Raw genomic sequence first — 55,267 nt, forward strand, 5'->3', positions numbered from 1 at the left:
GTCTATGTCATTGGCACCGAAGTGCCGGTGCCCGGTGGCGAAGCCTCGCTGGCCGGCGGCCTGCAGGTGACCACGCCGGCGGCCGCCGCGCAGACGCTGGCCATCCACCAGCACGCCTTCGATACGCCGCAGCTGCGCGATGCGTGGCAGCGGGTGATCGCGATGGTGGTGCAGCCGGGCGTGGATTTCGACCACAGCAGCGTGCACGAGTACGACCCCGCGGCAGCCGATGCGCTGGCCGGTTTCCTCGAACAGCAGCCGCGCATCGTGTTCGAAGCGCATTCCACCGATTACCAGCGCGAAAGCGGCCTGCACGCGCTGGTGCGCGACCACTTCGCCATCCTCAAGGTGGGCCCGGCGGCGACCTTCGCCTACCGCGAGGCGCTGTTCGCGCTGGCCGCCATCGAAGCCGACCTGCTGCCAGCCGCGCAGTGTTCGCGCCTGCCGCTGGTACTGGATGAAGTGATGCAGGCGCAGCCGAAGTACTGGCAGCCCTACTACCAGGGCGACGAAGCCGAACTGCGCCTGCTGCGCCGTTTCTCCTTCAGCGACCGCTGCCGCTACTACTGGGGCGAACCCGCATTGCTGCAGGCGGTGCAGACCCTGTTCGCCAACCTGGAACGGCAGGCGCCGCCGCTGGTGCTGCTCAGCCAGTACCTGCCCGAGCAGTACCGCGCCGTGCGCGAGGGCCGCCTGGCCAACACCCCCAGCGCGCTGGTGCAGCACCGCATCGGCCAGTGCCTGGGCGAGTACGCCCGCGCCTGCAGCGCCAACCAGGCGGGTACCCGCAAGCAGAACGCAAGTTCGGCTGCCTCCGTTCTTGCGAACGGCTAATCTCTACCTTTCCTGACGAAACCGAGAGATGGCCATGCGCAACACCCGCTCCCGCCGGCAACAGATCCTGCAGCTGCTGATCGAGCATGGCTCGGTGCAGGTGGCCGATCTGGTCGAGCGCTTCGGCGTGTCGGCGGTGACCATCCGTGCCGACCTCACCCACTTCGAGGCGCAGGGCCTGGCCACCCGCACCCACGGCGGTGCCACCCTGGTGCGCACGCCGCCGCAGGAACAGGACATCCACGAGAAGGATGCGCTGAACCTGCCGCTGAAGGAGTCCATCGGCACTGCCGCCGCACGGCTGGTGCAGGCCGGCGACAACATCATCATCGACTCCGGCTCGACCACGATGACCCTGGCCCGCCACCTGCGCGGCCACCGCGACGTGACGGTGATGACCAATGGCCTGAACATCGCCTGGGAACTGGCCAACGCGCCGGGCATCACCGTGCTCCTCACCGGTGGCCTGCTGCGCCAGCAGTCGCTTTCGCTGCAGGGCAGCCAGGCCGAGGCCAGCCTCAACTCCTACAGCTTCGACACCCTGTTCCTGGGCGTGGATGGCCTGGACCTGCAGTTCGGCCTGACCACCCACGACGAAGCCGAAGCCCGCCTCAACCACCGCATGGTCGAGCGCGCGCGCCGCATCGTGGTGCTCACCGACGCCTCCAAGTTCGGCCGCGTCAGCCTGCACCGCATCGCGCTCCTCGACCAGATCCACGCCATCATCACCGACGCCGGCATCGACGATGCCACCCGCGAGGGGCTGCAGCGGCTGGGCATCGAAGTGATCATCGCCGAGACACCGCCATGACCGACACCCGCTCCCTGCACGGCCGCATCCTCACCCCGCTGGGCTGGCGCCGTGGCCATGTCCAGTTCGATTCGCACGTGCGCCAGCTGCAGGTGGATGACCACAGTGGCGCCGACGATCTGCAGCTGCCGGTGATCCTGCCCGGCTTCATCGACCTGCACGTGCACGGCGCGGCCGGCGTGGACCTGATGCAGGGCGGCGAGGTGGCCCGCACCATCGCCCGCACCCACCTTCGCTTCGGTACCACCACCCTGCTGGCGACCACCATGACCGCTGGCCTGGACGAGATCGAGCATGCGCTGCAGGGCGTGGCCGCTGCGATGACGGCGCCGGATGCCGAGGCCGCCACGATCGCCGGCGTGCATCTGGAAGGCCCCTTCATCAGCCCGCAGCGGCTGGGCGCGCAGCCCAACCGCACGATCGAGGCAACGCTGGCGCTGGTGCAGCAGCTGCACGCGCTGGCGCCGATCCGGGTGATGACGCTGGCGCCGGAGATCGGCGAGCACACTGCGCTGATTCCCGCGCTGTCGGCGATGGGCATCCGCGTGCAGCTGGGCCACAGTGCCGGCACCTATGAGGAAGGCGTGGCCGCGCTGCAGGCCGGCGCGTCCGGCTTCACCCACCTGTTCAATGGCATGACCGGCGTCGACCATTACCGCCCGGGCATTGCCGCCGCCGCACTGGCGCATGCGCAGTACGCGGAGATCATTCCCGACCTGCAGCACATCCACCCCGGCGTGATCCGCCTGGCCGCGCGCGCGATTCCGCGCCTGTACGCGGTGACCGATGCCACCGCGGCCACCGGCATGCCCGATGGCGAATACGCGCTGGGCGAACAGCGCGTGCACAAGTGCGGCGGCTGCGTGCGCCTGGCCACCGGTTCGCTGGCCGGCAGTGCGCTGACCATGGACCAGGCGCTGCGCAACCTGGTGCAGGTGGGCCTGGACCTGGCCGATGCCTCGCAGCGCGTCTCCACCTTCCCCGCCGCGTACCTCGGCCTGGACGATCGCGGCCGCATCGCGCCCGACGCCCGCGCCGACCTGGTGGTGCTGGACGCCGCACTGCGCCTGCAGCAGGTGGTGGTGGGTGGGCATGTTGTCGATCTGAACGCTGCACACGCCTGATGCACGCCGTGCGGCGGGAACGCCGCATTGAAACGCCGCCGGGCACGTCCCGGCGCTACCTGGGAACCTGTCGATGACCGCACCCACCGCCCCGCGCTGGCCCGTTCGCTACCTGCTGTTCATCGGCGGCCTCGGCGGCCTGCTGTACGGCATCGACATCGGCATCATCGCCGGTGCCCTGCCCTACCTGGAAGCCACCGCCAGCCATGCCTGGCAGCTCAGCAGCCAACAGCTCGGCTTCGTGGTTGCAGCGGTGCTGCTGGGCAGCGTGCTGTCTTCGTTGTTCGCCGGCATGGTGGCCGACCTGATCGGCCGACGCGGCGCGATGCTGCTGGCGGGCGTGCTGTTCACCGCCTCGATCCCGATCATGGCGCTGGCCTCGGGTTACACGCCGCTGCTGCTGGGCCGCCTGCTGCAGGGCATCAGCGGGGGCCTGATCGGCGTGGTGGTGCCGCTGTACCTGGCCGAAGTGCTCAGTCCCGAGCGGCGCGGCCGCGGCGCGGCGATGTTCCAGCTGCTGCTGACCATCGGCCTGGTGCTGGCTGCCCTCATCGGCCTGTACCAGGCGCATGCCGTGGATGCCGCCGCCGAGGCGGTGCGCTCGCTGCCGCTGGCACAGCAGGCGCAGGAACTGTTCGTCGTGAAGGACCACGCCTGGCGCACCATCTTCTGGAGTTGCCTGGCACCGGGCCTGCTGTTCTGTGCCGGCATCTTCTGGCTGTCCGAATCACCGCGCTGGCTGGTACGCCGTGGCCGCGTGGAAGACGCGCGCCGCAGCCTGCAGCGTGTGCTGCCCGCTGCCGATGTGGAACCCACGCTGGCGCAGATCCAGGCACCGGAAACGCGCAGCAGCGATGGCCGCCGTGATCCGCTGCTGAGCCGCCGCTACGTGGTGCCGTTCCTGCTGGCCTGCGTGGTACTGGCCTGCACCCAGGCCACCGGCATCAATTCGATACTGGCCTACGCGGTCAACATCCTCAACCAGGCCGGCCTGTCCGGCTCGGTGGCCAACGGCGCCGACGTGGCCATCAAGCTGCTCAACGCGGTGATGACCGTGGTCGCCCTGCTGCTGGTCGACCGCAAGGGCCGCCGCTTCCTGCTGATGCTGGGCAGCGGCGGCATCTGCGTGGCCCTGCTGGCCGCGGCCACGCTGTTCTTCCAGGCCGAGCGCGGCCGCGCCGATGTGCAGCCGCAGCTGCAGGCCGCAGTGAGTGGTGATGGCCTGCAGCTGGTGCTGGATGACGCGCAGTGGCAGCGCCTGGCTGCTGGCACCGACAGCGAGGGCCGGCCGCTGCAGCTCACCGTGTCGTATGCCTATGGCGATTTCACCAACGTGCGTGCCCTGCGCAGCGACAACCTGGGTGACCGCGAACTGCGCATCGCGCGTGCCGGCACCGTGCAGCCGGACAGCGTCATCGGCGCGTTCTTCCGCCACCTGCACCTGAACCCCTTCGCTGACCCGGCCAGCGCCGCGCAGGCGCCGCTGCGCATCGAACAGGCACGCATCGGCCCGGTGCCACCACCGGCACACGGCTGGGCCGTGGCCGCGTGCATCCTGGTATTCGTTGCGTTCTTCGCGGTCGGCCCCGGCGTGTGCGTGTGGCTGGCACTGTCGGAACTGATGCCAAACCGCATCCGCTCCAATGGCATGAGCATCGCCCTGCTCATCAACCAGTTCGTATCCACCACCATTGCCGCCATCTTCCTGCCCACGGTGGGGCACCATGGCTATGCCAGCATGTTCCTGTTCTGGGCCGGCTGCACGTTTGTGTTCTTCCTGGTGGCCGCCCTGTGGCTGCCGGAAACCAAGGGCAAGTCGCTGGAGGAGATCGAAGCGCGGTTCGCCAGCAACCGGGCGTGAAGGACAGGCGGGTAGAGTCGACTGTCAGTCGACTTGCGCGAAGCGCGGGAAGGACGGTCGACCAACGGTCGACTCTACCCGTCGACGTCAGCGGCCCGTGATGTGCTTCTCCAGCGCCTGCGCTTCGGCAATGCTGGACAGCCCGCTCAGCAGCATTGATTCGCCGAACGGGCCCTGCACCGTCGCCACCATCAGCACACGGCCATCCACGCTGATGGCCGCACGCTGGCCCACCAGGGCTGCGGTGCCATCGTGGATGCGCTGGTGTGCCTCCGGGCGGTAGCGGATCTGCAGGCCCGGTTGATTGCCGTCGTCCAGCACATAGCGCACATCGGCGATGTCCGCGCTGCCGGCAATCGGCGGTTCACGCAGGGCCAGTGCCTCGCCCTGCCACTCAACCGGCGTGCCCTTGCCCTCCGCATCGACCGCGCTGAGGCGCACGTCCACGCCGGGGCGCGGTGCCTGCTGCCTGCCCACCGGCGCATCAGCAGGTGCGCCCGGCATGCACGCGGTCAAACCCAGCGCCGCGGCCAGCAACAATGCAAGCGCGGCCCTCACGCCAGCGTCCTCAGTTTCAGTGCCACGACAATCTGCAGCAGCCCGTACAGCAGGCTGCCGACCCCCATCCAGAGGGTGGTCACCGCCACCCCGGCCAGCGGGTTGGCCGCAAACAGCAGGCCGAGCACGATCGCCAGCGCGCCACTGAGGATCAGCACCCACTCGCCCCGGATGTGCTTGCGCACGCGCACGGCGAACACGATGCGGTAGATGCCCGCCACCAGCAGCCAGGCAGCCAGCAGCAGTACCAGCACGCTGGCGGTGGCCAGCGGATTGATCACCGCCAGCGTGCCGAAGCCCAGCGAGGCCACCGCGTACAGCAGCAGCCAGCCCCGCGGCGCGCCGCTGCCGCCGCTGATCAACGCAATCAGGCTGATGACCCCTTCGACGATGGCCATCAGGCCCAGTGCCCAGGCCAGCGCGGTGGCTGCGGCCATCGGCCAGCCGATTGCGGTGATGCCAAAGCCAAGCGCGACCACGCCATACAGCAGCAGGATCGACCAGCTGCGGCCGATGGCCGACAACAGCGGAGACGGGGAAGATTCGGGAGACAGCATGACCACTCCTTCGATCAGGTTCCTGACATCATCGTAGCCTGTCGACCAGAAATGGAATCCACGCGGTGTGCACACCGTCATGGCAGACCTGCCGCCAGGTCAGCCGTAGGGCCCACGCGTGCCCGGGTCGCGCCTCAGAGTATTTTGTAGCGGGCCCGCAGCAGTCGTATGGCCTCCGCCAAGCCGTGCTTGACCATGTGTGCCTCCGGAGTTTCGTCACACATCCGAGGCTCGGGTCTCTGCAGCACATGTCCTGCGTGATCTATATCCTCCAATGCCAGCCTCAGCTCTGCCCTGTCTACTCTCTGGATAGCGCGAAGCCGCACGGAACCCGAGTGTTCAAGGTGTCTCACCAGCACGCGCACCTTCATCAGGGTGCCATCAACCATCTCCTCGACCTCGTGGTACCGGGCGTGCGTGCTGAACTGACTGGAGCCGCCGGCCTGCAACCCTTTCATTCCCGTCTGCTGCAGGTAATGCGAGAACTGCTCAAATGCATCTGCGAGCATGGCAGGAAATCCAGCATAGGCACGCGCAATCTGCTCCTCGCTACGCAAGAGCTTCTCCGGGCCCAGAGTGTGGTCAAGGCGGTCGTGCCTCAGCCAGGGGCCATGATCTTCAACCATCCGCAGCCACTCTGGCGCCACCACCTCTGAGATACGGTGTGTCGGAGTCAGGACGCGATATCCACGATGCCATTGGACCGTGACGCTGCTCCGGTCTGGATCAACGTCATCGGCTACATGCAGCCGGATCTCCGGTGGGATGTGACAGAAAATCCCGGCACCTGCGTTGATCAGGCAATCGATGCGTGCGCGCTGCGCGAGCACCACGTTGCAGCTGTAGTGTGCGCAGGCAAGCGTACGGCAATGAACCTCCCCGGTGAATGCGTGCCTTCCCGCCGGCAGGACGGCCAGGCCAAGCCGTGCAGGGCCGTCGACGACAAGGCAGGACCGATGTTGAACGTGCTCATCTTCATCGGCCGCGGCTCCCCCGGTCAGCGAGAAGTTCAGATGGTCGGCCTCCAGACCCTTTCCGCAGATCCAGCCATGGATGCGCAGGTTCGCGTGTCCCGGAAGCGTCCGCATCAGTCTCAGCTGCGAAACAACTACCGGCTCTTCGGCCATCAGAAAGACCGCGTGGGTTGCAGCATCCTCGGGATCGGGAAAATCCCAGGATTGATCAATCAGATGAAAGTCGCTGTGCTCGCGCCTGTGCCGGATCTGGGCCAAGCGCGCTTGCGCCTCGGCAAGATTCAAGACGGTCCACGTCACGCCCTGCCACGTCACAGAGCTTACGGGCGGCGGCCGGTTTGCCCTCGTCCGTCGCAGCAAGTCGGCATGTTGCTGGCCGATCAGCGCCTGCTTGGCTTCGTCATTATCCAGCAGTCGCTTTGCACGTTGTTGCTCCCGCCACAGTTCCCGGGCTCCGTGTGCTGCTCCCATCTCGCTCATCCTTGTTCCATCCGCATAGGCAACGGTGGAGTCAGCATGACATAGGACATCCCCGCGTCCATGCCGTGCCCCATTCAGTCACCGACTCGCTCTCAGAAAGCGACAAGCCGAACACGCTCACGGCACCCGCGCGCACACCCACACGCGCACTTCGTCGGCGCCGACCAGCCGCAGCGTTTCCGCCACTTCCAGCACGGTGCTGCCGGTGGTCATCACATCGTCCACCACGGTCAGGCGCGGTGGCACCGCACCGCGCACACCGAAGGCGTCGAACAGGTTGTCGCGCCGCTGCTCGGCGCTACGCTCCGACTGCGGCGCGGTGTGCCGGCGCCGGTACAGGCCGCGCCACACCGGCTGGCGCAGCAGCCGGCACAACTCGCCGGCCTGGTCGTAACCGCGCTGGCGCAGGCGCCGCGGATGCAACGGCACCGGTGCCAATGGCGGGCACGCCCACGGTGGTGGCAGACGCAGCATCAACTGCGCCAGCAGTCGGCCGACGGCCAGGTCCTGGTGGAATTTGTAGCGGATCAGCAGCTGGTCCACGGGCGGCAGGTACAGCAGGCTGGCATGGGTGGCAGCCTGCGGCGGCGGCTCCTCGCGGCAGGTGCCGCAGACCGGCAGCGCACTGTCCGGCAGCGGCAGTGCACAGCGCAGGCAGGCCCGCCCGGACCAGGGTAGATCCGCCAGGCAGGCGGCACACAGATCCAGGCCATCGTGGCCGGGGTCACCGCAGACCAGGCAGCGCAGCGGCAGCAGCACCTGCAGGGCCGCTGAAGCGGCGCGAGCCAGCGCGTTGTGGATTCCCTGTATCGGCATGCCCGCTACTGTGTGCGCTGCATTCGCTGGATGGCATCAGGGTTAAGCGCCTCGGCGGGTAGGTGCAGGCTGTCCAGTGCAGGCGGTGGCGAGGACACAGGGAATGCACATCGGCCCGCCTACGCTGTGCCCGCCACATGCCGGAGTTGCGGATCGCGTATGAACAAGCGGACCAGAATCATCATCCTTGTCCTGGTGATCGGGGCACTCGCCATGGCCGTGCCCAGCCTCATTCTGTACATGAAGTACGGCGAAACCCACGACCCGGGCCTGCAGAAAGAGGCGGACCGGATGCAGCAGGAGCAGGACAAACCCTGACGTGCCAGCATCCGCCCCCCGCGCACCCGTTGTACCGGCTTGGCTGCCGGACCATTGGAACGTGCTGCCGCGCGACTTCTATCGCCGCCACCCCACGGCGGTGGCACCCGCGCTGCTGAACAAGCTGATCGTGCGCGATGACGGTCGCGCTGCGCGCATCGTGGAAGTGGAGGCGTACGCAGGCAGCGAGGACCCCGCCGCGCATTCCTACCGGGGGCAGACCGCCCGCAATGCCACCATGTTCGGCGAAGCCGGCCGCCTGTATGTCTACTTCACCTACGGCATGCACTGGGGCAGCAACGCGGTCTGTGGCGAGGTTGGCGAAGGGGTGGGCGTGCTGCTGCGGGCGGCCGAACCGGTCGCCGGGGTGGGCGCCATGCAGGCGGCACGGCCTGCCGCCAGGCGCGAACGCGATCTGGCCAGCGGCCCCGGCAAGCTGTCCCAGGCGCTCGGCATCACCCGCGATCTGGATGGAGCCGATCTGGTGGCCGCTGACCGTGGCATCGTCATCGTCTGTGATGGCATGCCGCCGCCGGAATCACCCGTCGTCGGGCCACGCATCGGCATCAGCCGCGCAATCGATTTCCCATGGCGATGGCATGTGCCGGACCATCCGCATGTCTCGGTGCGGCCACGCAAGCGCTAGCTCCCACCTGCCAGCAACGGCGGCAACACCTGCGCCAGCCAGTCGATGAACACGCGCAGGCGCGGCGTCACGTGCCGGTTGTTGGGGTACACCACGTGGAACGGGTACGGCGCCGGCCGCCACGGCTGCAGCACTTCCACCAGTGCCTTGCTGCGCAGCGCAGCGCCCGCCGCGTAGCCGAAGGTCTGCACCAGGCCCATGCCTGCAATGGCGGCGGCCAGGTGCGCGTTGCTTTCGTTGATGCCGATGCGGTGCTCGGCCTTGATCTCGAAGGCACCCTCTTCGCCGCGAAACCGGAACGGCACCGCACGGCCGTTCGACGGCAGCAGGTAGCTGACCAGCCGATGGCCGTTGCGCAGCTCTTCGGGGTAGGCGGGAATGCCATGCGCCTTCAGGTAGCGCGGGCTGGCGCAGGTCACCAGGTGTGCATCACCCAGGTGACGGGCCACCAGCGAGGAATCATCCAGCGCACCGCCGCGGATCACGCAGTCCACGTTCTCGCTGATCAGGTTCACCGCACGGTCTGAAACGCCCAGTTCGATGCGGATGTCCGGGTAGCGCGCCATGAAGTCAGGCAGCACGGGAATCAGCACATCGCGCGCGGTGGAGCCGCCGATGTCCACGCGCAGCAAGCCGCGGGGTGCGCCGCGTGCAGCGCTGAAGGAGGCGTCGACATCCTCCAGGTCACGCAGCAGGCGGCCGGCCTTCTCGTAGTACGCCTGGCCCTCGGCGGTCACCGCTACGCGCCGCGTGGTCCGCTGCAGCAGGCGCACCCCCAGGTGCGTTTCCAGCTCGCGCACCAGCTTGCTCAGCGAGGTGGTGGGCATGTCCAGCGAATCGGCGGCGCGGGTGAAGCTGCCTGCCTCGACGACGCGGGCGAAGGCACGGATGGCATTGAGCTGGTTCATGCGATTGATTATGCACGCACATGCATAGTCATTGTCATTGCGCATGATTTATCGAGAGCGCGCTGCCGCCCATCATTCTCCCACCCGCTGCCACCCCTCCCCGGCAGCCCTTACAGGAGAACACCATGAGCACTGATTTCAACGGCAAGATCGCCCTCGTCACCGGCGGCACCACCGGCATCGGCCTGGCCACCGCCCAGCACCTGGCCAGCCTCGGTGCCAAGGTCTTCATCACCGGCCGCCGCCAGCCTGAACTGGACGCCGCCGTGGCCGCCATCGGTACGCAGGCCACCGGCATCCGCGCCGATGCCGCGCAGCCCAGCGACCTCGATGCGGTCTACGCGCAGATCGCCCGCCAGGCCGGCCGCCTGGACATCCTGTTCGCCAATGCCGGTGGCGGTGACATGCTGCCGCTGGGCGCCATCACCGAAGAACACTTCGACCGCATCTTCGCCACCAACGTGCGCGGCGTGCTGTTCACCGTGCAGAAGGCGCTGCCGCTGCTGGTCGATGGGGCCTCGGTCATCCTCACCGGCTCGACGGTCTCGATCCAGGGCACGGCCAATTTCAGCGTGTACAGCGCCAGCAAGGCTGCGGTGCGCAACTTCGCCCGCTCGTGGGCGCTGGACCTGAAGGAACGCCGCATCCGGGTGAACGTGGTCAGCCCCGGCCCGATCCGCACCCCCGGCCTGGGCGACCTGGTGCCCGACGAAGCTCGCCAGGGCCTGTTCGATCACCTTGCCGCGCAGGTGCCGCTGGCCCGCCTCGGCGAACCGCAGGAAGTGGCCAATGCCGTGGCCTTCCTGGCCTCGGATGCGGCCAGCTTCGTCAACGGCATCGAGTTCTTTGTCGATGGCGGCATGGCCCAGGTGTGATGCGCGGTGGCCGGTGCGGCCACGGATGAATCAGCGCTGCCGGCTCAGGCCGGCACGCGCTCGCGCCAGCGGCGCTTTTCCACGGCCCGGATGTTCGGGGCCTGCCGCAGCAGTTCCAGGTAATGCGGAAGATGCAGCAGTTCGTCGTCACCGAGGTCGCCGATGAACGCCTGCACCTGCACGAGGTTGCCGTAGTTCTTCGCGTACTTCTCCGGCGTGTCGTCGATGCCGATCATCTCTTCCAGCGAGAACCCCAGCCGCTTCAGTTTATACAGCCGCTTCTGGCTGGAATGCCCACCCGTTACCCAGTCACGCGCGATCGAGCAACGCTGTGATGACCACAGGAATTCGAGCGTCCGCTCCGGCATCAACCAGGCCACCAGCGGCTCGGCATACAGCTGGCCGGATGATGTCCACACGCCCACATCGAAGTGCGCGAACGCGAAGTCGAGAAAGGCATCGACGTGGGGGCGCTTGTAGACGTGGTAACCCACCACCCGCGCGTCAGCCGGGCGATCCAGCTCGCACGCACTGGCATGCACCAGGGTTTCGTCCAGATCCAGGACCAGCAACTTCCGCTCGCGCCTGCTCATGCGCTCATCCAACGCATCCCGCGCGACGCAGGATGTGGGTCAGCTCGAACTGGTTGCAACCGCCCCCAGGCAGCGCACCGTCTTCACCCGGAACACCCATCTCGAACCCCTCTTCCACGTCTTCGTAGTAGAGCCACCCGTCAGCGAGATGGGCGACGACCCAGACCGGTTCGACCGCACCCAGGCGATGCAACGGCACCGTGTAGAACGGCACGCGCAGCGCAGCGAAGGCGGCCTGCTGGTCAGGTGTGCAGCGGGCCAGCTGGGCAGCAACCAACGCATCGAGTTCGTCGCGGGTGATTGGCTGCCAGCATCCGGCGCGGGCGTCGAAGGGCTCCATCAGTACGCGTCAGTCGCAATCCTGGTAACCACCCACCACGCCACAGTGCCTGCAGCAGAACAGGTAGGCCGTCGGTGATCCGTCCTTGTCCAACGCGGCAAGGAAGTGCTGCCACTGCGGCCCGTCGTCCAGCCCGGTGCTGTCCTGGATCGCCACCACCGCATCCTTGCCGTGTGCTTCCAGTTCGGCGCGGCCGGCGCGGCCGATGAACTGCGCGGCATCCCCGCAGTGCGTCCACCACTGTTCCTGCTGCCAGCCGTTGAAACCGGGGGTGCGCTGCGCGATCTCGTCGATGATGTCCTCACCGACCTCATCCCACTCGCCACCACCGCCCACGCCTTCCTCGTCGCTGAAGGTGACACCCAGGCGCTCATGTGCCGAGCCATCGGCAATGCACCACGGGCAGATCTGCTGCGCGTACTCCTCTTCGGCATACACCGGCCCGGTATAGACGTAACCGCGCGCCTGCCCGCAGCAGACACAGGGCGTGTCGGCGGCGACCACGCTGCCGGTGGCGACGGGGTCGGGGTGATAGGTGAAGCGCGGCAGATCCATGGCAGTTCCTTCGCTCGGCGGCCCAGTCTAGCGGCACGCCGGCGCCGGAATGCTGTAAACCTGTTTTATTAAATGTACGTTGACAGCCATTGCCAACCCACCCACACTGCCGCCCTCGCTCCAACTCCCCAGAGTCCCGCCATGGCTTCTGCCATCCGCCACGACTGGCAGCACGATGAACTGCAGGTGCTGTTCGACCTGCCCCTGCCGGAGCTGCTGTTCCGCGCCGCCAGCGTGCATCGCGCGCATTTCGATCCGGCGCAGGTGCAGGTATCCACGCTGCTGTCGGTGAAGACCGGCGGCTGCCCCGAGGACTGCGCTTACTGCCCGCAGGCGCAGCGCTACAGCACCGGTGTAAGCGCGCAGAAACTGATGGACACCGACGCGGTGCTGGCCAAGGCGCGCCAGGCGAAGGCGGCCGGTGCATCGCGCTTCTGCATGGGTGCAGCGTGGCGCTCGCCCAAGGACCGCGACATCCCCAAGGTGGCCGCGATGATCGCCGGGGTGAAGGCACTCGGCCTGGAAACCTGCGCCACGCTCGGCATGCTCACGGGCGAGCAGGCACGCGCATTGAAGGATGCCGGGCTGGACTACTACAACCACAATCTGGACACCGCGCCGGATTACTACGATTCGATCATCCACACCCGCCAGTACCAGGACCGCCTGGACACGCTCGGCCACGTGCGCGATGCCGGGTTGAAAACCTGCTGCGGCGGCATCGTCGGCATGGGCGAAACGCGCGCACACCGCATCGGCCTGCTGCTGGCGCTGGCCACGCTGCCGGCGCATCCCGATTCGGTGCCGATCAACAAGCTGGTGCAGGTGGCCGGTACCCCGCTGCATGGCAGCGCGGAACTGGACCCGTTCGAGTTCGTGCGCATGATCGCGGTGGCGCGCATTGCGATGCCACGCTCGATGGTGCGGCTGTCAGCGGGTCGCGAGGCGATGAGCGACGAGCTGCAGGCGCTGTGTTTCCTGGCCGGTGCCAACTCGATCTTCTACGGCGAGAAACTGCTGACCACCGGCAACCCGGAAAGCGAGCGCGACCTTGCCCTGTTCGCGCGCCTGGGCCTGCAGCCGATGACCGTGCAGGTGGACACCGACGGCCACGACCATGGCGGTACCGTGCATGCCGATATCAGTGCCGATGGCCCCGGCTGTGGCTGCGCCCACGCCGCGTGACACGCCGCGTGATCGGGGCGTCGAGCAGGCGTGGCGGCAACGCGCTACCCTAGCCGCCCCGTCGTCGCCTGAAGCCAGCATGGCCCGCCCCGACCTGACCGCCCGCCTCCAAGCCCAGCGCGCGTTGCGCGATGCACAAGGCCGTCGCCGCCCGCGGCGCACGGTCACCCGTCGTGATGGCGTGCGCCTGGAAATCGACGGGCGCTGGCTGACCGGATTCTGCAGTAACGACTACCTGGGCCTGGCCCAGCAGTTCAGCGTGGTCAACGCGCTGCAGGACGCCGCCGCGCGCGATGGCACCGGCGCCGGTGCCTCGCACCTGGTCTGCGGCCATCACGCACTGCATGACGCACTGGAACGCGAAGTGGCCGAGTGGCTGGGCTATCCGCGTGCGCTGCTGTTCGGCAGTGGTTTCGCCGCCAACCTGGCGGTGCAGCAGGCGCTGCTGAGCGAAGAGAACGACGTCTGCGTGCAGGACAAGCTCAACCACGCCAGCCTGCTGGATGCCACGCGCCTGGCCGGTGCGCGCCTGCGCCGCTACCCGCACCTGGACCCGGAAGGCGCGATGCGCCAGCTCAAGCACGCACCCGAGGGGGCGGCGATGCTGGCCACCGACGGTGTCTTCAGCATGGACGGCGATGTTGCGCCGCTGCGTGCCTTGTCACTGGTCGCGCGCCTGCAGCAGGCACTGTTCTACGTGGACGACGCGCATGGCGTGGGCGTGCTCGGCGATGGCCGTGGTGCCGTCGCGACCGCAGGCCTGGGCGTGGACGACGTGCCGCTGCAGCTGGTCACCCTGGGCAAGGCGCTGGGCAGCGCCGGTGCGCTGGTGCTCGGCCGCGAGGATCTGGTCGAGCATCTGGCCGAAACCGCACGCCCCTACATCTACACCACGGCCCTGCCGCCGGCCCTGGCAGCCTCGGCACTGGAAGCGGTGCGGCTGGCCCGCCGCGACCATTGGCGCCGGGCCAAGCTGGCCGACCTGATCGCCCAGTTCCGCGGCGAAGCGCGCCGCCACGGGCTCGACCTGATGGCCTCGGAAACCCCGATCCAGCCGCTGCTGTGTGGCGATGACCACACCGCCGTGGCGATGTCGCAGGCGCTGGAACAGGCCGGCTGGCTGGTCGGTGCCATCCGCCCGCCGACGGTACCCGAAGGCAAGGCGCGGCTGCGCGTCACCCTGTCGGCGCTGCATACGCCCGAGCAGGTGCGCGAGCTGGTCGAAGCGATCGCCGTGGCGCGCGATCGCATCGCCTCGGCGCCGCACGAACTGTTGCCGCCTGCGCTGCCGGCGCTGGCCTGACACGCGCCCGTCGTACCCCATGCATATCGACGTCACCGGCCACGGGCCGGACCTGGTTCTGATCCATGGCTGGGCCCTGCAGGGCGGCGTGTTCGCGCCGCTGGTGCAGCGCCTGGCCGACCGTTTCACCCTGCACGTGGTCGATCTGCCCGGCCATGGCCACAGCCGCGACGACAGCACCCCGCTGCGCCTGCCGCACGTGGTCAACGCCATTGCCGCCGCCACGCCACCGGCGGTGTGGTGTGGCTGGTCGCTGGGCGGGCTGTTTGCCCTGCATGCGGCAGCCACCCTGCCGAAGGTGCGGGGGCTGGCGATGATCGCCGCCACGCCGCGCTTCGTGCGTGGCGAAGACTGGCCACATGCGGTGGAACCGGCCGTGTTCGAGCAGTTCGGCCGCGACCTGGCCACGGACTTCGGCGGCACGCTGGAACGCTTCCTGGCGCTGGACGTGATGGGCTCGGCGCACGCCCGCGAGGAGCTGCGCACCCTGCGCCAGCGCCTGGTCGAGCGCGGCGCCCCCAGCGAGCGCGCCCTGCTGGAAGGCCTGCGCCTGCTGGAAGGCACCGACCTGCGCGGCGCCCTGCCGGCGCTGGGCAAGCCCAGCCTGTGGATTGCCGGCCAGCGCGACCGTCTGGTGTCCCCCACCGCGATGCAGGCCGCCGCCGCACTGGCGCCGGGTGCGCAGGCACTCACCGTCGCCCACGGCGGCCATGCGCCCTTCCTCGGCCACGCCGACGAGGTGGCCGCCGCCCTGCAACACTTCGTTGCCGGCCTGTCACCGGCCGATGGCGGACAATGAGCGCCTTCCGAACTCCGCAGGGTTGACGCATGGATCTGGGTATTTCCGGCCACTGGGCACTGGTCTGTGGCGCAAGCAAGGGCCTGGGCCTGGGCTGCGCACGCGCCCTCGTGGCTGAAGGCGTGAACGTGGTGATCGTGGCCCGTGGCGAAACCGCCCTGCAGTCTGCCGCTGAGGAACTGCGTGCCCTGCGCGGTGCCGCCGAAGTGCGTACGGTTGCCGCCGATGTCACCACCGAGGCCGGCCGCACGCAGGCGCTGGCCGCCTGCCCGCAGGTCGACATCCTGGTGACCAATGCCGGTGGCCCGCCGCCGGGCGATTTCCGCACGTTCGAGCGCGACGACTGGATCGCCGCGCTGGATGCCAACATGCTGGCGCCGATCGCGCTGATCCGCGCCACGGTGGACGCGATGATCGCGCGCGGCTTCGGCCGCATCGTCAACATCACCTCGTCCTCGGTGAAGGCACCGATCGACACGCTGGCGCTGTCCAACGGCGCGCGCAGCGGCCTCACCGGCTTCGTCGCCGGCCTGGCGCGGCGCACCGTCGGCCACAACGTCACGATCAACAACCTGCTGCCCGGCCAGTTCGACACCGACCGCCTGCGCGCCAACTTCGCCCACGCCGCGGGTGGGGATGGCGATGTGCAGGCCGTGGCCGACCGGCGCCGCCAGCAGATCCCCGCCGGCCGCTTCGGCACGCCGGACGAATTCGGCGCCGCCTGCGCCTTCCTGTGCAGCGCACAGGCCGGTTACCTCACCGGGCAGAACCTGCTGATCGACGGCGGCGCCTACCCCGGTACGTTCTAAGAGACTTCCGCAATGTCGTCCCACTTCGATGCCCGCCACGTCCGCCGCGCGTTCGCCCGCGCCGCCAACAGCTACGACGCCGCCGCTGCCCTGCAGCGCGAGGTGCAGTCGCGGCTGATCGAATCGCTGGACTACCTGGAATCACGCAAGCCCGAGGTGGTGCTGGACATCGGCGCCGGCACCGGCCACGCCAGCGCGCTGATGAAAAAGCGCTGGCCGAAGGCGCAGGTGATCGCGATGGACGTGGCCCTGCCGATGCTGGACCAGGCCAAGCGCCAGGCCGGCTGGTGGAAGCCGTTCCAGCGCCTGTGCGGCGATGCGGCCGCGCTGCCGCTGGCCGACAACAGCGTCGATGTGATCTTCAGCAACCTGTGCCTGCAGTGGCTGGACGACCTGCCGGCGGTCTTCGCCGGTTTCCGTCGCGTGCTCAAGCCCGGCGGCCTGCTGCTGTGCTCCACCTTCGGCCCGGAAACGCTGGTTGAACTCAACGAGGCGTTCGCTGCCGCCGATGACCGCCCGCACGTCAGCCGTTTCGCGCAGATCGCCCAGTTCGGCGATGCGCTGATGATGGCCGGCTTCCGCGACCCGGTGCTGGACCGTGACCTGTTCACCCTGACCTACGACGACCTGCCGGCGCTGATGCGCGAGCTGCGTGCGATGGGCGCGACCAATGCGCGGGTGGACCGCCGCCACACGTTGACCGGTCGCGGCCGTTTTGCCGCCGCTGCAGCAGCGTACGAACCCATGCGGCGTGCCGACGGCAAGCTGCCCAGCAGCTGGGAAGTGATCTATGCTCACGCCTGGGCGCCGGACCCGGGCGCGCCGATCCGCGAGGGCGGGCATGACATCGCCTCGGTGCCGGTGTCGGCCATCCCGATCCGCCGCAAGCAGCCCTGATCAAAAGCCGCCGCCGGGCATGGCCCGGCGCTACCGGGTGCGCGAATGGGCCGCGCCGGGCGCGCGATATGGGTAGCGCCGGGCCACGCCCGGCGAGCGCAGCGGCAGCCGCTCAGGTATTGGCCGTCGAACTCAACGGCGGGCGCACCAGGTCGCGGTGGAAGAAATAGATTTCCTGCACCAGGAAACGCCAGCTGGTGTGGAAGCTGCGGAAGCGCGTGCTCGGCGTGGACGAGGCCAGCGCATCGATGCCCAGCGCCTGGCTCAGGCGCAGCGCGCGGGCCATGTGCAGCGGGTCGCTGACGATGATGACCGTGTGCAGCTTGCGCTGCTCCATCAGCCGCTTGGCTTCCACCAGGTTCTGCACGGTGTTGCGCGAGGCGGTCTCGATCAGGATGGCGTCATCGGGCACCCCGTGCTTCAGCGCATAGCGCCGTGCCACCTGCGATTCGGAAAAGCGTGCGCCCGTGCCGCCGTAGCCACCGGTAAAGATCAGCAACGGCGCATAGCCGGCCTGGTACAGGTCCAGGCCATGGCGGATGCGTTCTTCGAACACCGGTGAGGGCTTGGCATCGTAGGCCGCTGCACCCAGCACGATGATCGCGTCGGCCTTGGCGGCCTGGTCACGCTCACCCACCCAGACGATCCAGGCGGTCACGCCCAGCAGCCACACCAGCACCAGCACGAACAGGCGCCACAGCCAGCCCAGCAGGCCGGTGCGCGGTCGATGACGGCCGCGGCTCACGCCGCCTCCCAGCGCAGCGCTGGCAGATCGACGTTGCCGCCGGACAGGACCAAGCCCACGCGCTGGCCGGCAAACCGCGCCGGCTGGGCCAGCACCGCCGCCAGCACGATGGCCGAGGACGGTTCCACCACCTGCTTCAGTACCTCCCACAGCAGGCGCATCGCCGCACGGGTGGCGTCATCGTCCACCACGATCACCTCGGCACCGGCCGCCTGCAGCAGCTGGAAGTTCGGCGCGCCGATCAGGGTGCGCAGGCCATCGCAGAAGGTGTCGGGGGTGAAATCGGTCATCCGCTGCCCGGCAGCCAGCGAACGCGCCGTGTCATCAGCGCCGGCCGGCTCGGCCAGCACCAGGCGGGTCTGCGGGCTGGCGTGCTGCAGGGCCAGGGCAGTGCCGCTGGCCAGGCCACCGCCGCCCACCGGCACCACCAGCACGTCGAACGGGCCGTCGCTGTGCAGCAGCTCCAGTGCCGCGGTGCCCTGCCCGGCCATCACCGCCGGGTTGGCATAGGGATGGACCAGGGTCGCACCGGTATCGGCCTGCACCCGGGCGCAGGTGGCCTCACGGTCGGCGATGGTCGGCGGGCAGCGCCACAGGGTGGCGCCATGGCGGGCGATGTTGGCCAGCTTGGCGGCCACCGCCCCTTCGGGCACCACCACGTGGCACGGGATGCCGCGGGTGCGGGCAGCCAGGGCCAGCGCCGCGCCATGGTTGCCGGAGGAATGGGTGACCACGCCCGCCGCGGCGCGCTCGGCGTCCAGCGACCACACCGCGTTGCAGGCCCCACGGAACTTGAACGCGCCGCCCCGCTGCAGGTGCTCGGCCTTGAACGCCAGTTGTGCCCCGGCCAGCGCATCCAGCGTGTGTGAGCGCAGGACCGGGGTGACATGGGCATGCGGCGCGATCCGCGCGGCGGCGGCCAGGACATCTTCGGCGCGGGGCAACAGTGGATCGCTCATGACGCAAGATTAACGTATGCCCCGACGCTGGCGGCCACGCACCTTGCCGTGCCAGCATGCTGGCCTTCACCGCCATTCATCCTGGGCCGGCACAGTTAAGGGGCGATTCAATACCCACGCACGAAGCTGGCCCTACACCCGTCCTTGGGGGGACCCACATGAAAACGCGCCTGTTGCTTGCCGGTGGCCTGTTGCTGGCCCTCACCGGCTGTTCCACCTACGACTATGTCGGCGGTGGCGGCGGTGGCAGTTACTACCACGGTGCCCCGTCGACGGAGTACCGCTATCCGTATGGCTACCCGTCCACCTATGGCTACCCGTATTACGGTGGCTACGGCGGTGGTGGTTACGGCTATGGCTACTACGGCAACCCCTATTACTCGCGCCCGATCTACCGGCCGCCGCACCACAACCACCGTCCGCCGCCGCGCCCGGGCAACGGTGGCGAGAACCGTCCGCCGCCGCCGCCGCGCCAGAACAACGGTGGTTCGCCCTGGCGCAACATGGACTCGATGCGTCGCCCGCCGCAGGCCGGCAGGCCGGCCCAGGCGCGTCCGTCCGCGCCGCCCCAGGCTCGTCCGTCTGCACCACCGCAGTCACGTCCGGCACCGGCACCGCGTGCGCCGAGGTCGAACGGTTCCCCGTGGCGAAACATGGAACGATGAACGGTTCCCCGTAGCGAAACATGAATCGTGCGACGCAGCGCACAGTTGGGCCCTGAAACATCTTGCATTTCATCCGGTTCAGGCCGCAATCTACGCCGGTGGTGACGGCCCGCGTCACAAAGTGACGAAAGTGTTAAGGGCCGGTCCCAAACAGCTCTACGTCGATATCCGACAGGAACATCTGGATCCCCCCTGTTCCGGCCCTGTCGGATGTCGGCACCTCTGAAAGCAGACGGCCCCGCAATGCGGGGCCGTCTGTTTTTGGCGTCAGTAGATCCACGCCATGCGTGGATGGGCTCTTCCGGCAAACCGCCCGCCTTGGTAGATCCACGCCATGCGTGGATGGGCTTTCCCGGCAAACCGCCAAAAAAACAGGGCCGGACAGTCCCCCGACTGCCGGCCCCCCGCTTCCCCACCGTGCGCCTGTACCGGCCCCTGTTCCAATTCCGGTCAACGGCGCCTACGGCGCCAGCCACGATGGGTGCTATTGGGTTATCTGCAAAAATCCTGCCAACTTTAGGGCGGATTTCATCCCGTACCCGATCCGGGCCCGTCGCCCCCCTCCGAATGGCGCTAAAATCGCCACCCCGGCGCCGCCCCCGGCCGCGCCCGTCCCTTGTTGACCTGCCCCCATGACCCAGTCCTTCCATCGTTACGACGTCATCGTCATCGGCGGTGGCCACGCCGGCACCGAGGCCGCGCTGGCCGCGGCCCGCACCGGCGTGCGCACCCTGCTGCTGACCCACAACATCGAAACCGTGGGCGCGATGAGCTGCAACCCGGCCATCGGCGGTATCGGCAAGGGCCACCTGGTCAAGGAAATCGACGCCCTGGGCGGCGCGATGGCGCATGCCGCCGACCGGGCCGGCATCCAGTGGCGCACGCTCAACGCCTCCAAGGGCCCGGCCGTGCGCGCCACCCGCTGCCAGGCCGACCGCAACCTGTACCGCATGGCGATCCGCGCCATCGTCGAAGGCCAGGCCAACCTGACCGTGTTCCAGGCTGCCGTCGATGACCTGGTCATCGAAGGCGACGCCGTGCGCGGGGTCATCACCCAGACCGGCCTGCGCTTCGATGCCGACGCCGTGGTGCTGACCGCCGGCACCTTCCTGGCCGGCAAGATCCACGTCGGGCCAACCCAGTACGCCGCGGGCCGCATGGGCGACCCGCCGGCCACCACGCTGGCCGCGCGCCTGCGCGAGCGCCCGTTCCAGGTCGACCGCCTGAAGACCGGCACGCCGCCGCGCATCGACGGCCGCTCGCTGGATTACAGCGTGATGGACGAGCAGCCCGGCGACACGCCGCGCCCGGTGATGTCCTTCCTCGGCTCGGTGGACGAGCATCCGCAGCAGGTCAGCTGCTGGATCACCCACACCACCGAACAGACCCACCAGATCATCCGCGACGCGCTGCACCGCTCGCCGCTGTACAGCGGCCAGATCGAGGGCATCGGCCCGCGCTACTGCCCCTCCATCGAGGACAAGGTGGTGCGCTTCGCCGAGAAGGCCAGCCACCAGATCTTCGTCGAGCCCGAGGGCCTGGGCATCGTCGAGATCTACCCCAACGGCATCTCCACCTCGCTGCCGTTCGACGTGCAGCTGGAGATGGTGCGCAGCATCCGCGGTTTCCAGAACGCGCACATCACCCGCCCCGGCTATGCCATCGAGTACGACTTCTTCGACCCGCGCGGCCTGAAGGCCTCGCTGGAAACCAAGCTGGTCAACGGCCTGTTCTTCGCCGGCCAGATCAACGGCACCACCGGCTATGAAGAGGCCGCCGCACAGGGCCTGCTGGCCGGCCTCAACGCCGCCCGCCAGGTGCGCGGGCTGGACGGCTGGTGCCCGCGCCGCGACGAAGCGTATCTGGGCGTGCTGGTCGATGACCTGATCACCCACGGCACCAATGAGCCGTACCGCATGTTCACCAGCCGCGCCGAGTACCGCCTGCAGCTGCGCGAGGACAACGCCGACCAGCGCCTGACCCCGGCCGGCCGCGCGATGGGCCTGGTGGATGATCGCCGCTGGAGCGCCTTCGAAACCAAGCAGGCCGCCGTCGCCGCCGAGCGCGCACGACTGGGTGCGCTGTGGGCGACGCCGGCCAATGCGCTGGGCCGCGAAGTGCAGGAAACGCTGGGCGTGGCGGTCAGCCGCGAAACCAACGTGCTGGACCTGATCAAGCGTCCGGAGCTGGATTACGCGCAGCTGATGCAGGTGCCGTCGCTGGGCCCGGCCGTGGCCGATGGCAAGGTGGCCGAGCAGGTCGAGATCGGCGTGAAGTACGCCGGCTACCTGGACCGCCAGCGCGACGAGATCGAACGCCAGCAGCGCCACGAAGCCACGCCCATCGCCGAAGGCTTCGACTACGCCAGCGTGCGTGGGTTGTCGGCCGAAGTGCTGCAGAAGCTGGAACGCGTGCGCCCGCAGACCATCGGCCAGGCACAGCGCATCCCCGGCATGACCCCGGCAGCAATCTCGCTGCTGCTGGTGCACCTGGAACGCGCCCGTCGCGGCCGCGTCGCGTAACGCGCATCTGCGGTAGCGCCGGGCCATGCCCGGCGAGCGCAGCGGCACGCGAACATCCGCCGGGCATGGCCCGGCGCTACCGGCTCTGGCTTGGTCGACACGCATGCGTGGACCACGCGTGCGTTACAGTCGAGCAGGCCCGACGCGTGGTCAAGCGTGCCAGTGCCGAAGTCGCCGCCGGCCCGCGCATTGCGGCCATCAGCGATCACATCGACGCCACGCTGGCCGCGCGCACCGAGGGGCCGCAACTGCCTGCCGGCCACGGTGACGCTGCCTGGCTGGACGGCCTGTTCCGGCAGATGCTGGCGGCGCACGCGCCGGCATAGGCGTAGCGCCGGGCCATGCCCGGCGAGCGCAGCGGCACGCGAACATCCGCCGGGCATGGCCCGGCGCTACCGATGGATTGGCCGCGTATCATCGTCGCAATCGCCCCACCTGGAGACACCGATGAACCCCCTGCGCCCTTTCCGCGACAAGATGCCCGTCCTCGGCGAGCGCGTATACGTCGACCCGGCCTGCACCCTCATCGGTGACGTGGAACTGGCCGACGATGTCTCCATCTGGCCGGGCACCGTCATCCGCGGCGACGTCAATTTCGTCCGCATCGGCGCGCGCACCAACGTGCAGGACGGCACCATCATCCACGTCAGCCACCACAGCCCGTACAACAAGGCCGGCTACCCGACCCTGATCGGCGAAGGCGTGACCGTCGGCCACGGCTGCATCATCCACGCCTGCACCATTGGCGATTACAGCCTCATCGGCATGGGCGCGTGCATCCTCGACGGCGCACGTGTCGAGCGCCATGCCTTCGTCGGCGCCGGTGCGGTGGTCGGCCCGGGCAAGGTGGTCGGCGAGGGCGAGCTGTGGGTGGGCAACCCGGCGCGTCCGGCACGCACGCTCAGCGACAAGGAAATCGAGTCGCTGCATTACTCGGCCGACCATTACGTGCGGTTGAAGGACGAATACCTGGGCTGAGGCGCTTCGCCGGCCACGGCGCTCTGCTAAAGTCGGGGCCCGACCAGGAACCGTCGAGACCCCCATGCCTGTGGCAGCACGCCGGAGAGGACTCCAGCGCCCACATCCGCGGCCATCGCACTGATGGCCGCGCCCATGCTCGATACCTACCGCGAGGTGGTAACGCCGGAAGGCGTGCCGCTGCAGTTGCCCACCGCCGGGCCGATGCCGCGTGCGCTGGCCTGGCTGGTCGACCTGGGCATCCGCTTCGGCGCGCTGGTGGTGCTGTCCATTCCGCTGGCCCTGCTCGATGAATTCGGCCGTGGCATCTACATGGCCGCGATGTTCCTGCTGATGTGGGCCTACCCCATCGTCTGCGAGGCGCTGTGGGGCCGCACCCTGGGCAAGCGCGCGCTCGGCCTGCGCGTGCTGTCGCGCGATGGCGCACCGGTGGGCTGGATGGCCTCGATCACCCGCAACCTGCTGCGCACCGTGGACATGCTGCCGTTCGGTTATGCCCTGGGCCTGCTCAGCAGCCTGTTCGATCCTTACGGGCGCCGCCTCGGCGACCTGGTGGCCGGCACCGTGGTGGTGCACGATCCGATGCGCTACCTGCAGCCGCCGGCCACCATCGACAGCGTGCTGGTACCGCCGCAGCCCCTGCGCCCGCAGGAACAGGCCGCCGTGATGGCCTTTGCCGAGCGCGCGCCGCGCCTGTCGCCGGGCCGCCAGCAGGAACTGGCGGGCATCGCCGAGCCGCTGACCGGCGCGTCCGGCCAGGTGGGCGTGCTGCGCCTGTATGCGATGGCCAACTGGCTGCTGGGCCGCCGATGAAGCAGGAACAGTTCGTCGCCCGCCACCAGCAGGAATGGCAGCAACTGGAGCAGTGGCTGCAGCAGCGCGCGGGCGCCTCGCGCCGCAAGCGGCGCAGGCCCGACGCCGGTGATCCCGGTGATGTTGCCTTCCCCCAGCGCTACCGGCGCCTGTGCCAGCAGCTGGCGCTGGCCCGCGAGCGCGGCTACAGCCCGCAGCTGGTGCAGCGCCTGCAGCAGTTGATGCAGCAGGGCCACAGCGTGCTGTACCGCACGCCGCCGGTGCGCTGGCGGCGGGCACTGGAATTCCTGGTGGCCGACTTCCCGATGCTGGTGCGCAGCCAGGCACGCAGCATGTGGGTGGCGCTGGCGATGTTCGCGGTGCCGGCGCTGGCCTGCTTCGTGGTGGTGCAGCTGTACCCGGACAGCGTGCACCTGCTGATGGACAACAGCCAGATCGCCGAGATGGAACGCATGTACGACCCGGCGTCCGACCGCCTGGGGCGTGACAGCGGCACCGACTGGATGATGTTCGGCTACTACATCATGAACAACATCAGCATCGCCCTGCGCACCTTCGCCAGCGGCCTGCTGGCCGGGCTGGGCACGCTGCTGGTGCTGCTGTTCAACGGCGTCATCATGGGCGCGGTGGCGGGCCACCTGCAGCAGATCGGCCACGGCGATCCGTTCTGGCGCTTCGTGGTCGGCCATGCCGCCTTCGAGCTGACCGCCATCGTCATCGCTGGCGGCGCCGGCCTGCAGCTGGGCATGAAACTGCTCGCGCCCGGCCGCCGCCGCCGCATGGACGCGCTGGTGGAAGGCGGCCGCATCGGTGCGCGCCTGTGCCTGGGCGTGGCCTTCATGCTGCTGCTGGCGGCCTTCGTGGAAGCATTCTGGTCATCGATCGCCCAGATCCCGGCGTGGGCCAAGTACAGCGTGGCCGGCGTGCTGTGGGCCGGCGTGCTGCTGTGGCTGTGGCGTGGCGGTCGCGGGGGTGAACGTGCGGATTGACCACCTGAACGTGGCCCTGCGCGCGCGCAGCAGCTGGGAAGCCATGGAACTGGGCACGGCCCTGACCCGCCGCCATGCACGCGCGGTGTGGGGCAGCTGGCTGCTGGCCAGTGCGCCGCTGTTCGTGCTGTTCAACGCGCTGGCCTGGTGGCTGGACGGCTTCGCCTGGGCATCGCTGGCGATGTGGTGGTGCAAGCCGCTGTTCGAGCGCGCGCCGCTGTACGTGCTGTCGCGTGGCATCTTCGGCGAGCAGGTGGGCGCCCGCGCGGCACTGGCCGCGCAACGGCACTGGGGCGGCACCGGGTTCTGGGGCTACCTGGGCTGGCGCCGTTTCAGCCTGCTGCGCAGCCTGTGCCTGCCGGTCAACCTGCTGGAAGGCAACGCCCCGGCGCAGCGCGGGCCGCGACGGCGCGCGGTGGCGGCAGGTGCCGCCGGTCCGGCCATCATCCTGGCGCTGGTCTGCGTGGCCTTCGAGATGGTGCTGGTGCTGGGCGCGATCGCTGCGGTCTTCATGTTCATCCCGCTGGAACTGCTGCCCGATTCGTGGCGCGCAGCGTGGGCGATGCTGAGCGTTGAAACCCCGCCGTGGGCCGATCTGCTGCTGAACCTGCTGGGCTGGCTCAGCGCCGCACTGATCGGCCCGTTCTACGTCGGCGCCGGCTTCGGCCTGTACCTCAACCGGCGCACGCAGATGGAAGCGTGGGACGTGGAGATCGCCCTGCGCCGGCTGCGCGAGCGGCTGCTGCCGGCGGCATCCACGCTGGCCCTGCTGATTTGCCTGGCGCTGCCGCTGGCCCCGGCGCATGCGCAGGATGCCGCCAATGATCCTGCCAACACCGCCGCCGGCGTCTTCGGCGAGGAACCAGTCGACACGGCTGGCTTCCGCCAGGCGGTGAACCGTGCCTACGAGGATCCCCTGCAGCGCCCACTGCGCCAGGTGACCGAGTGGAAGCCGATCGAGGACGCCGAAAAGAAGAAAGACGCCAAAAAGGACAACAGCAAGGATGACGCCGCCAGCAGCGGAGCGGGCGAACGCAAGCGCACGCTGAAACTGCTGGCACGCGTGGCCGAATGGGGCCTGTGGGGCCTGCTTGGCCTGGTGGTGCTGGTGCTGCTGCTGACCGCGCGTCTGTGGTGGCCGTGGCTGCGCGGCGCCGGCCGGCGCAAGGCGAAGGACGCACCGCGCGTGCAGGAAGAAGCCGTGGACGTGCCGGTGGTGCTGCCGCCGGATGTAGCCACCCAGGCCGGCCTGCTGTGGGACCAGGGACGCCCGCGCCAGGCGCTGGCCCTGCTGTACCGCGCCAGCGTGCGCACCCTGGTCGAGCGCACCGGCAACGTCCTGCCCCCCGGTGCCACCGAAGCGCAGTGCCTGCGCGCCTCGCGGCGGATGCCGCAGCCGGCGGACCGCGACCTGTTCGCGCGCATCGTGCGCACGTGGCAGTACGCCGCGTATGGCGGCCGCCTGCCCACGCGCGATGAGTTCGATGGACTGGCCGCGACCCTGCGCCAGCAGTTCGGGTGGAAGGCATGAGCCCGCGCGTTTTCTGGGCCCTGCTGCTCGGCCTGCTGGTGCTGCTGGGCGTGCCGTTGGCCATCCTGTTCCTGCGCACGCACGAGAAGGTGACCGAAACCGTGGTGCTGCCGCCACGCGGCGAAGCCAGCTACAACCCGCTGTACGTGCTGGGCCAGGCGCTGCGCGCCGATGGCATCGAGGTGCAGTCGCGGCAACGCCTGCAGCTGGCAAAGATGCCCCTGGGCAACACCGACACCGTGGTGCTGCTGCAGGACACCCGCGAAATGCCGCCGGGCACCGCGCAGGCGCTGCTGGACTGGGTCGGGCGGGGCGGCCACCTGCTGCTGCGCACGCAGCCGCCGGACGTGGACAAGCCCAGCACCACCCAGGGCCCGCTGCTGGATCGCATCGGCGTGGAAAGCCTGTTCCATGGCAACGACTGCCAGCCCTTCCACGTGGTGGATGATCCCAGCCACGTGGAATTCTGCGGGGGCCGCCGCTTCAGCCTCGGCTTCCAGGCCAGCGCCGCGGCCGAGCGCCGCTGGGGCAATGAAGAAGGCCTCGCCTTCGCCCGCCTGCGCCATGGCCAGGGCCGCATCGATGTGCTGGCCGACATGGATTTCATGCTGGGCGCGGGCACCAATACGCTGCCGCGCAAGCGCGCGACGGCCAAGGACACGCCGCAGCGCGATGGCCTGCACGATCTGTCCCACCGCGACCTGACCCGCTACCTGCTGGACCCCAACTACGGGCGCGGCACGGTGTGGCTGGTCTACGGCAGCCGCCCGCCGACGCTGTTGGCGCGCATCGTGCTGCAGGGGTGGCCGGTGTGGATTCCGCTGCTGCTGGGCCTGCTGGGCTGGCTGTGGGCGCGCGCGCAGCGCCTGGGCAGCGTGCTGCCCTCGCCCGTGGTCGAGCGCCGTTCGCTGCTGGAACACGTGCGTGCCAGCGGCGAGCTGCTGATGCGCTTCGGCCATGGCACGCAGCTGTACCACGCGGTGCAGGCGCTGTTCCTGCATCGCCTGCGCCTGCGCGCGCCGGTGGCGGCCGCGCTGGATGGCGCTGCCCGCGACCAGGCCATCGCCGAGGTACTGCAGTGGCCGGCCAGCCGCGTGGCCACCGCCCTCACCGCTCCTTCGCCGCACGATTCCTCCGCCCTGCGCGAGCGCATCCGCTTGCTGCTCCAGATGAGATCCCTGCTATGACCGATGCACCTGAGCTTCCGGCGGCCGCTGCCGCCCGCCTGATCGAACGCGTCGACGCCATCCGCGATGCCGTCGGCCGCGCCTTCATCGGCCAGGCCGACGTGCTCGACCAGATCATGGTGGCGCTGCTGGCCGGTGGCCACGTACTCATCGAAGGCGTGCCCGGGCTGGGCAAGACCCTGCTGGTGCGTGCGCTGGCACAGGCCATGGAACTGGACTACGGGCGCGTGCAGTTCACCCCCGACCTGATGCCCAGCGATGTCAGCGGCCACGCGGTGTACGACCCCAAGAGCGAGAGCTTCAAGATCCGCCGCGGCCCGGTATTCACCAACCTGCTGCTGGCCGACGAGATCAACCGCGCCCCGGCCAAGACCCAGTCGGCGCTGCTGGAAGTGATGCAGGAAGGCCAGGTGACCATCGAAGGCAAGGCCTTCACCCTGGCACCGCCGTTCATGGCCCTGGCCACGCAGAACCCGCTGGAACAGGAAGGCACCTACCCGCTGCCGGAAGCGCAGCTGGACCGCTTCCTGCTGAAGGTGCTGATCGACTACCCGCAGCTGGACGATGAGAAGCGCATGGTCACGGCCATCACCCTGGGCCGCGCCGCCAGCGATTTCGACCTCAGCCAGGTGCCGCGCGTGCTCGGCGCCGGCGAACTGCTGGCGCTGCAGCAGGCCACCGCCGCCATCACCGTCGATGACGAAGTGATCGACTATGCGGTGCGGATCGTGGCCGCCACCCGTTCTTGGCCGGGCATCGCCGTCGGCGCCGGCCCGCGCGGCAGCATCGCGCTGGTGCGTGCGTCGCGTGCGCAGGCCGTGCTGGCCGGCCGTGATTTCGTCACCCCCGACGACGTGCGCGACATCGCACGGCCGGCGCTGCGCCACCGCATCGCACTGGCGCCGGAACTGCAGATCGAAGGGCAGGGCCCGGACGACGTGCTGGGTGCCCTGCTGGCCAAGGTGGAAGCGCCGCGCCGATGAGGCCTGCGCCGCTGCTGCTGGTGCTGCTGGCCGCCTGGGCCGTGCTGGGCGGCCTGGTGCTGGGCGGGCTGCTGCCGCGCTGGAGCTGGGCCGTGGGCGGTGCCGTGGTGGCTGTGCTGGCGCTGGCCGACCTGTGGCGGCAGTGGCGGCGTGCTTCGCCACAGGTGCAGCGCCAGGTACCCGAAGCGCTGGCGCTGGGCGTGCGCCGCGAGATCGGCCTGCGCCTGTTCGCCGAGCAGCCGATGCGGGTGGAAGTGTTTGATCGCGTGCCCGGCGGCTGGCCGCTGGAAGCGCTGCCGCAGCGCCTGCAGCTGCGCGCCGGCCACGCCAGCACCCTGCACTACCAGGTGCAGCCGCAGCAGCGCGGGCGCTTCCAGTTCGACGGCGTGGACGTACGCATCCGCTCGCCGTGGCGGTTGTGGTGGCAGCAGCGCACGCTGCCGCCGGCGCTGGAAGTGCGGGTCTACCCGAACTTCGTGCCGCTTACCCGCTTCGCGTTGTTCAGTGCCGACCAGGCGTCGCGGCTGGTGGGCGCACACGTGAAGCGGCGGCGCGGCGAAGGCACCGATTTCCACCAGATGCGCGAGTACCGCATCGGTGACAGCCTGCGCCAGCTCGACTGGAAGGCGACCGCGCGCGCGCGCAAGCTGATCTCGCGCGAGTACCAGGACGAGAAGAACCAGCAACTGCTGCTGATGCTCGACAGCGGCCGGCGCATGCTGGCCAGCGAAGGCGGTCTTTCGCACTTCGACCATGCCTTGAACGCATCGCTGGTGGTGGCCTACCTGGCGTTGCGCCAGGGCGATGCCGCCGGCCTGTTCGCGGTGGGCGGTGAACGCCGCTGGGTGGCGCCACAGCGTGGCATGGGCACGGTGGAACACCTGCTGCGCGCCAGCTACGACCTGCAGCCGCAGGCCGTGGCCACCGATTACCTGGCCGCCGCCACCGAAGTCTCGCTGCGCCAGCGCCGGCGCGCGCTGGTGATGCTGGTCAGCAACGTGCGCGACGAAGACATCGAAGACCTGCTGGCCGCGGTGCGCCTGCTGCAGCGCCGCCACCTGGTGTGCGTGGCCAGCCTGCGCGAACGCGAACTGGACACCGCGCTGGATGGCGAGGTGCACACGCTGGAAGACGCCGCCCAGGCCGGTGCTGCCGCGCTGTACCTGCAGCAGCGCGCGAAGGCGCATGAAGCCCTGCGCAGCGAGAAGGTGATGGTGCTGGACGTGACCGCCGACGCCCTGCCCGCCGCGCTGGTGGAACGGTATCTGGCAGTGAAGCGCGAAGGCCTGCTCTGACCGGTAGCGCCGGGCCGGAGCCGAGCATGGGCTCGGCTCTACAGACAGCCGGATTCCCGTAGAGCCGAGCCCATGCTCGGCTGCAGTGTCAGCGTTCGCCCAGCAACCGCCGCTGCAACCGCTCCACCGCGCGCTGCAGCAGCACCCGGTTGCGGGCCAGTTTCATCCACTGCGGCAGGCGCGAGAACATCGAGCGATGATGCCCGCTGCCTTCGCGCAGCGTGGCCGTGGCGTAGTCGTGCAGCGCCTGCAGGTGCTCGGCGTTGTACGCCCACAGCAGACCGGCAGCGGTCTTCTCCACCAACCGCAGCGGCAGGCCGAAATCGGGGTCGATGGCTTCGTTGCCACGCCACCGCGACAGGGTCACGTCCACCTCACTGCTGCGGCCGCACTGGCTGCAATCCGCCGCCAGCGTCCGCAGCGGCGCCGTCGCGCGTGCACGGTGCACTTCAGCGCTTACCCACTTGTGGCCGCAGTAGCCACACGGCCGGTAGCCGCTGTAGCGCACCGGCCCCACCCAGGCACTGGGCCTGCAGCGACCGCAGCCGCAACCGCCATCCAGTGCTTCGCTGCACCCCAGGCAACGGAAGCGCCGCGAGTCGGTGGGGCCGATCACCCAGCCAGGCGTATCACAGCGGTGGCAGCGCACCGCCACCCGGTCGGCATAGCGCCACAGGGCATGGCCATCATCCCGATGGCGACCCGGCGGCGCGGCAAGCCGCGGGGTGCGGTCGCGCCGCACCCCCATCAGACGTAGATCCGCGTCGGCGCCTCGTCCACGATCGCGTGCGGCACGAAGCGCGCACTGTCGCGGGTGATCGCGCTGTCGTCCTCGCGGATGCCGATGCCGCAGGCGTGGTCACCAATCACCCAGCTGCCGATCAGCGGATAACCGCCTTCGAAGCGGGTCAGCGGGTGCGCGCGCTGGATGATCGCCGGGCCTTCGTACGGGCCGTCGCTGCGCTGGGTGCTGCCATCGGCCAGGTGCATCTCGATGTTGGCGCCTTCGCGCGAGAACAGCGGCTTGCGCACCCAGCCCGAGGCCAGCGCGCTGCCATCATCGAAGTGCGCTTCCAGCAGGTTCGGGTGGCCCACGTTGCGCTGCCACAGCAGCGGCAGGATGCCCTTGTTGCTCAGCACCGCCTTCCACGCCGGTTCCAGCAGCTGGATGCCCGAGCCGGGCAGCGCGCGGCCGAATTCCTCGGCCATCAGGTCTTCCAGCGGGTACAGCTTGAACAGCGTGCCGATCACCGTGTCGTCCAGCGCGGTGAAGCGGCCATCCTCGGACAGGCCGATATCCTCGATGGCGATCGCCTCGCCCTGCAGGCCGGCCTGGGCCGCGCAGTCACGCAGGTAATCGACCGTGCCACGGTCCTCGTCCGAACTGCCCACGGCGCTGAAATACAGCGGCGGCGGCAGGCGCACGGCCAGTTCGCCGAAGCGCTCGACCAGGGCCTCGTGCATGCCGTTGAACTGGTCGGCGTGCTGCGGCAGGCGGCCGGCATTGCGCTGGTCCTCCAGCCACTGCCACTGGAAGAAGCTGGCCTCGAACAGCGAGGTCGGCGTGTCGTAGTTCAGTTCGTACAGCTTGGCCGGGCCGGTGCCGTCATAGGCCAGGTCCAAGCGCCCGTACAGGTGCGGCTGGCGCTGGCGCCAGCTTTCGGCGATCCAGTCGCGGTACTGCGCGGGGATCGCCAGCTGGTCCATCAGGCGCTCGCTGGCGATGACATCGCCCACCAGGTCCAGCGCCATCTGGTGCAGCTCGGCGCTGGGGTCTTCGATGTCCACCTCGATCTGGCGCAGGGTGAAGGCGTAATACGCGCTTTCATCCCAGTACGGCTGGCCATCGATGGTATGGAAGCGGAAACCGGCTTCCTCCGCGCGCGCCCGCCACTGGGCGCGCTCGGCAATGCGAATTCGCTGCATGGGTCGATCAGCCGCCGAAGCTGCCGCCGCTGCGGCGGGCGCTGGTGCTGCCGAAGCCACTGCGGCTGGCGGTGACGGCGCGGTTCGGCTCGCTGCTGACCGGGGCCAGGCCGGCCTTGCCCGCGCCGATGCCGCTGGCGGTGTTCATGCCACCGGTGCCGCCCGGGGCCGGACGCGCCCAGCCGGCGTTCTTGTCCTGGTAGGCCGGGGCCGACGCCGGCGCCTGCGGGGCGAGGCCACCGCGGTTGCTCAGCATCTGCGACATGAAGAAGCCCATCATCATCGGGCCGATGAACGAGGTACCGGCCGAGGTGTGCTGCTGCACGCACTGCTCGGGCTTGTAGTCCTGCTCACAGGCTTCCTTGCTGGCGTACTTCGGCGCCGCATCGGCGGCCTTCTGCTGCGCCTCGGCAAAGGCGTTGCGGCACGAGGACGGGTCGCCCGTCGCCTCGGTACAGGCCTGCACCGAGGTGTACAGGCCTTCCTGCACCTGCACCTGCTCTTCCTTCTGGCAGGCGGTGAACAGCAGGGGTGCAGCGCTCATCAACAGCAGCGCGGTGGTGCGGGAACGCTTCATGGCGTCATGCCTCGGAATCGGATCAATTCCCCCAATGATGCCAAATCCGGGCCAACAACCGGAATCGGCAAAATAGGAAAGATGAACGGAATTTCATTTTCACTTGCAGGGACAGGATGCGGCCCCAGGTAGCGCCGGGCCATGCCCGGCGAGCGCAGCGGCCACATGCGGGTATTTCAAGGCCGCCGGGCATGGCCCGGCGCTACCGCTGCAAGCGGCGAAGGTGGTTGCAGCAGCAACCGAAAAAATTGTCCATGATCGGGCGACCCCCACGTTGTACGGCCCGCCCGTTCCGCCAGCCATGCCTGAATACCGCTCCCGCACCTCCACCGCCGGCCGCAACATGGCCGGCGCCCGCGCCCTGTGGCGCGCCACCGGCATGAAGGATGGCGACTTCCACAAGCCGATCATCGCCATCGCCAACTCCTTCACCCAGTTCGTGCCCGGCCACGTGCACCTGAAGGACGTCGGCCAGCTGGTCGCGCGCGAGATCGAGAAGGTCGGCGGCGTCGCCAAGGAATTCAACACGATCGCCGTGGACGACGGCATCGCCATGGGCCACGACGGCATGCTGTACTCGCTGCCCAGCCGCGAGATCATCGCCGACTCGGTCGAGTACATGGTCAATGCGCACTGCGCCGATGCGCTGGTGTGCATTTCCAATTGCGACAAGATCACCCCCGGCATGCTGATGGCCGCGCTGCGCCTCAACATCCCGGTGGTGTTCGTCTCCGGCGGCCCGATGGAAGCCGGCAAGACCAAGCTGTCCGAGCACAAGCTGGACCTGGTCGATGCGATGGTCATCGCCGCTGACGAAAGCGCCAGCGATGAAAAGGTGGCTGAGTTCGAACGCAGCGCCTGCCCCACCTGCGGTTCGTGCTCGGGCATGTTCACCGCCAACTCGATGAACTGCCTGACCGAAGCGCTGGGCCTGTCGCTGCCCGGCAACGGCTCGACCCTGGCCACCCACGCCGACCGCGAGCAGCTGTTCCTGCGCGCCGGCCGCCTGATCGTCGAACTGTGCCACCGCTGGTACGGCGGCGAGGAAGCAAGCGCGCTGCCGCGTGGCATCGCCACCCAGGCCGCGTTCGCCAACGCGATGACCCTGGACATCGCCATGGGCGGGTCCACCAACACCATCCTGCACCTGCTGGCCGCAGCGCAGGAAGCCGAAGTGGACTTCGACCTGACCCACATCGATGCGCTGTCGCGGCGCGTGCCGCAGCTGTGCAAGGTGGCGCCGAACACGCCCAAGTACCACATGGAAGACGTGCACCGCGCGGGCGGCGTGTACGGCATCCTCGGCGAACTGGCGCGCGGCGGCCTGCTGGATACCCGCGTGCCCACCGTACACAGCCGCACCCTGGCCGACGCCATCGAGCGCTGGGACGTGGCGGTCAGCAGCGAACCGACCGTGCACGACTTCTTCCGTGCCGGTCCGGCCGGCATTCCCACCCAGGTGGCTTTCAGCCAGGCCACGCGCTGGCCCACGCTGGACGTGGACCGCGCCGAAGGCTGCATCCGCAGCGTCGAACACGCCTACTCGGCCGAAGGCGGCCTGGCCGTGCTGCGCGGCAACCTGGCCGTCGATGGCTGCGTGGTGAAGACCGCCGGCGTGGACGAGTCCATCCACGTGTTCGAAGGCAGCGCACGCGTGTTCGAGAGCCAGGACGCGGCCGTGGCCGGCATCCTCGCCGACAAAGTGCAGCCCGGCGACGTGGTGGTCATCCGCTACGAAGGCCCGAAGGGCGGCCCGGGCATGCAGGAAATGCTCTACCCCACCAGCTATCTGAAATCGAAGGGGCTGGGCAAGCAGTGCGCGCTGCTGACCGACGGTCGTTTCTCCGGCGGCACCTCGGGCCTGTCGATCGGCCACGTCTCGCCGGAAGCCGCCAGCGGCGGCACGATCGGCCTGGTACAAGACGGCGACCGCATCCGCATCGACATCCCCGCACGCCGCATCGACCTGCTGCTGGACGAGGCCACCCTGGCCCAGCGCCGCGCCGAGGCCGACGCACGTGGCTGGAAGCCGCGTGAAGCACGCCCACGCAAGGTCACCAGCGCGCTGAAGGCTTACGCGCTGCTGGCCACCAGCGCCGACAAGGGCGCGGTGCGCAATACGGCTCTCTTGGGCGATTGAATGGCCGTGGGGTCGGATCCCTTTCGCAGAAAGGGCTCCGACCCCAGCACAGCACAGCACAGCATCCAGTCTGCTTGAGCCGAATCGCGATGATGGTCCAGTCGTGTGCAGTCGCACCACGGTCGTCCGATCTGCGAGGTTGCCGGCCAGCGGCCGGCACTACCCGTGCCAGTTTGGTACGGTGTCCGGGTACTCACTGACACGGAGGTTGTGATGACGTTGCTTTCGCTTGCCCTGGCCGCTGCACTGGGCACCGCAGCCGAACCGCCGAAGGCGCCAGACTGCAGCTACGACCGCGATGCGCTGCTGGCGATGGAACCGGATGCGTTCGATCAGGACCTGGAAGGCGGCTGGCGCCCGCTGGCCGAGCGTGATTGCCAGCGCGAGGCGGCCGACCTGCTTGCCGCTTACAGCGCTCTGCCCAAGGCGGCGGGCAACACCACCATCCTCTGGCATGAGGGGCAGCTGCGCGCCGAGCTCGGGCAGACGGCCCAGGCGATTGCGCTGATGCAACGTACCTACAAGCCGAAGGACAAGGATCCCGGTTACTGGAATGCCTACGTGGACGGCACGGTTGCCTTCCTGCAGCACGACCGTGCGGCACTGGAGAAGTCCCGCGCGGTGCTGGTCGCGATTCCCACACCGGAGGAATTCGCGGGGGCGTTGAAGAATGGGCGCTACCACTTCACGACCGCAGGCGGGCAGAAGGTGGATGTGGCCTGGCCGCCGAACCTGGACGTGCTGGATGGCTTCCTGCGCTGCTTTGATCGCGATTACCACAACGCCTATGGCAACCAGGCCTGCCGGAAACCGGAAGGCGGTTGAGCAACAGCATGCGTGCCGGGGTCAGAGCCCTTCCTGCGGAAGGGATCCGACCCCGCGTCAGCCGATCACGCGCTTGAACGGCGGCAGCGCGTCGATGATGCGCTTTCCATAACGGCGGGTCAGCAGCCGCGAGTCGAGGATGACCACGCGGCCGGTGTCGGTGGATGTGCGGATCAGGCGGCCGGCGAACTGGGTGAGCGTGCGCAGCGCGTGCGGGATGGCGATCAGGTTGAAGGCGTTCATGCCGCGCGCTTCCACCCATTCGCTCAGCGTGGCGGTCTGCGGGTCGGTCGGTACCGCGAACGGCACCTGGGTGATGACCACCGTGGTGCAGGCTTCGCCGGGCAGGTCCAGGCCTTCGCCGAAGGAGTTCAGGCCGAACAGCACCGAGCCCTCGCCCGCGGCGACGCGGCGCAGGTGTTCGTCGATCAGCCGGGTCTTGGACATGTCGCCCTGCACCAGCACCTGCTTGCGGCGTGCGGCCGACATCAGGCCGGCCACCTTTTCCATCTTCCAGCGCGAGGTGAACAGCACCATCGAGCCCTTGGCCCAGTCCAGTTCCTGGTCCAGGTAGCGCGCCACTTCGCGCGGATGGCCTTCGCGGTCATCAGGCGTGACCGGGAACTTCGGCACGATCAGCTCGGCCTGGTTGGGCAGGTCGAAGGGCGATGCCAGCGAAACCATTTCCGCTTCCGGCGGAATGCCGTTGTCGATGGCCAGCGACTGGAAGTCACCGCCGCCGGTCAGCGTGGCCGAGGTCATCACCACCGAATCCACTTCATCCCACAGCAGCTTGCGCAGCACGTGTGCGGCCGACACCGGCGAGCCGTGCAGCACCAGGTCGCCGTCGCGGGTGGCAGTGACCCAGCGCGCGGTGGGCGGCGCACCGTCCTTGTCCTCGCGGCGCCAGGCCTGCCACAGGTTGTACTGCTGCTCGATCATTTCCAGCGCCATGCCGAGGTTGCGCTGCAGGCGCTCGCGCGCGGCGTCATCCGGCTTGCCCTTGGCCACCTGTGCGTTGGCGGCATGGGCCCAGTTGTAGAGGCTGCGGGTGTCGTCGGCCAGCGCTTCGATCGGCTCGCGCCAGGCCTCGGGCAGGCGCCCGTTGGCGGCGCGCCACATCGGGTCCTCGTCGGCCGGCGCCGGCATCCACACCGCTTCCACGTGGTCGCGGAAGGCGCGCAGCTGCTTTGCCACGTTGCTGGCCACGTCGATGGCTTCGTTCGGCAGCAGGTTGCCCAGGCGGTCCTTGTCGACCGCCCGGTAGGCGCCGGCAATCAGGATCTGCAGGCGGCCGGTGCGCTTGGCCATCTCGTCCAGGGCCAGGCTGGCCGCGCCCTGGTCGATGGCCACGTTGCCGATGTGGTGGCCTTCGTCCAGCACCAGCAGCATGTCCGAGGGCGCGGCGATCATCGGCTGCCCGTTGTCGCTGTCACCAATGGACAGCGCCGACAGCAGCAGCGCGTGGTTGGTCACCACGATCTGCGCGTCGCGCACGGTGTTGCGTGAGCGCAGCACCGCGCACTGCGCCGAATACGCGCAGCGGCGCCCGGCACAGGCCGAGGCGGGCGTGGTGATGCGGCTGCGCAGGCCGGGGCTGATGGTTTCCGGCGCGTTGTCGATGTCGCCGTCCCACGTGCCGCTGGTGAAGGCATCGGACAGGCGCTTGGCGATGTCCATTTCGATGGGCGCCAGCGGCCGGTCGTACAGCGGCGCTTCGTCCTCGAACATGCCGCCCTGCGCACCCTCGCCCTGCGCTTCGGCGGCGTTGCGCGTGCACAGGTAGCGGGTGCGGCCCTTGGCCAGCGCCACGGTCGCTTCCAGGCCGGTGGCCTTGAGGAAATTGGGAATGTCGCGCTCGACCAGCTGCGACTGCAGGGCCACGGTACCGGTGCTGATGACCAGCTTCTTCTTGCTGGCCAGGGCGATCGGCACGCCCGCGGTCAGGTAGCCCAGGCTCTTGCCGACGCCGGTGGGCGCTTCGACCACGCCGACGCCACCGCTGGTGGACAGCGCACGCGACACCACGCCGATCATCTGGCTCTGCGAGCGGCGGGTGGAAAAGCCGGGGGTGTTGGCCTGCAGCGTCGTGTACGCCTTGCGGATCGCGTCCTTCAAGGCGTCATCGAGCTTGCGCGGGGCGGCGACAGTTTCGGTCACGCCGGGAACTACCGTGGCTGGATCAGGCCGGCCATTGTCGCATGGCCGGCCACCGGGACCGAGGCGCGTGCGCTGAACAGGGTCAGCGGCGTCGGGGGTTGGCGGTCATGGGCTGGATGGCCGGATGGGGCCGGGGCAGAAGCGGCGCTCGCCGGGCATGGCCGGCCCTACCGGCCTGCCGCAGGCGGCAGCGGCGGGCGTTGGCGCAGCACGCGCACCAGGGCCCAGACGATCAGCACGATGCCGAAGGCGGTCAACAGCGACAGCACGAACTGCACGCCGCCCAGCACTGCGCTCATCGCCGAGATGGCGGTGAAATCGCCACTGCTGACCAGCCACAGCGGCACCACGTTGGCGACCACGCCGCCGAGGTTGGCCACCAGCAGCAGCACCAGCCCGGCCAGCGCACCGCTGCGGGCCGCATCACGCGGCGCGCCCACCACCCAGACCAGGCCGACGCACAGGGCGATCAGCACCGGCAGGCGCACGCCGATCATGCTCAGCACGCTCAGCAGCAGCGAGGAACTGTCCATCGATCAGTCCTGGCCGGCAAACGCGCCGGCACCGGCACGCAGCTGCTGGTAGACCTCGTCGGTCTGCGGGCGCACGCCGTGCCACTGCAGGAAGCTCTCGGCGGCCTGCTCGACCAGCATGCCCAGGCCATCGACGGTATTCCGGCAATTGGCCGCGCGCGCCCAGGCCAGGAAGGCGATGGCCGCCTCGCCGTAGTTCAGGTCCACCGCCGTGGTCATCGAATTGACCAGCGACAGCGGCAGCTTGAACTCCACGTCGCGGTCGCGGCCGGCCGAGGTGGCGTTGAGGATCAGCTCGAAATCGCCCAGATCGCGCAGGTCCTCCCAGTAGCGGCTGAGCGCGCGGCCCGGTTCGCCCATGGCATCGATCAGTTCGTCGGCGCGTTCCGGCGTGCGGTTGACCACCACCAGCTCGGTGATGCCGGCATCAAGCAGCGCCGGGGCGACGCTGCGTGCCGAACCACCGGCGCCGATCAGCAGCACGCGGCGACCGCGCAGGTCCAGGCCGTGGCGGTCGGTCAGGTCACGCACCAGGCCGATGCCATCGGTGGTGTCGCCGTGCCAGCGGTCGCCCTTGCGCAGCAGGGTGTTGACCGAGCCGGCGCGGCGCGCGCGCGCGGTCAGCGTGGTGCACACCGAGAACGCGGCTTCCTTGTGCGGCGAGGTGACGTTGGCGCCGACACCGCCTTCGGCGGCAAACGCTTCCAGCCCGGTCAGAAACGCATCCGGGGCCAGGTCGATCGCGCGGTAGTCGATGCTGATGCCTTCCTGGCGACCGAACGTCGCGTGGATCAGCGGCGACTTCGAGTGGGCAACGGGGTGTCCGAATACGGCGTAACGATCGGTCATGGAATCCTCAAGCTGGCTAGACTGGTGCACTTTCGTGCAAGGACCCGGATGATGCGCATCACCCCGACCCTGCTGGTGCTTGCCGCCAGTCTACTCTCTGCCCCCGTGGCGATGGCGTTGAACGAGTACGGCATCGAGGGCATGGGCGTGGTTTCCACCCGCGCCGACGAGGGCCGGGCGACGATCAGTGCCGACGGCCAGCGCATCGTCTTCGCCCGCCGTGGCGAGGCCGGCTGGGGGCTGTGGCAGGCACGGGTGGTGGACGGCCGCTGGCAGCAGGCCCAGGCCCTGCCGGTAGGTGTGGCCGGCGAGGCGCTGGATCCTTATTTCAGCCGTGATGGCCATTGGCTGCTGTTCGCCGCCGGCCGCGAAGGCGCGCTGGCCCTGTACCGCGCACCGGTGGCGGCCGATGGCAGCGCGGGCCGCGCACAGGCGTTGGCTGGCAAGGACGATACCCGCGCCGAGCGCGGCGCGGCCCTGAGCGCCGATGGCCGCCGGCTGCTGTTCGCGCGCGACCTGGGCCGTGGCGCGGGCTGGGATCTGTTCGTGGCACCGCTGGATGCGCAGGGCGTGCGCGGCGCCGCGGTGGCGTTGGCCGGCGTCAACACGGCTGCCGACGAGACCGGCGGCGACTGGCTGGGCAACGACGGCGCGGTGGTGTTCAGCCGAGGCAATGGCGAGGCCGCGCAGGTGATGACCAGCGCCTGCGCCTGGACTGGGGCGGCGCTGCAGCCGCTGGGGCTGTCGTTCAACCAGACCGGCGGCTGGACCAGCGCACCGGTGGTCGACAACGCCAAACCGGGCGAGATGATGGTGGCCAGCAGTGCGGCCAGGGCACCGCGCGCCGGTGGCGTGGATGTGTACCGGTTGGCGGTACCGAAGGTGGCGGCCGTGGCCGGGTGCGTGCGGTAGATCCACGCCGGGCGTGGATGGCGCCCGCGATGGGGTCAGAGCCCTTTCCTGCGGAAAGGGATCCGACCCCCGGGCCACGCAGGCGTCAGCGCGCCAGCACGTGCGCGCGCTGCTTCTCGTACTCCACTTCGCTCAGCTGGCCGTTGTCCTTGCGGCGGTTCAGCGCGGCCAGTTCGGCCTGCACGCTTTCCGGCAGGGCCTGCTCACGGGCGACGTGGGCGGCGGCGGAGAGCTGCTCCGGCGGGCGCCGGCTGGCGCGCCAGGCAGCAATGAACACGCCGATGATGATGGCGCCGAACACCAGCGTGCCGGTGCCCCAGATCAGCCATTGCATCCATCCCATTTCCGGTCCCATCGCGTGTTCCTCCGTCCGTCGTGAGCGCTATTGTCAGCGCTCGCGCAGCCAACGCGCCACCTGCGGCGCGAAATAGGTCAGCACGCCATCGGCACCGGCGCGCTTGAAGCCCAGCAGCGATTCCATCACGCAGGCGCGCTCGTCCAGCCAACCGTTGGCGAAGGCGGCCTTCATCATCGCGTACTCGCCGCTGACCTGGTAAGCGAAGGTCGGCACGCCGAACGTCTCCTTCACCCGGCGCACCAGGTCCAGGTAGGGCATGCCCGGCTTGACCATCACCATGTCCGCGCCCTCTTCCAGGTCCAGCGCGATCTCGCGCAGGGCCTCGTCGCCGTTGGCCGGGTCCATCTGGTAGGTCTTCTTGTCGGCCTTGCCGAGGCTGGCGGCGCTGCCCACCGCATCACGGAACGGGCCGTAGAACGCCGAGGCGTACTTGGCCGAGTAGGCCATGATGCGCACGTTGAGGTGGTGGTCGGCATCCAGCGCACGGCGGATCGCGCCGATGCGGCCGTCCATCATGTCCGAGGGCGAGATGATGTCGGCGCCGGCTTCGGCATGCGACAGCGACTGCTTCACCAGCGCCTCGACGGTGATGTCGTTGAGCACGTAGCCCTTGTCGTCGATGATCCCGTCCTGGCCATGGGTGGTGTACGGGTCCAGGGCCACGTCGGTCATCACGCCCAGTTCCGGGAAGCGTGTCTTCAGCGCGTGGATCGCACGCTGCGCCAGGCCGTCCTCGGCCCACGCGGCCGATGCATCCAGCGACTTCTGCGAGCTGTCGATCACCGGGAACAGGTCGATCACCGGAATACCCAGCTCCAGCGCCTCTTCGGCCACCTTCAGCAGTTCCTCGATCGACAGGCGCTCCACGCCGGGCATCGACGGCACGGCGGTGCGGCCGGCCAGCTCGTGCACGAACACCGGGTAGATCAGGTCGTCGGTGGTCAGCGTGTTTTCGCGCATCAGGCGGCGCGAGAACTCGTCATGGCGCATGCGCCGCGGGCGGTAATGGGGATGAGGCATGGCAGGCTCCGAGGAGTGGCTATTGCAACAGGTAGCCCTGCGGCAGCAGGGGTTCGGGCAGGGGGCGTTCGCCGAGCGCGTCGAGCTGGTCGATCTCGATCGTGCGCACCATGGCGTCCAGCGGCAGGTCGTTCGGCTCCAGGCCGAAGGGCTCTTCCATTTCCTCGCCCAGCTGGTCCAGGCCGAAGAAGGCATACGCCAGTACGGCCGACAGCACCGGCGTGCCCCAGCCCAGCGAACTGGCCAGGCCGAACGGCAGCAGCACGCAGAACATCCATGCGCAGCGGTGCAGCAGCAGGGTGTAGGCGAACGGCAGCGGCGTACTGAGGATGCGCTCGCAGCCGGCCTGGATGGAGGACATCGCGTGCAGGCGGTCTTCGAGCTGGGTGTAGAGGATCGGCTCCAGCTCGCCGCTGCGCAGCGCCTGCGCCAGTTCGGCGGCGATCATCGACAGCAGCGCGTCGGGCACGTTCTCGCGCTCGGCCAGCTGCTCGCGCTGCGGCTTGTCCAGCCACGGCAGCGCCACCAGGGCGACGATGCGCCCGCGCAGGCGCGCAGCCAGCGCATGGGCGAAGGCGGTGGTGAGGTAGGCAATGCGGCGCCGGCGGCCGCTGTCATCGGCCAGCAGCAGGTGCACCTGCCGCGCCAGCGAGCGCGATTCGTAGATGAGCTGGCCCCACAGCTTGCGGCCCTCCCACCAGCGGTCGTAGCAGGCGCTGTTGCGGAAGCTGAGGAAGATCGACAGGACCAGGCCAAGCAGGGTGAACGGGGTGACCGAGACCCGCTCGATGCCGAACGGCGGGGCCAGCTCCACCACCGCGGCCACCGCGATGGACAGCACCAGGATGGCCAGCACCTTCGGTGCGATGGCCGGCACGATGGAACCGCGCAGGATGTACAGCAGTTGCCAGCCGTGGGGACGGGAACGAATGATCATGGGGGCAGCCGCGCCAGGCGCGGTTTCACAGGCACGCGGGGGGCTCGCGCAGCCCGGCATTGTACTCCCCTGCCCGGCGCCCGGCCGGGGGCCTGCGACGCCCTGTCGCACCCGTGGCCGCGACCCGGAACATGCTGCTCAGATCAGGCTGCTCAGACCATGCTGCTCAGATCACGCCACCGCCCATGCTCAGGCGGACGATGCCGACCAGCACCACGATGCCGTTCAGGACCAGGCCGGTCTTGGCGCGGCCGCGCTTGCTGGGGTGGGTGAAGAGGATGCCGAGCGCAGCGACCACCGCGCCCACGGCGGCAAACGGGATCAGGAACCAGTTGCCCCAGCCCAGCAGCGGGATCAGGGCCAGGATCATCCACAACAGCGCCACGATGCCCCACAACAGACTGATCACACCCATGCCCAGCTCCCCTCAGGTTGGTTTACCCGCCAACCTTAGCCCTTCCCGCGGCTGCCGCCTACCGCCGTTGGCGACACGCTCACCCCTGCCGTGCCAGCATGCGGTCATGGCCCGGGCGCGGGTGTTGGCGCCGATTCAGAGTCCCCGGCCGATGATCCGAACTGTCCTACAGGGGTATACGCCATGAACATCCGTTGGGTCGCGTTGACCGCCATGCTGCTGGCCGCTGCCGGTTGCGCCAGCACCTCCAAGGTCATGCTGGGCCGCGCGCGTGCGCCGATCGACCCGGCGCAGGTGCAGATCTATTCCACCCCGCCGGCCGGTTCGCTGGAGATTGCCCAGCTGGAATCGTCCTCGGCGGTGGGCTTTGGCACCCAAGGCCAGACTGACGCCGCCGTCGCCCGGCTCAAGCGAGAAGCGGCCGCACTGGGCGCCAACGGGGTGATCCTGATGGGCGTGGGCAGCAGCGGCTCGCCGGTCGGCATGTCGGTGGGTGCCGGCAGCTATGGCTCGCACGTGGGGGGTGGCCTGGGCATCGGCATTCCGACCACGCAGAAGCGCGCGGCCGGCGTGGCGATCTGGGTGCCGAACCCGGAGGCGCCGGCGCGGTTGCCGACGCAGACCATTACCCCGCAGCCGCAGCGCTGATCGGCGGTAGTGCCGGCCGCTGGCCGGCAACCACCGGGCAAAGGCAATGCCGGCCAGCGGCCGGCACTACCAATTAGTTCTTCCGGTACTTCGGCACGAACTGCTGCTGCACCGCTTCTGCCAGCTGGTCCGGCGGCAGCAGGCCCTGGTCGAGCAGGAAGTTGTTGAACGCCAGGCGGTCGAACTTCGCGCCCAGCGCCAGCTCGGTCTGCATGCGCAGTTCGAGGATGCGGGTGTAGCCGTAGAAGTAGCTGCCCGCCTGGCCCGGCATGCGCACCATGTAACGGTCCAGTTCCTGGGTGGCCATCGCCTTGGACAGGCCGACCTGCTCGATCAGCACGCGCTCGCCGTTGGCACGGTCGGTCAGGCCCAGGTTGAGCATCGGGTCGAGCATGGCGCGGGCGGCGCGCAGCAGGCGGAACTGCAGCGCGATCATCTGCCCGTCCAACGGCTCGTACGGCACCATTTCCGCTTCGGCATACAGCGCCCAGCCTTCCACGTTCACCGAATTGAACGCGAACATCGTGCGCGCCAGCGACACGCCGCGCTCGACCATCGCGGTGAACTGCAGCTCGTGGCCGGGGCGGCCCTCGTGCGCGCTCAACGTCCACGCTGCCGAGCCGAAATTGAAATCGTCGTACTGCGCGCCCGGGCCGGCGGCCGGGTTGCCCAGCGGCAGCACGAAGGTGCCCTGCTGCCCGGTGTTGTTGACCAGCGGCGCCGGCAGGAAGTGCGGGGCCGGGCTGGCCGCACTCTCCGCCGCCGAACCCAGGCGCATCTGCATGGCGCGCTTGGGCACATCGACGATGCGGTGTTCGCGGATCAGCGGATCGATCGCATCGATCACCTTGCGGTAATGGCCTTCCAGGTGGTCATCGGCAATCTTGTCGGCCTTCAGCGCGCGGATGACCGCCACCGGGTCGCTCGGGTCGGCCACCTTCAGGCCCTTCTCCTTCGCCACCAGCGGCGCCAGCTGCTGCATCGCCGAGCGGGTTTCCATGAATTCCAGCTGGGCGCGCTGCATCAGCAGCTTCGGGTCGATGTCGATGCCGACCTGCTTGAGCTGGAACGCATACAGCGGTGCCGGCAGGCGTGCATCGGTACGCGCCTTCGGCAGCACTTCCTTGCGGGTCCAGGCGGCGTAATCCTTCATCTGCGTGGCCAGGGCCTTCATCGCCTCATCGGCGCCGGCCACCTGGTACTTCTTCAGCAGCGACTCGATGCCGGTGATGTAGGTCTCGACGTTGTCCAGCGACTGCTGCACTTCGATCTGGGTCGGCTGCAGCAGCGCGCTGTCGCCCAGGCGCTCTTCGTAGCGCTGGCGGGCCAGCGTGGTGAACGCGGTGCCGCCCGGCTGCAGGCCCGCGTAGGCCTTCAGGCGGTCCAGCGCCTTGGCGCGGCGCTCGGCCGGCACCTGGTCGGACAGCAGCAGGTTGAGGCCGCTGAACACCGTCTGCGGTGCATCGCTCCACGGCAGCAGGTACTTCTCGTTGAGCTCGCTGCCTTCGATGCTCTGGTCGGCAGCGTGGATCATGATCGCCAGGTCCTGGCGGACATTGGGATCCTTCTCGGTGGCCAGCTTCGCCTTCAGCTCGTCGCGGGCCTTGGCCGTCGCGGCGCGGAAGCGCTTGCCGTTGTCGGGGCCGAGGTCGGCCACCTTGTCGTCGTAGCCGGGCACGCCGAAGAAACCCGTCTGTTCCGGCTGGAACAGCCCCTGCGCATCGAGCAGGATCTGCGCCAGTGCATTGCTGCGGGCCACCCAGGCTGCACTGGCGGGGGTGGCCGCCTTGGCAGCCGGTGCGGCCAGGGCCGGCGGGGCGGACAGCAGCGGGGCGGCGGTCAGGGCCAGGGCAACGGCCAGCGCGATCGGCTTCATGGGACACTCCGGGAAAGGGGTGATCGCAACTTACGCGCTCAGGGCGATGGCGACAATCGGCTGGAGGTCACGGGGCCCCATTGAGGACATCGGGATCATGTGATGGCGGATCCGGATAGAAGCTGGCTACGATGCCCTTCGTTTCGCGCATGACTCTTGCGTTGTCGTGAAGACCAACGGATCCCGTTGGCACGCCCTCATGCTGGATGAGCGGAGATGACCAGATGTTCACCCGCGGGCAGGCCCGGTCACCGCACTCCAAGGCCATGACGGTACGCCAGCCAGGCGCGTCATCTGCGTTGAATTGGTAGCCATGCCCGTATGCGAATCTTGGAGGATCAAGTGCCGCGTTCTCGGGATCATGATCTGCTCCCAGCAGATGGCCGATCTCATGCGCAAGGCTGTGGTGGTCCAGACATCTGCGCTCGACGGCGAAGAAGGCCGTTTCCCGGGTCGCTAGAACCTGCTGGGCCAATCCGCATGCGGGAGCGCCCGAATGTGTATCGATGATCATCACCATTACGTCGGCTCTCTCGCCTTCCCGCGCCACGTGCAGCAGCCAGAGCGGTCCCTGCCTGCCCTTTGCGATGTCATCGAGAGTCTGATCAAGCGTGGTTTCGCGGTATCCAGGAAGTGCGTTGGCCGCCGTCTGCAGCTCCAGTTCGATGCCGCTTGCTGCAAAGCCGGCATTGGCCTCGATCACCGCAGCCCTGACCTGCTCGATTGCCGGATCCACCCCATCTGCCAAGGCACCGGCCGCAAAGCCGTACGCAACTCGAATCACATCGCGACCTTCACCGTTACCTCCGGTGGCAATTCCTGGAGGAAGGTCTGGGGCGGGCCGGCCTGGTCGCCGGTCCCTCACATCGTCACGCTCGTCCCGTAGAGCGCGGCGCACATCACGCTTTACCAGTCGATCACCGTCCAGCGCATAGCGCAAGAACCCTTGGCTGAATCTCGCATGTGTTCCTGAAGCGTCCGACCAGATTCGCACGTATGGGGGCGGCCCAGGTTTCCCGTCAACATCAAGCGTAACGGTCTTCACCCTGCCCACCCACTGCATGCCTGGGATGGAGCGCACCTGCCGTTGCGCATCTTCGTCACCCGCAGACCGATAGATCACATTCTGGACGCTCTCGAACAGGGGTTCGGAAGGATCGCGGACAAGGTGAAGAACCAGGTCGTGGAGATCGACGGTGATCTCATCGGCAGCCAAGGCGACCTCATTCACACGAACCCGGCGTACCCAGTCCACATCATCGCCTGCTCTGCGCAGCTGCTGTTCCACTCCTGCCAATGGTGCGTCCGCGAGCACCTCCACGAAGGGTTCGGCAGCCATGACGGGTGTGACCGAAAGCAGCGCAACCACTGCCAGCGCTACCACGCTCCTGATTGCATACGTTCGCATTGCACGCTCCTTCCTGGATGAAATGAGTCGTTGCAGCCAGATCTGCGCTGCAACGGCTCAATCATTGGAGGCAGCCTATGCCAGCAATCCGGGACGTCGCTCGCACTATCAATCCAATCTATCGAGGCAGTGAAGATTGAAGGCTGCACCAATAGAGAATCGGTTCATCAGCGTCGTGTGGTGTCGGAACTGTTCGGTCCCACACCAGACACGCCGAGCGGCCCCCTGGCCCGGCCGACAAGAGTGAATCCAGCTGTGGCGGATTACGACAGCCTCGGTCTCGGCGGTCGTGCAATCACAGCGCCAGCATCAGTGGGCACCCACCGCGCTCACGGCATTCCTGCAGCGCGCACTCGCTGGCGGCTTCGGCATCGTCCAGCGCGGTCAGGTCGAAGGTCGCCTGGTCCTCGCCCAGCACGTACATCACCGGGTAATCCCACACATCATTGCGGCGGGTGCCTTCCACGATCAACCGGGCGCGCCCCTGTGGCCCTTCCAGGCCGACAACCAGGCCCAGATCACGCTCTCCATTGACGGTTGTCTGCGTGATGCTCAGCGGCATCGCATCGGCAAGCAGTGGCTCGCCAAGCACCTGTGCCACTTCAATGCTGCAACCCGCGCGGCGCAACGCTTCCTGCATCGGTGGGCTTTCGCGTACGGCCTCGCTCCAGCGCAGCACGCTCCAGATGATGATGCCGCCTCCCATGCCCAGCAACAGCAGGACCGACAGCGGTATCGCCCAGCGCCAGTGGCGACGCCACCAGCCGGCGCTGGCCGGCCGATAGCCCGGGATCGGGGTTGGCTTTTGCATCGGCGGGCTCCTTCCCGTGCGTCCGTCAGGGCTTCAGGCAACGGTCCAGGAAGGCCTCGGCAACGCGGTAGCGGTGCAGTGCATCAGCGCCGGACAGGCCGTGCTTCGCACCCGGATAGGTCATCAGTTCGAACGGCTGGCCGCGCTTCTGCAGCGCGCTCATCAGGCTGGTCGAGTTGGTGAACAGCACGTTGTCATCGGCCATGCCATGGATCAGCAGCAGCGGCGAGCGCAGGCCCTCGATGTGGGTCAGCACGCGGGCTTCGCGGTAACCGGCCTCGTTGCGCTTGGGCAGGTCCATGTAGCGCTCGGTGTAGTGGCTGTCGTACAGGCCCCAGTCGGTGACCGGTGCACCGGCCACGCCGCAGGCATAGCTGTCCGACGCCTTGGCCAGCAGCATCAGGGTCATGTAGCCGCCGTTGGACCAGCCCTGCACGCCGATGCGCGCCGGGTCCACCCACGGCTGCTGCTTCAGCCAGGCCACGCCGCGCAGCTGGTCGGCCACTTCCACCGTGCCCTGCCTGCCGTACAGCGCGCCGCCGAAATCGCGGCCACGACGCGGCGTGCCGCGGTTGTCCAGCGAGAACACCACGTAACCCTGCTGGGCCAGGTACTGGTTGAACAGGTGGTCGCCACGGCCGGGCCAGCTGTCGGTGACGGTCTGGCTGGCCGGACCGCCATACACGTACACCGCCACCGGGTAGCGCTTGGACGGGTCGAAGCCGGCCGGCCTGATGATGCTGTAGTTCAGCGGGGTCTTGCCGTCGGCCGCGGTCAGCGTGCCGAACTCGATCGGGCGCTGCGCATCGCGGTAGCGCGCGTACGGGTGCTTGGGATCGGCCAGGTCGTTCTCGAGCAGGGTGGCGATCTTTTCGCCATTGGCACGGAACAGCTCGATCTGCGGCGGCGTGGTGCTGTTGGACCAGGTATCCACGTACACGCTGGCGTTGCGCGCGAAGCTGGCGGTGTGCATGCCCGGTGCCTTGGACAGGCGCTGCGGCTGGCCACCCTGCAGCGACACGGCGTAGATCTGGCTTTCGCGCGCCGAATCGATGCCGGCGCGGAAGTAGGCCTTGCCGGCCTTCTCGTCGACGGCCAGCAGTTCGTCCACCGACCAGTCACCGTGGGTGAGCGCGGTGGCCTTGCCCTTGGCATCGATGCGGTAGAGATGCTGGAAACCGGTGCGCTCGGACGACCACAGCACGCTGCCATCGTCGAGGAAGCGCAGGCTGTTGTGCAGCGGCACCCAGGTCGGGCTGGTCTCGTGGGCCAGCGTGCGCGTGCCGTTTCCGGCCAGGTCGACTTCGACCAGGTCCAGCAGCTTCTGGTCACGCGACTGGCGCTGGTAGGTGACGCGCTGGGCATCACGCCAGTCGACGCGGGCCAGGTAGATGTCCTGTTCCTTGCCCAGGTCGATCCAGCGCGGCGTGGCGGCGGCGGTCGGCGCGATCACGCCCAGCTGCACGCGCACGTTGGCATCGCCGGCGGCCGGGTAGCGCTGTTCGACCACATCGGTGCGGTCGGCATAGACCTCGTAGCGCTTCTGCACCGGCACCGGTGCTTCATCGATGCGGGCAAAGGCAATCGCCGAATCATCCGGCGCCCACCAGTAGCCGGTGTGGCGGTCCATTTCCTCATCGGCGACGAACTCGGCCACGCCGTTGCCGATGGTCGCGCTGCCATCGGTGGTCAGCTGCAGCTGCTTGCCGCTGGCCAGGTCGATCACCCACAGGTTGCGGCCGCGGATGAAGCTGACGAAGCCGCCCTTGGGCGACAGCTTGGCGTCGGTGGCGAAGCCTTCACCGTGGGTCAGCTGGCGCACGGCGGCTGCGCCCTGCTGCTTCAGGTCGTACAGGTACAGTTCGCCGCCCAGCGGGAACAGCAGGCGCTGCGCGTCCGGCGACCACTGGTAATCGACGATGCCGGTCATCGCGGCGATGCGCTGGCGCTCGCGGCGGGCCTTTTCCTCGTCGCTGAGGGTTTCGGTGCCGGGCAGCACCACCTTCGAGTCGACCAGCAGGCGGGTCTGGCCGCTGCCGATGTCATAGCTCCACAGGTCCAGCTGGTTGCGGTCGCTGTCCTTGCCGCGCAGGAAGGTCACGCGCGAGCCGTCCGGGGCCACCTTGGGCTTCATCAGGGTCGGGCCGGACAGCGGCAACGGGCCGGTGATGGCTTCCAGGGTGAGTTTTTCAGCGTGGGCGGCAGTGGTGGCGGCGAGCATGAGGGCGAGCGAGGCAAACAGATGGCGCATGGAAGGTCCCGGCAAACGGCAGGTCCGCCACGCGCCACGCGCACAGCGGTCATGCCCCCATCCTAACCAAGCCCGCCGACGAAGGCAGCATGACCTTCTGCCCATGGCGCCATGCCGAACAGGAGTGCCGACCAACGGTCGGCACCTACCGTCTGGGGTCAGCGCTGGCCGAACAGGTGCTTGCGCTCTTCCTCGCTCAGCGGCTTGCCGGCGTTGGGGTTCACCTGCTGGCGCAGGGCATAGGCACGCTTGGTGGCCGGGCGTGCGGCGATGGCGTCATGCCAGCGCTTCAGGTTCGGGAAGGCGGCGAAATCGACCGGGATCTTGTCGTAAGCGCCAATCCACGGGTAGCTGGCCATGTCGGCGATGGTGTATTCATCACCCGCCAGGAAGGCGTGATCGGCCAGGCGCTTGTCCATCACCCCGTGCAGGCGGCGCACTTCGTTGTCATATCGCTCGACGGCATAGGGGATCTTTTCCGGCGCGTAGACGTTGAAATGGCCCATCTGGCCGCTCATCGGGCCCAGCCCGGCCATCTGCCAGAACAGCCATTCCAGGGTGGTGACGCGGCCACGCGGGTCGCTGGGCAGGAACTGGCCGCTCTTCTCGGCCAGGTACAGCAGGATGGCACCGGATTCGAACACGCTCTGCGGGGCGCCGCCATCGGCCGGGGCATGGTCGACGATGGCCGGCATCTTGTTGTTGGGCGAAATGGTCAGGAATTCCGGCTTGAACTGGTCACCCGAGCCGATGTTGACCGGATGGATGCGGTACTCCAGGCCGGCTTCCTCCAGCAGCAGGGTGACTTTGTGGCCGTTGGGGGTGGGCCAGTAATACAGGTCGATCATGGCGTCGGCTCGGGGTTCGGAAGGAACCTGAAGTCTAGTGCGAACGTTGGCTTGGCACCGTCATGGTGGGCCGGTAACCTCGCCACTCCCTCGCAACGCAGCATCCCCCGCATGAGCGCAAACCGTCTGCCGCCCTCCCCGCTGTCCAACCTGATCTTCGCCTCGCGCTGGCTGCAGCTGCCGCTGTACCTGGGCCTGATCGTGGCGCAGTGCGTCTATGTATTCCTGTTCGGCCAGGAGCTGTGGCACCTGATCACGCATTCGGTGTCGATGGGCGAGCAGCAGATCATGCTGATCGTGCTGGGCCTGATCGACGTGGTGATGATTTCCAACCTGCTGGTGATGGTCATCGTGGGCGGCTACGAGACCTTCGTGTCGCGCCTGCGCCTGGAAAACCACCCGGACCAGCCGGAATGGCTGAGCCACGTCAACGCCAGCGTGCTGAAAGTGAAGCTGGCGATGGCCATCATCGGCATCTCGTCGATCCATCTGCTGAAGACGTTCATCGGCAGCGGCGCCCTGGGCGGCATTCCGCTGTGCCCGCCGGAGCGCATGGCCACGGCTGTAGCCAACATCGGCGAACAGACCTGCGCCACCCTCACCGCCGAAGGCGTGCTGTGGCAGACCATCATCCACTGCGTGTTCATCCTGTCGGCCATCGGCATCGCCTGGACCGACAAGCTGATGTCGGCCGGCCACGACAAGGCCGGGGGCCACGCCAAGCCCGCCGGGCATTGACCTGACAAGGCGATGGCGACACCTGATGTCGCCATCGCCCCTGACCCACCCTTGTACGCAAGGGTGGGCGGGATGCTAGATTGCACGCTCGCCGTTGCCGGCGGCGGCGTCGGGAAACGCCGGCCGCCACGCCCGGACACCGGTCCTGGCCATGCAGATCCACGGCTTACGTAACGTCGTCTTCTAAAGGGGAGCAGGATGTCGCACGTCGCAATGAACGCTGCCGCGCGCCGGTGGATACCGGTTGCCCTGGCACTGGCACTGGCCGCCTGTTCGGGCAAGGAAGAAACGCCGGCACCGGCCGCCGACGGCGCTGCCGCGCCCGCCGCCACGCCTGCCGCACCCGCCGTGGCGGCCAAGGTGCAGTCGATGGGCACCGAGCAGCTGCGCGATTCGGCCAGCCGCGCCCTGGCCGAGAACCGCATGTACGCGCCGGCCGGCGACAACGCCATCGAGTACTACCTGGCGCTGCGCGACAAGACGCCGGACGACGCCTCGGTGAAGAGCGCGCTGACCGACCTGCTGCCCTACACCCTGATTGCCGCCGAGCAGCACCTGGGCCGCGAGGACTTCACCGAAGCCCAGCGCCTGGTGGCGCTGATCGAGAAGGTGGACCCGTCCGCGCCGGCCCTGCCGCGCCTGAAGGAAGGCCTGACCAAGGGCGTCCAGGTGGCTGCCAAGCGCACCGAGGACGAGACCGCCAAGGTCAAGAAGGATGCCGAGGACCGCGCCAAGCAGCTGGTTGAACAGCAGCGCCTGGCCGACCAGCGCAACAAGGAAGCCGAAGCGGCCAAGCAGATTGCCGCCCAGCAGGATGCAGCCCGCCGCGACAGCGAGCGCCAGGACGCCGAACGCCAGGCCGCCGCCCGCCGCGAGGCCGAACAGAAGCAGCAGCAGGCCGCTGCCCAGCAGGCCAGCGCCGCGCGTGCCGCCGCAGCCACCGCCGCGCCGACCCTGCGCCCGGTCAGCACCCCGGCCCCGCGTTACCCGGCCGAGGCCCTGCGCTCGAGCACCTCGGGCGAAGTGCTGGTGGAAATCACCGTCGGCACCGATGGCTCGGTGACCAACGCCCGCGTGCTGCGCGCCACGCCGTCGCGCGTCTTCGACCGCGAAGCACTCAACGCGGTCAAGCGCTGGCGCTTCGAGCCGGTGGGTGCCCCGGTGACCACCCGCCGCACCCTGGTGTTCGCCCCGGGCGGTTGATGGCCCACGGTTGCGCCGGGCCCTGCCCGGCGAGACACCTTCACAAGGCCCGGAGCGATCCGGGCCTTGTTTGTTTCAGTGCCCGCCGTCGATCAATCGCTGCAGCGCCGGATCGCGCGCCGTCAGTACCTGGAAAAGGCCGAGCGCGTGCAATGCCGGCAGCAGTTCGCGCAGATCGGCCTCGGCTGCGGCACGGGTGGCAGTGCTGCCGGCCGGATCCTGCCAGTCGCGCACGCTGGCGAGGAAGGCGCCGACGCTGCCCTTGCGCACGGTCAGGCCGTGCACCTGCACGTCGTCCTGATGATCGGGAAGAATGTCCTGCGGTTTCATGGGAGTGGGCTCCTTGGGATGAGCGGCCAGTGTCAGGCTTGCAGGACGGCCGTTCTGCCGTATAACTGCCACTTCATATGGCAGATCAGCCAATCCAGGCACCGTTGATCGATCCCGCGCTGGCCGATGCGGCTGCGGGGCCGTGGCTGCTGGGCGCACAGCTGGCGATGGAGGGCCCGCGCCGCACGCCGCGCCACCAGCACGCACGCGGGCAGTTACTGGGCGCGCGCCACGGCCTGCTGCGCATCGAAGCGGGCGACCAGCACTGGCTGCTGCCGGCAGGGCACGTCGCGTGGATACCGCCTGGCCTGCCGCATGCATTGGCCAGCCTCGGCGTCTTCGATGGCTGGAGCCTGTACTTCAGTGCCGCCGCCTGCAACGCACTGCCCACGGCCGCGCGTGTGTTCCAGCCCAGCGTACTGCTGCAGGCGGCCGTGCCCCGCGCGCTGCAGTGGCAGCACGTTGCATTGGAGGATGCGCAGTCGAGGTTGGCGGGGGTCATCGCCGACGAGATCGCCGCGGGTCGTCCGTTACCGCTGGCGCTGCCGCAGCCACGCGACCGCCGCTTGCGGCGCATTGCCGCCGCGCTGGCCCGCGCACCGCATGACGGGCGCAACGTCGAGGAATGGGCCGCAGCCACCGGCCTGTCCGGCCGCAGCCTGGCTCGCCACTGGGTGGCCGAAACGGGCATGCCGCTCAGCCACTGGCGGCAGCGACTGCGCGTGCTGCTGGCGTTGCCACGTCTGCTGGCAGGGGCAACGGTCATCGAGGTCGCGCTGTCGATGGGCTATGACACGCCGAGTGCGTTCATTGCCGTGTTCAAGCGCGAGATGGGCGTGACACCGGCGCGCTATGGCGCGGGGCAAGTGCGGGGATGACGGACCGGGAAGCGGGGATCTGCGCCGCTTTCCTCGCTGACACCGGACCACGCCGGACGATCTAGTTTTCTGGCCGCCACATCACCCGTTCCTTGTGGCGCTCCAGCGCACGCGCATAGATGGCCGGATCGCTGGCGAATTCAGCCATGAACCTTGGCTCTGGAAGTCGATAGGGATCCTCAGGATCAATCTGGCACTCTGCCTCGATCTCAGGTGGGAAGACCGGCCTGCGACAGGTCTTGAAAGTCAGCCACCGGCAGAGCGTGAGTGCGCCATAGACCGGGAACATCAGGTTGGTACGCAGCGGCATCAGTGCCGTGCCCATCATCAGGATGACCATCAGCCAGCAGTTGCGGATCGTTGGATCCGACGAAAGCGTGATGACCCGGTCTCGCGGATCGTCGTAGCAGTTCTCCGGGCCGTCCTGCATGTAGCGGCAGATGAGCGCCCACGGTTCGCGGATGTCATCCTCGTGTTCCCAGAAGTGTCCGATGGTGAAGGTTTGTTGTATCTGCTGGTTGCGATCAAGCAGGTGGCATCGGAGATCAAGCAGCTCAGAATTCTGCGCGCCACGGCCGATGTGGAAGAAGGCGTAGGGGGAACCCCAGGGAACGACAGTCACGCCGCCCGGGCCGTTGTGCCGGAAGAAGTAGATCTTACGGGTGATGCGATTGAAGCGGACTGGGTAGTGTGTGTATTGGAAAAGGTCATTTCTCAGAATTAACCACCAGCACACAAAGTTCGCCGCTGCAACGACTACGGTGATGAACAACAGATGTGGCCATAGGCCCGCTAGCCCCTCTCTCATTTCAGAGGACTGGATAAACAAATTCACGTTTACGCCAGTAAAGAAGATGACCATCAGCGAGGCGGACAGCGTCGCGGCCATACCCTTTACTTTGAAAGACCTGTCGACGAAATCGATGTACTGCGAATTCATCGCAATCAGACCGAATGCATCGTCGGGCGAGAACTGCGACGGAACGTCATGCCTCAACTCCGAACTGCGCTCCGGGTGGTTCAACCGTCGCCCAACGGGGAAGCGTGGCTGCCATCCTGTAAGCACTATGCGGACCTCTGAAGATTTTTCATCGAAGCCAGTTGATCTTCAACCGTCGAGAAAGAGCCAGCATCATTGCCGCCGAAGTGAATCGTTTTGTCCATCCACCGCTCGATTTCATCAGGCTTGAACCACCCCACGACGACTGTCACGACAGCGGCGACAATCATCAGTATCAAGGCAAGTGGTATTGCCGCTCCCCAAAGCAAGAGGCCGGCTGCAATCATTGTTGCTACACCTCCGGTGACCATCCCAATCCCGTAGACGGCATCGAGCTTGAAGTCCCTTGCACCTTCGTAGACCATCAGCCCACCCAGCACCATGCCGGCGATCCCGCTCAGCCACCGTCCTGTCGCAGATATAGCGGCCGCCCGCGTCGCAGCGCGAAACGCCAATCGCCCCAACGGCTCGGCCAGCTTCTGCGAAAACCAAGGCAATTTCGCCCCAATCTCACCCAGCAGCATCGCCGAGTCTCCCACCAACGCACCCACGCCAGCAGCAAAGTTGGCGCCCAGCAGTGGGCGCTCACGCGGCAGTGCCGTGCTGTACTGCCGACCCCATTCAGACAAGCTGGCAGAGGCAAACACCAGGCTGGCCGTGCCATAGGCGAACGAGGGGTTACCGACTTTGGCGAAGCTGCCTCGTATGGCGTCG

Annotated in this window: 56 protein-coding genes and 1 pseudogene (2 of these 57 cut by a window edge); 29 read left to right on the forward strand and 28 right to left on the reverse strand. The window is 68.4% G+C overall.

Going from position 1 to position 55,267, the window contains the following annotated elements; all coding sequences use genetic code 11:
* The 4 genes from QMZ26_RS02340 to QMZ26_RS02355 all read left to right on the forward strand — a co-directional run.
* Positions 1–834 carry the 3' portion of a D-tagatose-bisphosphate aldolase, class II, non-catalytic subunit gene (locus tag QMZ26_RS02340; RefSeq protein WP_283220445.1) on the forward strand. It extends 501 nt beyond the left edge of the window, so the window shows 834 of its 1,335 coding nt (coding positions 502–1,335); its start codon lies beyond the left edge, outside the window; the stop codon is at positions 832–834.
* A 34-nt stretch (positions 835–868) separates the two neighbouring features.
* On the forward strand, positions 869–1,645 hold the full coding sequence (locus QMZ26_RS02345; RefSeq protein ID WP_079225420.1) for a DeoR family transcriptional regulator: 777 nt from the start codon (positions 869–871) through the stop codon (positions 1,643–1,645).
* Positions 1,642–2,769: an N-acetylglucosamine-6-phosphate deacetylase gene (nagA, locus tag QMZ26_RS02350; RefSeq protein ID WP_283220446.1), complete on the forward strand. Its 1,128-nt coding sequence runs from the start codon at positions 1,642–1,644 to the stop codon at positions 2,767–2,769. The genes QMZ26_RS02345 and nagA overlap by 4 nt, the downstream gene beginning before the upstream one ends.
* A 73-nt stretch (positions 2,770–2,842) precedes the next feature.
* On the forward strand, positions 2,843–4,630 hold the full coding sequence (locus QMZ26_RS02355; RefSeq protein ID WP_283220447.1) for an MFS transporter: 1,788 nt from the start codon (positions 2,843–2,845) through the stop codon (positions 4,628–4,630).
* 87 nt (positions 4,631–4,717) lie between these two features.
* On the opposite strand, the gene QMZ26_RS02360 is transcribed toward QMZ26_RS02355, so the two are convergent.
* From QMZ26_RS02360 to QMZ26_RS02375, 4 genes are all read right to left on the reverse strand, one after another.
* A complete protein-coding gene (locus QMZ26_RS02360) occupies positions 4,718–5,134 on the reverse strand; it encodes a hypothetical protein (protein ID WP_283220488.1) in 417 nt (138 codons plus the stop codon).
* 50 nt (positions 5,135–5,184) lie between these two features.
* On the reverse strand, positions 5,185–5,745 hold the full coding sequence (locus QMZ26_RS02365) for a DUF308 domain-containing protein (protein ID WP_283220448.1): 561 nt from the start codon (positions 5,743–5,745) through the stop codon (positions 5,185–5,187).
* A gap of 134 nt (positions 5,746–5,879) precedes the next feature.
* The gene (locus QMZ26_RS02370) at positions 5,880–7,199 is read right to left on the reverse strand and encodes a hypothetical protein (protein WP_283220449.1); all 1,320 of its coding nucleotides are present in this window, start codon (positions 7,197–7,199) and stop codon (positions 5,880–5,882) included.
* Positions 7,200–7,316: 117 nt separating this feature from the next.
* On the reverse strand, positions 7,317–8,015 hold the full coding sequence (locus tag QMZ26_RS02375; protein WP_283220450.1) for a ComF family protein: 699 nt from the start codon (positions 8,013–8,015) through the stop codon (positions 7,317–7,319).
* Positions 8,016–8,174: 159 nt separating this feature from the next.
* Here QMZ26_RS02375 and QMZ26_RS02380 point away from each other — a divergent pair, with 159 nt between their 5' ends.
* Both QMZ26_RS02380 and QMZ26_RS02385 read left to right on the forward strand, forming a co-directional pair.
* Complete coding sequence (locus tag QMZ26_RS02380) at positions 8,175–8,333, forward strand: hypothetical protein (RefSeq protein ID WP_159095080.1); 159 nt, start codon at positions 8,175–8,177, stop codon at positions 8,331–8,333.
* A gap of 61 nt (positions 8,334–8,394) precedes the next feature.
* Entirely contained in the window at positions 8,395–8,979 is a 585-nt protein-coding gene (locus QMZ26_RS02385) for a DNA-3-methyladenine glycosylase (RefSeq protein WP_283220451.1), read from the forward strand.
* Here QMZ26_RS02385 and QMZ26_RS02390 read toward each other — a convergent pair.
* On the reverse strand, positions 8,976–9,887 hold the full coding sequence (locus QMZ26_RS02390) for a LysR family transcriptional regulator (RefSeq protein WP_283220452.1): 912 nt from the start codon (positions 9,885–9,887) through the stop codon (positions 8,976–8,978). The two genes, QMZ26_RS02385 and QMZ26_RS02390, sit on opposite strands and share 4 nt — an antisense overlap.
* Positions 9,888–10,012: 125 nt before the next feature.
* Between QMZ26_RS02390 and QMZ26_RS02395 the strand changes: the two genes are divergently transcribed.
* On the forward strand, positions 10,013–10,762 hold the full coding sequence (locus tag QMZ26_RS02395) for a glucose 1-dehydrogenase (protein ID WP_079224072.1): 750 nt from the start codon (positions 10,013–10,015) through the stop codon (positions 10,760–10,762).
* 44 nt (positions 10,763–10,806) lie between these two features.
* Here QMZ26_RS02395 and QMZ26_RS02400 read toward each other — a convergent pair whose 3' ends face one another.
* Genes QMZ26_RS02400 through QMZ26_RS02410 form a run of 3 tightly spaced genes read right to left on the reverse strand, consistent with a single transcriptional unit; the run spans position 10,807 to position 12,250 of the window.
* Positions 10,807–11,355, reverse strand: a complete 549-nt coding sequence (locus QMZ26_RS02400) for an HAD family hydrolase (protein ID WP_283220453.1) — start codon at positions 11,353–11,355, stop codon at positions 10,807–10,809.
* 4 nt (positions 11,356–11,359) lie between these two features.
* Positions 11,360–11,695, reverse strand: coding sequence for a hypothetical protein (locus QMZ26_RS02405; protein ID WP_283220454.1), 336 nt, complete (start codon positions 11,693–11,695; stop codon positions 11,360–11,362).
* A 9-nt stretch (positions 11,696–11,704) separates the two neighbouring features.
* Positions 11,705–12,250: a CbrC family protein gene (locus QMZ26_RS02410; RefSeq protein ID WP_283220455.1), complete on the reverse strand. Its 546-nt coding sequence runs from the start codon at positions 12,248–12,250 to the stop codon at positions 11,705–11,707.
* 141 nt (positions 12,251–12,391) lie between these two features.
* Between QMZ26_RS02410 and bioB the strand changes: the two genes are divergently transcribed.
* From bioB to bioC, 5 genes are all read left to right on the forward strand, one after another.
* Positions 12,392–13,435 carry a biotin synthase BioB gene (gene bioB, locus QMZ26_RS02415; RefSeq protein ID WP_283220456.1) on the forward strand — a complete coding sequence of 348 codons (1,044 nt, stop codon included), beginning with the start codon at positions 12,392–12,394 and terminating at the stop codon, positions 13,433–13,435.
* 79 nt (positions 13,436–13,514) lie between these two features.
* Complete coding sequence (gene bioF / locus QMZ26_RS02420; protein ID WP_283220457.1) at positions 13,515–14,738, forward strand: 8-amino-7-oxononanoate synthase; 1,224 nt, start codon at positions 13,515–13,517, stop codon at positions 14,736–14,738.
* A 19-nt stretch (positions 14,739–14,757) separates the two neighbouring features.
* On the forward strand, positions 14,758–15,537 hold the full coding sequence (gene bioH, locus QMZ26_RS02425; RefSeq protein WP_283220458.1) for a pimeloyl-ACP methyl ester esterase BioH: 780 nt from the start codon (positions 14,758–14,760) through the stop codon (positions 15,535–15,537).
* A 29-nt stretch (positions 15,538–15,566) separates the two neighbouring features.
* A complete protein-coding gene (locus tag QMZ26_RS02430; RefSeq protein ID WP_283220459.1) occupies positions 15,567–16,346 on the forward strand; it encodes an SDR family oxidoreductase in 780 nt (259 codons plus the stop codon).
* A 12-nt stretch (positions 16,347–16,358) separates the two neighbouring features.
* Complete coding sequence (gene bioC, locus QMZ26_RS02435) at positions 16,359–17,243, forward strand: malonyl-ACP O-methyltransferase BioC (RefSeq protein WP_283220460.1); 885 nt, start codon at positions 16,359–16,361, stop codon at positions 17,241–17,243.
* Between the two features lie 112 nt (positions 17,244–17,355).
* Here the strand turns inward: bioC and QMZ26_RS02440 are convergent, their stop codons facing one another.
* Complete coding sequence (locus tag QMZ26_RS02440) at positions 17,356–18,000, reverse strand: YdcF family protein (RefSeq protein WP_174208739.1); 645 nt, start codon at positions 17,998–18,000, stop codon at positions 17,356–17,358.
* Complete coding sequence (locus QMZ26_RS02445) at positions 17,985–18,947, reverse strand: pyridoxal-phosphate dependent enzyme (RefSeq protein ID WP_079224086.1); 963 nt, start codon at positions 18,945–18,947, stop codon at positions 17,985–17,987. Before QMZ26_RS02445 ends, QMZ26_RS02440 begins: the two co-directional genes overlap by 16 nt.
* A 158-nt stretch (positions 18,948–19,105) precedes the next feature.
* On the opposite strand from QMZ26_RS02445, the gene QMZ26_RS02450 reads away from it, so the two are divergent.
* The 10 genes and pseudogenes from QMZ26_RS02450 to QMZ26_RS02495 all read left to right on the forward strand — a co-directional run bounded on the left by QMZ26_RS02450 (position 19,106) and on the right by QMZ26_RS02495 (position 29,910).
* Positions 19,106–19,612, forward strand: coding sequence for a hypothetical protein (locus tag QMZ26_RS02450; RefSeq protein WP_079224088.1), 507 nt, complete (start codon positions 19,106–19,108; stop codon positions 19,610–19,612).
* A gap of 632 nt (positions 19,613–20,244) precedes the next feature.
* A complete protein-coding gene (gene mnmG, locus QMZ26_RS02455; protein ID WP_079224090.1) occupies positions 20,245–22,134 on the forward strand; it encodes a tRNA uridine-5-carboxymethylaminomethyl(34) synthesis enzyme MnmG in 1,890 nt (629 codons plus the stop codon).
* A 149-nt stretch (positions 22,135–22,283) separates the two neighbouring features.
* Positions 22,284–22,460, forward strand: a pseudogene (locus tag QMZ26_RS02460) (nucleotidyltransferase domain-containing protein); the annotation flags it as partial.
* Positions 22,461–22,581: 121 nt separating this feature from the next.
* Positions 22,582–23,112, forward strand: a complete 531-nt coding sequence (locus tag QMZ26_RS02465) for a gamma carbonic anhydrase family protein (protein WP_079224098.1) — start codon at positions 22,582–22,584, stop codon at positions 23,110–23,112.
* Between the two features lie 123 nt (positions 23,113–23,235).
* Positions 23,236–23,925, forward strand: coding sequence for an RDD family protein (locus QMZ26_RS02470; protein ID WP_283220461.1), 690 nt, complete (start codon positions 23,236–23,238; stop codon positions 23,923–23,925).
* Positions 23,922–24,914: a stage II sporulation protein M gene (locus QMZ26_RS02475; protein WP_283220462.1), complete on the forward strand. Its 993-nt coding sequence runs from the start codon at positions 23,922–23,924 to the stop codon at positions 24,912–24,914. Before QMZ26_RS02470 ends, QMZ26_RS02475 begins: the two co-directional genes overlap by 4 nt.
* Positions 24,904–26,445 (forward strand): DUF4129 domain-containing protein, encoded by a 1,542-nt coding sequence (locus tag QMZ26_RS02480; protein WP_283220489.1) that lies wholly within the window; start codon positions 24,904–24,906, stop codon positions 26,443–26,445. The genes QMZ26_RS02475 and QMZ26_RS02480 overlap by 11 nt, the downstream gene beginning before the upstream one ends.
* Positions 26,442–27,632: a DUF4350 domain-containing protein gene (locus QMZ26_RS02485; RefSeq protein WP_283220463.1), complete on the forward strand. Its 1,191-nt coding sequence runs from the start codon at positions 26,442–26,444 to the stop codon at positions 27,630–27,632. The genes QMZ26_RS02480 and QMZ26_RS02485 overlap by 4 nt, the downstream gene beginning before the upstream one ends.
* Complete coding sequence (locus tag QMZ26_RS02490; RefSeq protein ID WP_079224102.1) at positions 27,629–28,615, forward strand: MoxR family ATPase; 987 nt, start codon at positions 27,629–27,631, stop codon at positions 28,613–28,615. Before QMZ26_RS02485 ends, QMZ26_RS02490 begins: the two co-directional genes overlap by 4 nt.
* A complete protein-coding gene (locus tag QMZ26_RS02495; protein WP_079224103.1) occupies positions 28,612–29,910 on the forward strand; it encodes a DUF58 domain-containing protein in 1,299 nt (432 codons plus the stop codon). Before QMZ26_RS02490 ends, QMZ26_RS02495 begins: the two co-directional genes overlap by 4 nt.
* Before the next feature lie 88 nt (positions 29,911–29,998).
* Here the strand turns inward: QMZ26_RS02495 and QMZ26_RS02500 are convergent, their stop codons facing one another.
* The 3 genes from QMZ26_RS02500 to QMZ26_RS02510 are packed head-to-tail and all read right to left on the reverse strand — an operon-like array spanning position 29,999 to position 32,413.
* Entirely contained in the window at positions 29,999–30,658 is a 660-nt protein-coding gene (locus QMZ26_RS02500; protein WP_283220464.1) for a hypothetical protein, read from the reverse strand.
* Entirely contained in the window at positions 30,658–31,836 is a 1,179-nt protein-coding gene (locus QMZ26_RS02505) for a glutathionylspermidine synthase family protein (RefSeq protein WP_283220465.1), read from the reverse strand. The genes QMZ26_RS02500 and QMZ26_RS02505 overlap by 1 nt, the downstream gene beginning before the upstream one ends.
* Before the next feature lie 7 nt (positions 31,837–31,843).
* Positions 31,844–32,413 (reverse strand): DUF1190 domain-containing protein, encoded by a 570-nt coding sequence (locus QMZ26_RS02510; protein ID WP_079224108.1) that lies wholly within the window; start codon positions 32,411–32,413, stop codon positions 31,844–31,846.
* A 301-nt stretch (positions 32,414–32,714) separates the two neighbouring features.
* Here QMZ26_RS02510 and ilvD point away from each other — a divergent pair, with 301 nt between their 5' ends.
* Positions 32,715–34,553: a dihydroxy-acid dehydratase gene (gene ilvD / locus QMZ26_RS02515; protein ID WP_283220466.1), complete on the forward strand. Its 1,839-nt coding sequence runs from the start codon at positions 32,715–32,717 to the stop codon at positions 34,551–34,553.
* Positions 34,554–34,766: 213 nt separating this feature from the next.
* Positions 34,767–35,378: a hypothetical protein gene (locus tag QMZ26_RS02520; RefSeq protein WP_200732194.1), complete on the forward strand. Its 612-nt coding sequence runs from the start codon at positions 34,767–34,769 to the stop codon at positions 35,376–35,378.
* A gap of 57 nt (positions 35,379–35,435) precedes the next feature.
* Here the strand turns inward: QMZ26_RS02520 and dinG are convergent, their stop codons facing one another.
* The 3 genes from dinG to aroE form a co-directional block, all read right to left on the reverse strand.
* Positions 35,436–37,538 carry an ATP-dependent DNA helicase DinG gene (gene dinG, locus QMZ26_RS02525; RefSeq protein ID WP_283220467.1) on the reverse strand — a complete coding sequence of 701 codons (2,103 nt, stop codon included), beginning with the start codon at positions 37,536–37,538 and terminating at the stop codon, positions 35,436–35,438.
* 167 nt (positions 37,539–37,705) lie between these two features.
* Positions 37,706–38,071, reverse strand: a complete 366-nt coding sequence (locus QMZ26_RS02530; RefSeq protein WP_079224116.1) for a hypothetical protein — start codon at positions 38,069–38,071, stop codon at positions 37,706–37,708.
* 3 nt (positions 38,072–38,074) lie between these two features.
* Positions 38,075–38,920 (reverse strand): shikimate dehydrogenase, encoded by an 846-nt coding sequence (aroE, locus tag QMZ26_RS02535; protein WP_283220468.1) that lies wholly within the window; start codon positions 38,918–38,920, stop codon positions 38,075–38,077.
* Positions 38,921–38,968: 48 nt separating this feature from the next.
* Here aroE and QMZ26_RS02540 point away from each other — a divergent pair, with 48 nt between their 5' ends.
* Positions 38,969–39,832 carry a hypothetical protein gene (locus QMZ26_RS02540; RefSeq protein ID WP_283220469.1) on the forward strand — a complete coding sequence of 288 codons (864 nt, stop codon included), beginning with the start codon at positions 38,969–38,971 and terminating at the stop codon, positions 39,830–39,832.
* 85 nt (positions 39,833–39,917) lie between these two features.
* On the opposite strand, the gene QMZ26_RS02545 is transcribed toward QMZ26_RS02540, so the two are convergent.
* The 4 genes from QMZ26_RS02545 to QMZ26_RS02560 form a co-directional block, all read right to left on the reverse strand.
* Positions 39,918–40,187 (reverse strand): SHOCT domain-containing protein, encoded by a 270-nt coding sequence (locus QMZ26_RS02545; RefSeq protein WP_283220470.1) that lies wholly within the window; start codon positions 40,185–40,187, stop codon positions 39,918–39,920.
* Positions 40,188–40,220: 33 nt separating this feature from the next.
* Complete coding sequence (gene hemB, locus QMZ26_RS02550) at positions 40,221–41,210, reverse strand: porphobilinogen synthase (RefSeq protein WP_283220471.1); 990 nt, start codon at positions 41,208–41,210, stop codon at positions 40,221–40,223.
* A gap of 19 nt (positions 41,211–41,229) precedes the next feature.
* Positions 41,230–42,147 (reverse strand): bestrophin family ion channel, encoded by a 918-nt coding sequence (locus tag QMZ26_RS02555; protein WP_108747636.1) that lies wholly within the window; start codon positions 42,145–42,147, stop codon positions 41,230–41,232.
* Positions 42,148–42,313: 166 nt separating this feature from the next.
* On the reverse strand, positions 42,314–42,562 hold the full coding sequence (locus QMZ26_RS02560; RefSeq protein WP_079224127.1) for a hypothetical protein: 249 nt from the start codon (positions 42,560–42,562) through the stop codon (positions 42,314–42,316).
* Between the two features lie 183 nt (positions 42,563–42,745).
* On the opposite strand from QMZ26_RS02560, the gene QMZ26_RS02565 reads away from it, so the two are divergent.
* Positions 42,746–43,210, forward strand: coding sequence for a hypothetical protein (locus QMZ26_RS02565; RefSeq protein ID WP_079224129.1), 465 nt, complete (start codon positions 42,746–42,748; stop codon positions 43,208–43,210).
* Positions 43,211–43,283: 73 nt separating this feature from the next.
* On the opposite strand, the gene QMZ26_RS02570 is transcribed toward QMZ26_RS02565, so the two are convergent.
* From QMZ26_RS02570 to QMZ26_RS02590, 5 genes are all read right to left on the reverse strand, one after another.
* Positions 43,284–45,086 carry a DUF885 domain-containing protein gene (locus QMZ26_RS02570; RefSeq protein ID WP_283220472.1) on the reverse strand — a complete coding sequence of 601 codons (1,803 nt, stop codon included), beginning with the start codon at positions 45,084–45,086 and terminating at the stop codon, positions 43,284–43,286.
* 67 nt (positions 45,087–45,153) lie between these two features.
* Positions 45,154–46,494: a M12 family metallo-peptidase gene (locus tag QMZ26_RS02575; RefSeq protein WP_283220473.1), complete on the reverse strand. Its 1,341-nt coding sequence runs from the start codon at positions 46,492–46,494 to the stop codon at positions 45,154–45,156.
* Between the two features lie 295 nt (positions 46,495–46,789).
* Positions 46,790–47,305, reverse strand: a complete 516-nt coding sequence (locus QMZ26_RS02580; protein ID WP_283220474.1) for a cytochrome c oxidase assembly factor Coa1 family protein — start codon at positions 47,303–47,305, stop codon at positions 46,790–46,792.
* A 25-nt stretch (positions 47,306–47,330) separates the two neighbouring features.
* A complete protein-coding gene (locus QMZ26_RS02585; protein WP_283220475.1) occupies positions 47,331–49,556 on the reverse strand; it encodes a S9 family peptidase in 2,226 nt (741 codons plus the stop codon).
* 158 nt (positions 49,557–49,714) lie between these two features.
* Entirely contained in the window at positions 49,715–50,404 is a 690-nt protein-coding gene (locus QMZ26_RS02590) for a glutathione binding-like protein (protein WP_283220476.1), read from the reverse strand.
* Between the two features lie 111 nt (positions 50,405–50,515).
* On the opposite strand from QMZ26_RS02590, the gene QMZ26_RS02595 reads away from it, so the two are divergent.
* Complete coding sequence (locus QMZ26_RS02595) at positions 50,516–51,142, forward strand: TIGR00645 family protein (RefSeq protein WP_283220477.1); 627 nt, start codon at positions 50,516–50,518, stop codon at positions 51,140–51,142.
* Positions 51,143–51,340: 198 nt separating this feature from the next.
* Positions 51,341–52,345: an energy transducer TonB gene (locus tag QMZ26_RS02600; protein WP_079224141.1), complete on the forward strand. Its 1,005-nt coding sequence runs from the start codon at positions 51,341–51,343 to the stop codon at positions 52,343–52,345.
* A 75-nt stretch (positions 52,346–52,420) separates the two neighbouring features.
* Here QMZ26_RS02600 and QMZ26_RS02605 read toward each other — a convergent pair whose 3' ends face one another.
* Positions 52,421–52,675: a hypothetical protein gene (locus QMZ26_RS02605; protein WP_283220478.1), complete on the reverse strand. Its 255-nt coding sequence runs from the start codon at positions 52,673–52,675 to the stop codon at positions 52,421–52,423.
* A 77-nt stretch (positions 52,676–52,752) separates the two neighbouring features.
* Between QMZ26_RS02605 and QMZ26_RS02610 the strand changes: the two genes are divergently transcribed.
* Entirely contained in the window at positions 52,753–53,553 is an 801-nt protein-coding gene (locus QMZ26_RS02610; protein ID WP_283220479.1) for a helix-turn-helix transcriptional regulator, read from the forward strand.
* 61 nt (positions 53,554–53,614) lie between these two features.
* Here the strand turns inward: QMZ26_RS02610 and QMZ26_RS02615 are convergent, their stop codons facing one another.
* Positions 53,615–54,550, reverse strand: coding sequence for a DUF6708 domain-containing protein (locus tag QMZ26_RS02615; protein WP_283220480.1), 936 nt, complete (start codon positions 54,548–54,550; stop codon positions 53,615–53,617).
* Between the two features lie 68 nt (positions 54,551–54,618).
* On the reverse strand, positions 54,619–55,267 hold the 3' portion of the coding sequence (locus QMZ26_RS02620; protein ID WP_283220481.1) for a hypothetical protein. Its footprint extends 11 nt past the window's final position; the window shows 649 of its 660 coding nt (coding positions 12–660); its start codon lies beyond the right edge, outside the window; the stop codon is at positions 54,619–54,621.

The organism is Stenotrophomonas sp. PFBMAA-4, from assembly GCF_030053215.1.
Taxonomy (GTDB): domain Bacteria; phylum Pseudomonadota; class Gammaproteobacteria; order Xanthomonadales; family Xanthomonadaceae; genus Stenotrophomonas.

Coding starts and splice junctions, on each gene's coding strand:
- QMZ26_RS02445 (WP_079224086.1), bottom strand. CDS start 18,947: ATGAGCGATCCACTGTTGCCCCGCGCCGAAGATGTCCTGGCCGCCGCC.
- QMZ26_RS02355 (WP_283220447.1), top strand. CDS start 2,843: ATGACCGCACCCACCGCCCCGCGCTGGCCCGTTCGCTACCTGCTGTTC.
- ilvD (WP_283220466.1), top strand. CDS start 32,715: ATGCCTGAATACCGCTCCCGCACCTCCACCGCCGGCCGCAACATGGCC.
- QMZ26_RS02610 (WP_283220479.1), top strand. CDS start 52,753: ATGGCAGATCAGCCAATCCAGGCACCGTTGATCGATCCCGCGCTGGCC.
- bioF (WP_283220457.1), top strand. CDS start 13,515: ATGGCCCGCCCCGACCTGACCGCCCGCCTCCAAGCCCAGCGCGCGTTG.
- QMZ26_RS02570 (WP_283220472.1), bottom strand. CDS start 45,086: ATGAAGCCGATCGCGCTGGCCGTTGCCCTGGCCCTGACCGCCGCCCCG.
- QMZ26_RS02510 (WP_079224108.1), bottom strand. CDS start 32,413: ATGAAGCGTTCCCGCACCACCGCGCTGCTGTTGATGAGCGCTGCACCC.
- QMZ26_RS02430 (WP_283220459.1), top strand. CDS start 15,567: ATGGATCTGGGTATTTCCGGCCACTGGGCACTGGTCTGTGGCGCAAGC.
- QMZ26_RS02565 (WP_079224129.1), top strand. CDS start 42,746: ATGAACATCCGTTGGGTCGCGTTGACCGCCATGCTGCTGGCCGCTGCC.
- QMZ26_RS02375 (WP_283220450.1), bottom strand. CDS start 8,015: ATGCCGATACAGGGAATCCACAACGCGCTGGCTCGCGCCGCTTCAGCG.
- QMZ26_RS02475 (WP_283220462.1), top strand. CDS start 23,922: ATGAAGCAGGAACAGTTCGTCGCCCGCCACCAGCAGGAATGGCAGCAA.
- QMZ26_RS02575 (WP_283220473.1), bottom strand. CDS start 46,494: ATGCGAACGTATGCAATCAGGAGCGTGGTAGCGCTGGCAGTGGTTGCG.
- QMZ26_RS02345 (WP_079225420.1), top strand. CDS start 869: ATGCGCAACACCCGCTCCCGCCGGCAACAGATCCTGCAGCTGCTGATC.
- QMZ26_RS02395 (WP_079224072.1), top strand. CDS start 10,013: ATGAGCACTGATTTCAACGGCAAGATCGCCCTCGTCACCGGCGGCACC.
- nagA (WP_283220446.1), top strand. CDS start 1,642: ATGACCGACACCCGCTCCCTGCACGGCCGCATCCTCACCCCGCTGGGC.
- QMZ26_RS02540 (WP_283220469.1), top strand. CDS start 38,969: ATGATGCGCATCACCCCGACCCTGCTGGTGCTTGCCGCCAGTCTACTC.
- QMZ26_RS02580 (WP_283220474.1), bottom strand. CDS start 47,305: ATGCAAAAGCCAACCCCGATCCCGGGCTATCGGCCGGCCAGCGCCGGC.
- QMZ26_RS02590 (WP_283220476.1), bottom strand. CDS start 50,404: ATGATCGACCTGTATTACTGGCCCACCCCCAACGGCCACAAAGTCACC.
- QMZ26_RS02555 (WP_108747636.1), bottom strand. CDS start 42,147: ATGATCATTCGTTCCCGTCCCCACGGCTGGCAACTGCTGTACATCCTG.
- QMZ26_RS02530 (WP_079224116.1), bottom strand. CDS start 38,071: ATGGACAGTTCCTCGCTGCTGCTGAGCGTGCTGAGCATGATCGGCGTG.
- QMZ26_RS02485 (WP_283220463.1), top strand. CDS start 26,442: ATGAGCCCGCGCGTTTTCTGGGCCCTGCTGCTCGGCCTGCTGGTGCTG.
- QMZ26_RS02365 (WP_283220448.1), bottom strand. CDS start 5,745: ATGCTGTCTCCCGAATCTTCCCCGTCTCCGCTGTTGTCGGCCATCGGC.
- hemB (WP_283220471.1), bottom strand. CDS start 41,210: ATGCCTCATCCCCATTACCGCCCGCGGCGCATGCGCCATGACGAGTTC.
- aroE (WP_283220468.1), bottom strand. CDS start 38,920: ATGACCGATCGTTACGCCGTATTCGGACACCCCGTTGCCCACTCGAAG.
- QMZ26_RS02500 (WP_283220464.1), bottom strand. CDS start 30,658: ATGGGGGTGCGGCGCGACCGCACCCCGCGGCTTGCCGCGCCGCCGGGT.
- QMZ26_RS02405 (WP_283220454.1), bottom strand. CDS start 11,695: ATGGAGCCCTTCGACGCCCGCGCCGGATGCTGGCAGCCAATCACCCGC.
- QMZ26_RS02600 (WP_079224141.1), top strand. CDS start 51,341: ATGTCGCACGTCGCAATGAACGCTGCCGCGCGCCGGTGGATACCGGTT.
- QMZ26_RS02360 (WP_283220488.1), bottom strand. CDS start 5,134: ATGCCGGGCGCACCTGCTGATGCGCCGGTGGGCAGGCAGCAGGCACCG.
- QMZ26_RS02400 (WP_283220453.1), bottom strand. CDS start 11,355: ATGAGCAGGCGCGAGCGGAAGTTGCTGGTCCTGGATCTGGACGAAACC.
- QMZ26_RS02450 (WP_079224088.1), top strand. CDS start 19,106: ATGAAAACGCGCCTGTTGCTTGCCGGTGGCCTGTTGCTGGCCCTCACC.
- QMZ26_RS02495 (WP_079224103.1), top strand. CDS start 28,612: ATGAGGCCTGCGCCGCTGCTGCTGGTGCTGCTGGCCGCCTGGGCCGTG.
- bioC (WP_283220460.1), top strand. CDS start 16,359: ATGTCGTCCCACTTCGATGCCCGCCACGTCCGCCGCGCGTTCGCCCGC.
- QMZ26_RS02490 (WP_079224102.1), top strand. CDS start 27,629: ATGACCGATGCACCTGAGCTTCCGGCGGCCGCTGCCGCCCGCCTGATC.
- QMZ26_RS02390 (WP_283220452.1), bottom strand. CDS start 9,887: ATGAACCAGCTCAATGCCATCCGTGCCTTCGCCCGCGTCGTCGAGGCA.
- QMZ26_RS02410 (WP_283220455.1), bottom strand. CDS start 12,250: ATGGATCTGCCGCGCTTCACCTATCACCCCGACCCCGTCGCCACCGGC.
- QMZ26_RS02380 (WP_159095080.1), top strand. CDS start 8,175: ATGAACAAGCGGACCAGAATCATCATCCTTGTCCTGGTGATCGGGGCA.
- QMZ26_RS02520 (WP_200732194.1), top strand. CDS start 34,767: ATGACGTTGCTTTCGCTTGCCCTGGCCGCTGCACTGGGCACCGCAGCC.
- QMZ26_RS02545 (WP_283220470.1), bottom strand. CDS start 40,187: ATGGGACCGGAAATGGGATGGATGCAATGGCTGATCTGGGGCACCGGC.
- QMZ26_RS02605 (WP_283220478.1), bottom strand. CDS start 52,675: ATGAAACCGCAGGACATTCTTCCCGATCATCAGGACGACGTGCAGGTG.
- QMZ26_RS02470 (WP_283220461.1), top strand. CDS start 23,236: ATGGCCGCGCCCATGCTCGATACCTACCGCGAGGTGGTAACGCCGGAA.
- QMZ26_RS02505 (WP_283220465.1), bottom strand. CDS start 31,836: ATGCAGCGAATTCGCATTGCCGAGCGCGCCCAGTGGCGGGCGCGCGCG.
- QMZ26_RS02465 (WP_079224098.1), top strand. CDS start 22,582: ATGAACCCCCTGCGCCCTTTCCGCGACAAGATGCCCGTCCTCGGCGAG.
- QMZ26_RS02595 (WP_283220477.1), top strand. CDS start 50,516: ATGAGCGCAAACCGTCTGCCGCCCTCCCCGCTGTCCAACCTGATCTTC.
- QMZ26_RS02370 (WP_283220449.1), bottom strand. CDS start 7,199: ATGAGCGAGATGGGAGCAGCACACGGAGCCCGGGAACTGTGGCGGGAG.
- bioH (WP_283220458.1), top strand. CDS start 14,758: ATGCATATCGACGTCACCGGCCACGGGCCGGACCTGGTTCTGATCCAT.
- QMZ26_RS02560 (WP_079224127.1), bottom strand. CDS start 42,562: ATGGGTGTGATCAGTCTGTTGTGGGGCATCGTGGCGCTGTTGTGGATG.
- mnmG (WP_079224090.1), top strand. CDS start 20,245: ATGACCCAGTCCTTCCATCGTTACGACGTCATCGTCATCGGCGGTGGC.
- QMZ26_RS02585 (WP_283220475.1), bottom strand. CDS start 49,556: ATGCGCCATCTGTTTGCCTCGCTCGCCCTCATGCTCGCCGCCACCACT.
- bioB (WP_283220456.1), top strand. CDS start 12,392: ATGGCTTCTGCCATCCGCCACGACTGGCAGCACGATGAACTGCAGGTG.